The organism is Erwinia sp. (assembly GCF_049696395.1).
Taxonomy (GTDB): domain Bacteria; phylum Pseudomonadota; class Gammaproteobacteria; order Enterobacterales; family Enterobacteriaceae; genus Erwinia.
On sequence record NZ_JBAVTT010000053.1, the window covers coordinates 1 to 56,896 of the forward strand.

The window sequence follows — 56,896 nt, forward strand, 5'->3', positions numbered from 1 at the left end:
GATATCAGCTTCATTTTTAAAGGTCGGGCTGCCATCAGGCATAAACTCGGAAGAGTGCAGCATAAATTCGACGTAATCCGACCCCGTAGACAGTGTTTTTTCAGCAACGCCAATCATCTGTTGCACATTTCCACCCGTCGGGCGGAGCCAGTGAACCGAAGGGCTACGCTGCTTGCCCCGCAAACGGTCATAGCCTTGTTTCAGGCTGTTCATCATTCCCGAATGCTTGTAATGAATGCTCATTGGCACCTCAAGCAGCGGCGAGGAACCTTCACGAGAGATATCTTCCGCATCAAGGTAATAGGCTTTGCGAGGGAAATGAGTGTAGTTTGTGCCGCCGGTTCCCTGTGGCGCGCCAGGAGAAAACTGCCAGTTCACGCCGGGCGTAACAGAGCAATCCACTTTATAGCCATATTCGACCAGCAGTTGCGCATAATGGTGATTGAATGCCCAGCGCCCTGCCCGATGGCTGAGCATTTTGGTCTGGAAGGTCTCTTCCAGCAGTTCCGTCATGAACGCAATTTTTCGACGCATTTCGTCAACAGGATATTCAATCAAATAGGGCTGGAATTGCCAGTCATCCTCGGTCAGTTGATACTCAGGCGGACTGTTCCAGGCATGAAGATGCATCCCTACTTCACCCGTATCACGCGCAATCACATCCCTGGCGAACGCCTGGTATACCGGATCGATGGCCATCTCATAGTTGGTCAGCCAGGTGGGCTTAAAAGCATATTTTTCGCAAAGTTGCTGGAAACGTGCGAGATATCCTGCGTTTTTGGTGGTAACAATACCCGTGCGATTACGCCAGAGGTTGTCACCTTCCGTATCAATAGTGATTAAAAAAGCGGGTTTGGTCATGCCGTTTCCATACTCCTGATTAGCCTGAGGGTATGTTACGCAGCGGGCAATAGAGACGCAAAGAGATTTGCGAGGTAATGACGGTCTGTTGATTATGCTATGGCACTCTTTCCCTTAATTTTCTAAGATAACCAAAGCTAATGAAAAAGGAGAGTGGGAAGACCCTGATGGTCAGCTTGTTTTTCTAAGTATAATCTTCAAGGCTCTGGCAGAAGGATCCGCCTGAATCAATAAAGCTGAGCGGCATTTATGCGGCAAAAGAGGCCACAGCGCCTGCACCGCAGTATTTTTCTGGCTAAGGGTAAAAAATTGTCCAAGCGTATTTTAATGGTCATTGATGGCTTACCCGGAGGGGGGGCTGAGAAAGTCGTGCTGACTCTGGCGAAAGGGTTGATTGAACGTGGACATCGGGTTTCGTTGTTCTCCCTGCGTTCAGTTTGTGAATACGCCATCCCTACGGATCTGGACTACCGGGTCATCAAAGATAGCTGCAAAAAACCCTGGCGAAAACTGACCGAACTGAGCCGTCGTGCTGCACAGTTGGATAAAGAAATTCTCGCGGCTGAAAAAAATGACACCGCTTTCGATTTGGTGATTTCTCATCTGCATAAAACGGATCGCATAGTCCGCCGCTGCCCTCACCTGGATGCCAATAAAACCTGGTTCTGTCTTCACGGCGTGTTTTCTGCCTCTTACCTCGCCCGCCGTAAGGGCTTCTCACTCTGGCTGAAAAAAACCAAAATTCACCACATTTATCAGAACCGTAATATCGTTGGCGTTTCGCAATACGTTGTTGATGATCTGAAGCGCTCTTTTGATATTCAGCCAAAACGTGAGCAGGTGATCTTTAATCCTTTTGATTTTGAGGCAATTGAAGCCCTCTCCCTGGAGCCCTGCGCTCTGGAAGGCAAGGATTATCTGGTCCATATTGGTCGGTTTCATCAGACCAAACGTCACGATCGGTTGCTGCGGGCGTATGCCAAAAGCGGGCTGGAAGCCCCGCTGGTGCTGATTGGCCAGGGAAACCACGCGGCCACCAAGGCCATTAAAGATTTGGCTATTGACTTAGATATCAGCAAGCGTGTCATTTTTAAGGGGTTTATCAGCAATCCCTATCCGTACATCCGCCATGCGAAGCTGCTGATTGTCAGTTCAGACAGTGAAGGGTTTGGTAACGTGCTGGTTGAAGCATTGATTTGTCATACGCCGGTAGTCAGCACTCGCTGCCCAGGCGGTCCAGTCAGCATCCTGACAGGGGAATTATCACGTGGATTGGCAGACATGAGTGAGGATTCACTGGCGGAGACAATGCGCGACATTTATCTGCATCCCCCCGTGATGACTAAACCCGAAATCGAGGCTTACAGTATTGAGGCGATATGTAGTCAATATCTTGATTTAATTGACATTAATTAACAAAGATCACCTTCGTGGCCTTTCGTTTCAGTGTTAAAATCATCCCAGAGCAACAGGGCTGCCGACAACCTGATGCCATGTTTTGTTAACTCATCATTTAAGGTTTTGGCCCATGATAACGCTCATTAACAGGAACGGATATCTGAGCTCTGTGACAATTTTATCCTCATCAACACGGCTGAAGAGGGGATGTACATTCTCCCAGTCTCTCTTCCGTGGAATTTTCGGTCTGCTCAGGGAGATTAGAGCATGAACTACATCGTGTTATTTTTGCTGCTTTTACCATTTAAGCTATGGAAAAAGCTCGGTAAGAACAAAAGCACCCGAAATCTGGTCATCCAGACGGCCAAGATAGGGGACTTCATCAATATCACCCCTTTGCTGCACCATCTCCAGCATAGCGATGCTTTGCTCAGCACCGCCGTCGCGCCTCTTGCCCGACATGATGCCACTCTGGACGAGATTTTTTACGTTGAAGAGCATAAAGCCTCAACGTTGAGTAAATTAAAGCTGGCCATCAGGTTGATGAATCGTTATCGCAACGTCTATCTGCTGCACCCGAACAATGCCAATCTCTTCTATGCCGCCTGCTGTAATGCGGAGAATAAGCAGTTTTTGTCGATGTATCGACGTCGCTGGTATCAGGGGATTTTCTATCTGACCGCAAATGGCACGGTAGAGCATGATAAGGCCACATTGACGTTGGAAAACTACCTGAAGCTAGCCGATCGCTCGCTGACCAAAGAGAGCTACCCCAAGCACGCAACGTTACCCTTAGTGAAACCGGTGAATACGCCGGAAGAAGTGTTCCGGACTGACAAAATCAAAATTGGGATCAGCATCTCTGCCGGTAATCAGGCTAAAACCATTCCGCCAGTGATCTGGAAAGCGCTATTCGATCGGCTGAACGACCTCCCTTGCCTGTTCTATGTATTTGGTTCGCCGAATGAACTTACCCGGTTAAATGAGCTCAATAAGGTGGTGGGTGAGCGTGACGACCTGGTTAACCTGATAGGCAAAGTTTCCCTGGAAGGATTGCCTTATGCCATCAGCCAGATGGACTTCTATGTGGCATCGGACTCCGGCAATATTTATATTGCTGACTCACAGAATGTGCCGGTTGTGCTGATTTATGGCCCTTGCTGCGTAGAAGAGCAACGTCCGTTGGGCGATGTTCTGCTAATTGGGCCGAACCATATCGCGCCAACGTCGTTTGTTTTTCAGGCGCTGTACAAATTCAATCATCCTCCTGAACAACTGTTTGAACTGGATCAGCGTAAGCTGGATGATATCTATGATTTTATTTGTGCACGCAAGCCTCAATTAATCCAAGAAGAGAAGACTTTACCCTGAGTATGATGCCGCATTCCGATCCTTCCGCGCCTGAACTGAGCGTGATAATCCCGATGTATAACGCCGGGAAAAGCTTCGAGGCTTTTATGGCTTCGCTGCTGGCGCAAACCTTGCAATCCATTGAAGTCATTATTGTTAATGATGGTTCAACGGACGAGTCAGCCACACTGGCGCATCAGTATGCCGCGGACTATCCGCATGTTCAGGTTATTGACCAACAAAATGGCGGCGTTTCACGAGCCCGTAATGCCGGAATGGCCATAGCGAAAGGCCAGTACGTCACGTTCCCCGACGCTGACGACACGCTTAATTCTGAGATGTACAGCAAACTGATGGCGATGGCTAAAACCGATGATTTGGACATTGCTCAGTGCAACGCAGAACGCGTGTTTTGGGGTGGGGATAAGGCCAAGCCATTGATCCCCAAAGACCGCTTGCAAACCACCCCCGTCCTTAGTGGCGTTGAGTGGCTCGGGAAAGCCCTGGCGACCAATCGCTATCTGCATGTTGTCTGGCTGGGCATCTACCGCCGCGCATTGATTAACGAACTAAACTTACAGTTCGAACCTGGCCTGCATCATCAGGACATCCCCTGGACAACTGAACTGATGCTGAATGCCCGAAAAGTCCGCTATACCGACGAGATCCTGTACCGTTATTACGTTCACGATCAGTCCATCAGCAATCAGAAGCGCACTGGAATGCGTAATGTGGAATATCAGCGACACTATCTTAAGATCGCGCGAATGCTGGACGAGATTAATCAGCGCTATAAAAACAAGGTAACGCTGCCTGCCTCTTTGTACCGACAGGTCACCAAAGAAGCCCTGACCGTCTGCCATTCTATTCGCCGCGAGCCCGATGCCGAGGCGAAGCAAGCGATGATAGCAGACCTGATCGCCAGCAAAACACCTGGCCGAATGCTGCGGAACGCCAGGGGAGTGCAACAGTGGTATCAGTTACTGCTGTGGCTGGCCCGAATTTATCGCTGGCGTAAAGCCTGATGAGGCAACCCGTTGGCACCTATTCTGGCAGGGCTTCCCCTCCAGCAGGTCAACTCAACCTTGAGATTTCATGAGAATGGCTACTCCGCAAGTGAGCCCAATGTTTAAGCCTGAAACCATTCTGTTGATCAAACTCCGTCATCACGGCGATATGCTGCTGACCACGCCGGTCATCCACGCGCTCCGTCAGCAATATCCAAACGCCAGTATTGATGTGCTTCTGTACAAAGAGACACGCCCGATGTTGCAGGCCCATCCGGATATTCGACAGATCCACTTTATCGATCGTAACTGGAAAAAAGAGGGGACCTGGCAACACATTCGCCATGAGGTTGCGCTGGTATCAGCCGTTCGCCAGTGTCACTACGACCTGGTCATCAACCTCGCCGATCAGTGGCGCAGCGCCATTATTACGGCGTGCTCTGGTGCAAAAGTCAGGATTGGTTTTGATTACCAAAAGCGCCGCAGTGCCATCTGGCGCCTGGCGCATACGCATCGGGCTACCACTGAACTGCATGGCACTCTGCATACCGTTGAACAAAACCTGATGGCATTGTCTCCTTTGGCTATTCCTTGCCAGGGATTTCCTGCGTCTATGCACTACAGTGAGAGTGACTGGGAATCAACCCGCAGCCAACTTGCACAGCTCCAGACTGTCAGCAAACCCTATATCGTTATTCAGCCGACTTCACGCTGGCTGTTCAAGTGTTGGGAAGATGACAAAATGGCCGGGCTGATTGACCGTCTTGCCTCAGACGAGCTGGATATTGTTCTGACCGCTGCCCCGGATAAGAAAGAGCTGGCGATGATCGACAATATTCTTTCGTTATGCCAGAGCCGTCAGTGTCTCTCGCTGGCAGGTAAACTGACTTTGCCACAGCTAGCCGCGCTGATTGACCATGCAAAGCTCTTCATCGGAGTGGATTCAGCGCCAATGCATATGGCTGCTGCGTTGAATACGCCCTGCATTGCGCTGTTTGGCCCAACTAAACTGAAGCAATGGCGGCCGTGGGGCGAAAATAATCAGGTGATTTGGGCTGGGGACTACGCTCCGCTGCCCTCGCCGGACAGCATTGATACCAAAACGGAAACGCGTTATCTCTCCGCTATCCCACTTGAAGACGTGGTGAAAGCCGCAAGGAATTATCTGGATGAGTAAGGTCAGACTGGCCATCGTGCGCCAGAAATATCGCCCCGATGGCGGTGCCGAGCGTTTTATCTCACGGGCGCTGGAAGCGCTGGATGACGACAGTCTTCAGCTGAACATCATTACCCGTAGCTGGCAGGGTGAGCCTAAACCAGAGTGGCACCTGCATATCTGCAACCCTAAAAAGTGGGGCCGAATTTCCCGTGAACGCGGTTTTGCCGATGCTGCAAGGGCCTGCTGGGAGCAGGAGAAGTTTGATATTGTGCAGAGTCATGAACGCATCGCTGGCTGTGATATTTTCCGGGCAGGAGATGGGGTTCACCGGGTCTGGCTGGAGCAACGCGCGCGAGTGGTTTCGCCGGTTCAACGAGTGCTCACGCACGTCAGCCGTTATCACCATTATGTGATGGCCGCAGAAGAAGCGATGTTCCGCTCCGCTTCGCTGAAAAAGATCATCTGTAATTCTCTGATGGTAAAAAACGACATCATGCGCTGCTTCCAGGTGCCGGAAGAGAAATTTGCGGTTATTTATAATGCCATCGACTCGACGCGTTTTATGCCGGCAACCGTTGAGCAACGCCAGCAGTCCCGTGAGCAGTTAAACCTGCCAGCTAACGCGAAAGTCTTTATCTATGTGGGTTCCGGGTTCGAGCGAAAAGGGTTGAAGGCCAGTATTACGGCTCTGGCAAAGACAGATGCGCACTTGCTGGTTGTCGGGCAGGACAAGCAACAATCACGCTATGAAAATCTCGCCCGCAGCCTGGGGTGTGAAAATCGCATTCATTTCCTTGGCGTGCAGAACAATGTGATCCCCTTTTATCACGCCGCTGACAGTTTAATGTTACCAACGCTGTACGATCCCTTCCCTAATGTGATTCTGGAAGCAATGGCGTGCGGTTTACCCGTGATCACCAGTTTCACCTGTGGCGGTGCGGAATTCATAGTCGAGGGTAAACAAGGGTTTGTCTGTGACGCTCTGGACGTGCCAGCCCTGACAGCTGCCGCCGAAGCGATCCCACAGCGAACGCTGGACAGCAGGATGGGAGATCTTGCCCGCGAAAGGGTATTGCCCTGTTCTCCGCAGCAGCTTGCTACTCAGCTTCATGCGCTATATCAACAAGTGTTGCAGCAGCCCTGATAAGAAGTGTGAGCGGAGACGACTTATCTGCTAACATGCCCTATTATTCCTCTTTTCTGGCATACTCTGGCGCGAGTCTCTCCACTCTACATAAACACTGTGATGACAACACTTTATACCGTTCTGCTTTACCTCATTCAGCCCCTGATTTGGCTCCGGCTCTGGCTCCGCGGCCGGAAGGCTCCCGCCTACCGCAAACGCTGGGCAGAACGCTATGGCTATTGCGCCGGCAAAGTGAAGCCAGACGGTATTTTGCTGCACTCCGTTTCTGTAGGTGAAACGCTGGCTGCCGTGCCTCTGGTGCGCGCATTACGCCACCGCTATCCCTCAATGCCGATCACCGTCACGACCATGACACCTACCGGCTCTGAGCGTGCGGCCTCGGCGTTTGGCAAAGATGTGCACCATGTTTATCTGCCCTACGATTTACCCGGCTCAATGAACCGTTTCCTGGATAATGTGAACCCCCGTCTGGTGATCATTATGGAAACCGAGCTGTGGCCAAACATGATTGCGCTGCTGCATAAGCGAAAAATTCCGCTGGTGATTGCCAATGCCCGTCTGTCTGAACGTTCGGCGAAGGGTTACAAAAAACTCGGCAAATTTATGCAACGCCTGCTGCAGCGCATTACGCTGATTGCCGCGCAAAATCAGGAAGATGGCGAACGTTTTATCAGCCTTGGCCTGAAACGCTCTCATCTGACCGTTACCGGCAGCCTGAAGTTTGATATCTCTGTCACGCCTGAACTGGCCGCCAGAGCAATCACCCTGCGCCGCCAGTGGGCTCCTCGTCGTCCGGTGTGGATTGCCACCAGTACGCATGAGGGTGAAGAAAGTATTATTCTGGATGCGCACCGTAAGCTGCTGGCTCGTTTCCCGAATTTGTTATTAATTCTGGTCCCTCGCCATCCGGAGCGTTTCTCTACCGCCCGCGAACTGACACAGAAAGCAGGACTGAGTTATACCCTTCGCAGCAGCGGAGAGATCCCGTCAGGCAGCACTCAGGTAGTGATTGGCGACACGATGGGTGAACTGATGCTGCTGTACGGCATTGCCGATCTGGCTTTTGTTGGCGGCAGCCTGGTGGAACGAGGTGGACACAATCCACTGGAAGCGGCAGCCCACGCTATCCCGGTCCTGATGGGGCCGCATACCCTCAATTTCAAAGATATCTGTGCCAAGCTGCAGCAGGCCGACGGGCTGATCACCGTCACCGATGCCGATTCGCTGGATAAAGAGATTGGCACGCTGCTAACCGACGAAGATTATCGTCTTTACTATGGCCGCCATGCCGTAGAAGTGCTGCATCAGAACCAGGGTGCGCTGCAGCGTCTGCTACAGTTACTCGAACCCCATCTGCCACAGCGGAATCACTAAATGTCTTCACGCCAGGCTCTTTCGGTCGTGCTGATCGCCAAAAACGCGGCCGACCTGCTGCCAGAATGTCTGGAGTCCGTTAGCTGGGCTGATGAAATCATCCTGCTCGACTCCGGTAGCAGTGACGGGACGCCTCAGGTTGCAGCCCGACACGGAGCGAAAGTCTTTCACTCAACGGAGTGGCACGGCTATGGCCGACAACGCCAACTGGCGCAGAGTTATGCCAGTCATCCGATGATAATGATGATTGACAGCGATGAGCGCGTGACTCAACAGTTACGAGCCTCAATAGAAGCCGTGCTGGCGAAGCCTGCCTCTGCAGATGCGGTGTACAGTCTTGGTCGCCGCAATCTGTTCTTAGGCCGCTTCATGCGCCACAGCGGCTGGTATCCCGATCGGGTCACCCGTCTTTACCCTGCCAGCTATCAGTACAACGATCATCAGGTGCATGAGTCTCTGGACACCAAAGGCACATCTGTTACCCCGCTGAAAGGCGATCTTCTGCATCTGACCTGCCGCGACTTTTCTGCTTTCCAGTGGAAACAGTTCGCCTATGCGGAAGCCTGGGCGAAACAACGCTTTCATCAGGGCAAACGTTGCGGCATTTTTTCCATCTTTTTGCACACCTTCGGCGCTTTCTTCAAAACGCTGGTGCTGCGTGCAGGTTTTCTGGATGGCAAGCAGGGCTGGCTGCTGGCGGTAGTGAATGCCCAGTACACATTCAATAAATATGCAGCGCTTTGGGCGCTAAATAACTCCTCTCACGCTTCCGGCAAGGGCGGTCTATGAGCACCAAAGCGATCTATCCTGGCACTTTCGACCCGATGACCAATGGCCATCTCGATATCGTGACGCGAGCCGCGCTGATGTTCGATCATATCGTGTTGGCTATCGCTGCCAGCCCAAGTAAGAAGCCGATGTTTACACTTGAAGAACGCGTAGCGCTGGCGCAGCAGGTGGTTGCCCCTTTGCCGAACGTTGAAGTGGTGGGATTCAGTGATTTGATGGCGAACTTTGCCCGCGACCAGCAAGCCAATGTGCTGGTAAGAGGCCTGAGAGCGGTGTCGGACTTCGAATATGAGTTACAGCTGGCCCATATGAATCGCCACCTGTTGCCAGAGCTGGAGAGCGTCTTTCTGATGCCTTCAGAGCAGTACTCGTTTATCTCTTCTTCGCTGGTGAAAGAAGTGGCGCGTCACAAAGGTGATGTGAGCGCCTTTCTGCCGGAGCCGGTTTTTGCCGCGCTACAGGCAAAACTGTAAGCCTTACTTCTGGCAGGTCGGACAATAAAAGGTGCTGCGCTGCGCGTGTTTAGCACTCTTAATGGGCGTAGCACAGACACGGCAGGGCTCTCCTGCCCGTCCATAGACCTGCAGTTCCTGCGCGAAATACCCCGGTTTACCGTCCGTCTGCAGGAAGTCACGCAGCGTTGTGCCGCCCTGCTCAATCGAGCGAAGCAACACTGCCTTGATGGTGTTCACCAGCAAAGCCGCCTCATCCTGAGTTAACGCCATTGCCGGACGATCGGGATGGATCCCGGCGGCGAACAGTGATTCACTGGCATAGATATTCCCCACGCCCACCACCAATTTGTTATCCATCAGCCACGGTTTAACCGGCGTGCGCTTATTTCTCGCTTTATCAAACAAATACTCAGCCGAGAAGGCTTCATGAAGGGGCTCAGGGCCAAGATGGGCCAGCACATTGCTTGCGGCTAAATCCGTACACCACAGCCAGGCGCCAAAACGGCGAGGATCGGTATAACGCAGGACTTTGCCGTTGCTCATGACCAGATCGACATGGTCATGCTTCGCAGGGGGGATTTCTTCGGGCAGCACACGCAGGCTGCCGGACATGCCAAGGTGGATAATGATCCAACCCTGAGGCAGCTCAATCAGCAGATACTTCGCCCGGCGTTGCACGCTGAGAACCGGTTGATCGCTGAGGCTTTGAATTTCGAGGGAAACCGGCCAACGCAGGCGGTCATTGCGGACAATAGCATGAAGAATAGTGGCGCCCACCAGATGCGGTTCAATTCCACGACGGCTGGTTTCGACTTCAGGTAACTCCGGCATTTACTTGCCTCCCGTTAAGGACCGTTATCCTCTTCTGAAAACAAAAAACCCGGCCGGAGCCGGGTTTTTCATCCACTGAAATCAATTACTTGATTTTAGCTTCTTTATAGATCACGTGCTGGCGGACAACTGGATCGAATTTCTTCAGTTCCAATTTTTCCGGCTTAGTACGCTTGTTCTTCGTGGTGGTATAGAAGTGACCTGTCCCAGCAGAAGAAACCAGCTTGATCTTCTCACGAATACCTTTAGCCATGATTCAGTTCCTTTACCTTAGTACTTCTCACCGCGGGTACGCAGATCAGCCAAGACTGTCTCAATACCCTTTTTATCAATTACGCGCATGCCTTTGGCAGTGACGCGCAGTGTAACGAAGCGCTTTTCGCTCTCAACCCAAAAACGGTGAGAGTGCAGGTTCGGCAGGAAACGGCGTTTCGTCGCGTTCATTGCGTGGGAGCGGTTGTTACCCGATACCGGACGCTTGCCAGTTACTTGGCAGACTCGTGACATGTCTATTCTCCAAAAATCAAATCAGCTCGAGCTTTAAAAATAAGGTTTTGGCCGCCTCGTCAGGCTCTAAGACCCTCCAGGCGAGTTCAATGTGAACCCGCTGAGTAGGCCTATTTGCCAAACCCGAGATTCTCAAAGGTGGCGTAGTATACGCCCTGCGCCGCCGCTGCTCAAGTCCCGAACAGATAAAGATCCCTCTGGATCGTGCAAAATAGCTTCATTTGAACAGTTAACGGTTGTTAACTCGGGTTAAAAAATACGCTTTTAACCCCCTCCACGGTGCTAAATCCACCCTCGTTCGGCAAAGGAGACTGACTCACCCAGTCCAACCACAATATGGTCAAGCACCTGAATATTCATCAGCTGACAGGCGGCGATAATTTGCCGGGTGACTGCGTGGTCAGCCTTACTGGGACGGGCTATCCCGGAGGGATGGTTATGCGCCAGAATCAGCGCAGCGGCATTCCGTGCCAGCGCTTCTTTGACGATCTCTCTGGGATGAACTTCGACACTATTTAACGTCCCGGCGAACATTTCGCAAGAGTGAATCATCCGATGTTGGTTATCAAAAAACGCCACCATAAAAATTTCTCGCTCACGGTGAGCCAATTGGCTGACAAAAAAAGTGAGCATGTCTGCTGTTCCGCCCGCAATCTGCCTTTCCTGTGCCTGAGTGCAGGCAAAGAAACGCCGCGCCAGCTCCGTTATCGCATTGATCTGGGTGTATTTTGCATCGCCAACCCCTTTGACGTTGTTAAATGCCGACCTGTCTGCCGTCATCAAATGATATAACGACCCAAATGTCGCTATCAGCTGCTGTGCCAGCGTCATCACATGCACCCCACCTGAACCTGTCCGTAAAAACAAAGCCAGTAATTCCGTATCCGTTAAGACTTCGACGCCTTTTTCCAGTAATTTTTCTCTTGGCGGTGTTTCACTCCACTCTTTCATCTTCAGCATCCCTTCTTCCTCAGCCCGAAGAAGCATGGCATTATATACAGTACTTTTCTACGGTCGCTGGCTGACTCTGCGAATTGTCTCGCAAAGACGACAGAGTGCTAACAGGAACAGCCGGATGAGTATGGTAAAATAGTGGGATAATGGCGGCAGTGAGCCGCGCCAGTCTGACTCTACAGGGCGGATAGCAAGATGACGGGATTAACCGGTAAACACATAGTTCTGGGCGTGAGTGGCGGCATAGCGGCTTACAAAGCACCGGAACTGGTCAGGCGCCTGCGCGATCGCGGGGCGGAAGTCCGAGTGGTAATGACAGAAGCAGCAAAAGCGTTTATCACGCCGCTTAGCCTGCAGGCTGTTTCTGGCTATCCGGTTTCTGATGACCTGCTCGACCCGGCAGCGGAAGCCGCCATGGGGCACATCGAGCTGGGAAAATGGGCCGATCTGGTGATTCTGGCCCCTGCGACAGCCGACCTTATTGCGCGGGTTACTGCAGGGATGGCAAATGACCTGGTTACCACTATTTGCCTGGCCACACCGGCACCTGTTGCGGTAGTCCCTGCGATGAATCAGCAAATGTACCGGGCACCGGCCACGCAGCATAATCTGCAGGTGCTGGCACAACGTGGTGTGCTGATTTGGGGGCCTGACAGCGGCAGCCAGGCTTGCGGTGATATCGGCCCAGGCCGGATGTTGGATCCGTTGACGATTGTGGATGAAGCGGTGAAGTGGTCTGCGCCCGTCAACGATCTGCAACATCTCAACATTATGATTACCGCCGGTCCCACCCGCGAATCACTTGATCCCGTTCGTTTCATAACTAACCACAGCTCAGGTAAGATGGGCTTCGCGATTGCCGCCGCAGCGGCAAAACGGGGCGCAAACGTCACCTTAATCAGTGGCCCGGTGGCATTAAACACGCCGCAGTGGGTGAAGCGCACAGACGTTTTGACCGCATTAGAGATGCAAAATGCGGTGATGGCAAGCGCCGCAAAACAGCATATTTTTATTGGCACGGCAGCCGTTGCAGACTATCGTGCCGCTGAAGTCTCAGCCGAAAAAATCAAAAAACAGGGTGATGAAGTTACCCTCAAAATGGTAAAAAACCCCGATATCGTTGCCGGGGTAGCCCACATGCAGGACGGCCGTCCCTACGTCGTAGGATTTGCGGCAGAAACCCAGAATGTGGAAGAATACGCGCAACAAAAACGGGTCCGTAAAAACCTGGATTTAATCTGCGCCAACGATGTTTCGAAAGCCGGGCAGGGTTTCAATAGTGATTCCAATGCCTTGCACCTTTTCTGGCAGGAGGGAGAAAAAATCTTACCGCTCTGCGATAAGTCACTCCTTGGCCAACAGTTACTAGACGAGATAGTCAGCCGTTATGATGAAAAAAATCGACGTTAAGATTTTAGATGCGCGTGTGGGTAAAGACTTCCCATTACCTGCCTACGCCACCTCTGGATCGGCAGGTCTTGACCTGCGCGCCTGCCTGGATGAAGCCATTTTACTGGCGCCAGGTGCCACCACACTGGTGCCAACGGGTTTGGCTATTCACATTGGCGATCCGCAACTGGCCGCCGTCATCCTTCCCCGCTCAGGTCTTGGCCATAAACATGGTGTAGTGTTGGGCAACCTGGTCGGCCTGATTGACTCTGATTATCAAGGCCAGCTGATGGTTTCCGTCTGGAACCGTAGCCAGCAAGCCTTCAACATTGAACCCGGCGAGCGTATTGCTCAGATGGTTTTCGTGCCGGTGGTACAGGCTGAGTTCAATCTGGTCGAAGATTTCGATACCAGCGATCGCGGAGAAGGTGGCTTTGGTCACTCTGGCCGCCAGTAAGAATCTGCCCGGAGATCGTTAGCGAGAAACTTATCCTTATTTTCGCCGTGAGCCCCATTGCTCACGGACGTTGCGTGGGCTACAGCCCGTTTAAAGTGATATTTCAGGGGTTTTTCAGGTCATGGCAGAGAAAAAGAGTGCGAAAAGGAATCGTCGCGAAGAAATATTGCAGGCGCTGGCACAAATGCTGGAATCAAGCGATGGCAGTCAACGGATAACAACGGCAAAACTGGCCGCCAATGTGGGGGTTTCGGAAGCGGCGCTGTACCGTCATTTTCCCAGCAAAACCCGCATGTTTGACAGCCTGATCGAGTTTATTGAAGACAGCCTGATTACGCGCATCAATTTCATTTTGAAAGACGAAAAAGAGACGCTGCCGCGCCTTCGTCTGATTATTCAGTTAATTCTGGGTTTTGGTGAGCGTAATCCAGGTTTGACCCGCATTTTGACTGGTCATGCCCTGATGTTTGAACAGGACCGTCTTCAGGGACGGATCAATCAACTGTTTGAGCGAATTGAAGTGCAGCTGCGCCAGGTGCTACGCGAGCATAAATTGCGGGAAGGTGAGGGTTTTGCTACCGATGAAACGCTGCTTGCAAGCCAACTGCTGGCGTTCTGCGAAGGCTTACTTTCTCGCTTTGTTCGTTCAGGTTTCCGCTACCGTCCAACGGTAGACTTTGATACCCGCTGGCCCTTACTGGCCTCTCAGCTGGTGTAAAGAGAGTGCGGGTCAGCACACCCTGACCCGCGAAAACCTTAAATACCGTACTCTTTACGGTAAGCACGCACAGCCACCAGATGGTCTGCCATCTCAGGCTTCTCTTCCAGGTAAGCAATCAGCTCTTTCAGCGTAATAATCGAAATCACCTTGCAGCCGTAATCCCGCTCTACTTCCTGAATCGCTGACTCCTGCCCGCGTCCACGCTCCTGGCGATCCAATGAAATCAGCACGCCAGCCAGAGTGGCATGACTAGCCGAAATGATCTCCATAGACTCACGGATAGCGGTACCTGCAGTGATCACATCATCCACCAGCATAATGCGCCCTTGTAACGGGCTGCCAACCAGCGTTCCACCTTCACCGTGGGTTTTGGCTTCTTTACGGTTAAAGCAGTAAGGCACATCACGATCGTGGTGATCGGCCAGCGCGACGGCGGTGGTTGTCGCAATCGGGATCCCTTTGTACGCCGGACCAAAAACCAGGTCGAAATCAATACCGGAATCTACCAGCGCCTGAGCATAGAAACGCCCCAGTAACGCCAGATCGCGGCCCGTGTTAAACAGGCCAGCATTGAAGAAATAAGGGCTGGTGCGCCCTGATTTCAGCGTGAACTCACCAAACTTCAGCACCTGCTTGTTGATGGCGAATTCGATAAATTGGCGCTGCCAGGCTTTCATGTCTTGGTCCTCTGCTAGTCATAAAAAAGGCGACTCACTGGTCGCCTCGAAAAATCAGTCTTTCAGCGCTGCTTTCTGCGCCAGGATCAGGGAATCAATTCCCCCTCTTGCCAGAGCAAGCAGCTGGAGCAGTTCATCGTGGCTGAACGGTTCGCCTTCTGCGGTGCCCTGCACTTCAATCATCCGGCCATCTTCAGTCATGACCACATTCATGTCGGTTTCAGCGGCAGAGTCTTCTACATATTCCAGATCGCACAGCGCTTCGCCGTTAACGATACCGACGGAAATGGCAGCCACCATCCCTTTCATCGGGTTGGTTTTCAGCTTGCCGATAGACACCAGATGGTTCAGGGCGTCAGCCAGCGCTACGCAGGCACCGGTGATCGAGGCGGTACGGGTTCCGCCGTCTGCCTGCAGCACGTCGCAGTCCAGCGTGATGGTGAATTCACCCAGGGCTTTCAAATCCAGCGCTGCACGCAAAGAGCGGGCAATCAGGCGTTGAATTTCCAGCGTGCGGCCACCCTGCTTACCTTTAGCGGCTTCACGGGCATTACGGCTGTGGGTAGCGCGCGGCAACATGCCGTACTCTGCGGTTACCCAGCCTTGACCCTGACCTTTCAGAAAACGCGGTACGCCTTCTTCGATGGTGGCAGTACAAAGCACTTTGGTATCACCGAATTCAACCAGAACTGAACCTTCAGCATGTTTGGTGTAGTGACGGGTCAGTGTGACAGGGCGCACTTGTTGTGCGCTACGGCCTGCAGGACGCATGGTTTCTCTCCGGCTAGCAAATCAGTATTGGCTGCGCATTATACGGATTTCACCGCCGAATGCCTACGTTAGAGGGCGTTTCTTATGCCTTCGACGGCTTTCTTAAGTCTAAAGTTGTGTGGGGATGCAACGCAGAGTGAAAAGCGCGGCAAGTTGTGGCTAAATGCTGCCTACTCTCCCTGGTCTGCCGGACATCATTGATATGCCTGACGTACTTCATTTTCTTCTGGCCCTTGTGGTCATCTTTTGCCTGGCGTTGCTGTTCAGCAACGATCGTAAAAAAATCCGCCCACGGGTGATCCTTCAACTAGTGGTGATTGAAGCCGCTCTGGCCTGGTTCTTTCTGCACGCGTCCAGCGGTCTGACGCTGGTCACCGCCGTTTCCGGATTCTTTGAGACGCTGCTGAAATTTGCCGGGCAAGGCTCTGAATTTGTCTTCGGCGGGATGGCAAGTCAGGGACTGGCCTTTATCTTCCTCGGCGTGCTTTGTCCGATCATCTTTATCTCGGCACTGATCGGCATTTTGCAGCATCTGCGTATTTTGCCACTGCTCATCCGCCTGGTCGGGACGGTGCTGTCAAAAGTGAACGGGATGGGCAAACTGGAGTCTTTCAACGCGGTCAGTACCTTGATCCTCGGCCAGTCCGAGAACTTTATTGCCTACAAGGGCATTCTGGCGGATATCTCCCCTCGTCGCCTGTATTCAATGGCCGCTGCAGCAATGTCGACGGTTTCCCTGTCGATTGTTGGCGCGTACATGTCGATGATTGAACCGCGCTATGTGGTAGCCGCTTTGCTGCTCAACATGTTCAGTACCTTCATTATTCTGTCGATCATCAATCCGACGGTGCCAGGCGACGAGCCGGAAATCAAACTGGAAAAGCTTCACGAAGATCAGAGCTTCTTTGAAATGCTGGGCGAATACATTCTGGCCGGCTTTAAAGTGGCGATGATCATCATGGCGATGCTGATTGGGTTTATTGCCCTGATTGCCGCCGTCAACGCCATCTTCTCCAGCCTGTTTGGCATCAGCTTCCAGGAAATCCTCGGCTACATCTTCTGGCCATTTGCCTGGCTGATAGGCATTCCGGCACCAGATGCGTTGCGTGCAGCCAGCATCATGGCAACCAAACTGGTAGCGAATGAGTTTGTGGCGATGATTGAGCTGAAGAAAATCGCCGCTGAGCTTTCGCCTCGCGGGCTTGGCATCCTGTCGGTCTTCCTGGTCTCGTTCGCCAACTTTGCTTCCATTGGCATTGTGGCTGGCGCCATTAAAGGCCTGAACGAACAACAGGGTAACGTGGTTTCCCGCTTTGGTTTGAAGCTGGTCTACGGATCGACGCTGGTCAGCCTACTGTCTGCCGCGTTCGCCGGTTTAGTGCTGTAATCAGACAACAAGCCCGGCGTGCTGCCGGGCTTCAGCTTAGAAACCTACACAGACGGGGCTATCAACCCGCATAACGGACTCCTGCTGGAAACGCTGTTTGTAACCTGTGCGCAGGGCTTCAATATTCTGCTCAGCCTGGTTGCCCGGCGCATGGATTAACATTAAAGCCTTACTGCCCTCACGAGCCACTTTCCCGTCTTCTCCAAGCCATTGCCCTTTAGCATCAAAGACCGTCAGGCCCTCTTTAAAACGCGGCGTAACATCACTGTCGACAAACGACTGCCATTCATCGGCGGTAATATTCGCGCCATGAGGTCGGCTCAGACCAAAATAAAGCGTAGTTTGCTGCATGGCATCGCCTGTCTGGCAGCGGGTAGCAGTGGCGGCGTTTGGATGGCTGGGCGCCATACAGCCGCTCAGGGTAAAGGCTACAGCTACAGCAATAACGGAGGAGGTTTTCATGCGGTTCCTAATGCATTTCAGGGGTAACAGCATCATAAGCTGGCACGGGTAAAAAACCAGTGACGATCGCTGATTTCATTGAGATTAGCCGAATGCCTGTTAAGGCCTGGCTTGCACCGCTATAATCCGTTTATCTTTCTCAGAAAACGGGTACGCACATGATCCGCAGTATGACCGCCTACGCGCGGCGTGAAACCAAAGGCGATTGGGGCAGCGCAGCCTGGGAACTTCGTTCCGTAAACCAGCGCTATTTAGAAACCTACATCCGCCTGCCAGAGCAGTTCCGTGGCCTGGAGCCAGTGATCCGTGAGCGCATCCGTAAACGCCTTACGCGCGGTAAAATCGAATGCAACCTGCGTTTTGACGCCGACCCAAGCGCCCAAAGCTCGCTGGTGCTGAATGAAAAGCTGGCTGTTCAGCTGGTTCAGGCCGCTAACTGGGTGAAAATGCAGAGTGACGAAGGGGAAATTAACCCGGTAGATATTCTGCGCTGGCCTGGCGTAATGTCTGCTGAAGAACAGGATTTGGATGCCATCTCCGCCGAGCTGTTGAAGTCGCTGGACATCGCGCTGGATGACTTTATCACTTCCCGTGAAACAGAAGGCACAGCACTGAAAGCGTTGATTGAACAGCGTCTTGAAGGCGTGACGACTGAAATCGCCAAAGTCCGGACGCAGATGCCAGACGTGCTGAAATGGCAGCGTGAGCGTCTGGTCACCAAACTGGAAGATGCTCAGGTACAGTTGGACAGCAATCGCGTTGAGCAGGAACTGATCATGCTGGCACAGCGTGTTGACGTGGCAGAAGAGCTGGATCGTCTGGAAGCTCACGTGAAAGAGACCTACAACATCCTGAAGAAGAAGGAAGCCGTTGGCCGCCGTCTGGACTTTATGATGCAGGAGTTCAACCGTGAGTCGAACACCCTGGCGTCTAAATCGATCAATTCTGACATCACCACCTCAGCTATCGAGCTGAAAGTGCTGATTGAGCAGATGCGCGAGCAGATCCAGAATATCGAGTAACAGCGTTCACACTTGTAAAAGCCCACTCATGAGTGGGCTTTTTTTATCCTGAAGATGAATGCGCCTCTTCACCTCTTTGAGGGCATCGAATTAAACGTTACCCAGTTCTTGTTGCACCTGACTGCCGTCTCGCACCAGCACAGGTATCGAGTTTAGCGGGGCAGCCACGGCTATCCACTGCCCACCTTCGTGCTGCTCGCCGTTTAATTCCAGCCACAAAGCCCCGGCAGGTAACCAGACTCGGCGCTCACGCTGCCCCTCATGAAGGATCGGTGCCACCAGAATATCCGGACCAAACATATACTGATCCTCCACCAGCCAACTCTCATGCTGTTCAGGGAATTGGTAAAACATCGCACGCATCACCGGGTCGCCCTGCTCATGGGCCTCATCCATCAGGCGGTTGATGTAGGGACGCAGTTTCTCGCGAACGAACAACCAGTGACGCATCATCTGGTAGTTCTCTTCCCCATAGCTCCAGACTTCATTTGGCGATCCGCTGTTACATTGCGCAATGCCGTCACGCCAGGCTTCTGGCGGCTGGATCTGGGGTTCACGGTAGCCATGCAGGCGGAAGACCGGGCAGAACACGCCCCACTGGAACCAGCGGATCAGCAACTCCTGGAAGGCAGGATCGTTAACATTTCCCCCCTGGAATCCGCCAATGTCGGTTGTCCACCATGGAATACCCGCCATCCCCATATTCAGGCCAGCGGCAATCTGGTTGCGCAGGGAATGGAAAGAAGAGTGGATATCCCCGGACCAGGCCAGCACGCCATAACGTTGGCTACCCGCCCAGGCACAACGCACAAGATTCACAATTTCCGTTTCACCCTGCTCTTTTAGCCCGTCATAGAATCCGGCTGCAAATTTCTGAGGGTAGATGTTACCGACCTCAAGTACCGGTCCAAGGTGATAGCGATAATTATCAAAATCATAGGCTCGGTATTCAGGCTCCGCTTCATCAAGCCAGAACAACCGTATGCCCAGATCGTAATAGTTCTGCTTTACCTTCTCCCAGACAAACCGCCGTGCCTCAGGGTGTGTTGCATCGAAGAAAGTGGTGTTGCCGAGAAAATCCAGATTGACCGAAACACCGCGTTCGGTATTCACCAGATAGCCTTTGGACTTCATCTCTTTATAGTTATCGGTGCGACTATCAACCGTGGGCCAGACTGATACCATCGTTTCGATGCCCAACGACTTCAATTCAGCGACCATTGCCTTCGGGTCTGGCCAGTCCTTCGGATCGAAGCACCAGGTTCCCTGATTAGGCCAGTGGAAGAAGTCGATGACGATCACCGACAATGGCAGGTTACGACGGCGATATTCGCGCGCCACCTCAAGCACTTCCTCTTGCGTGCGATAGCGCAATTTGCACTGCCAAAAACCGGTGGCGAACTCCGGCATTTTTGGCGCAGTACCCGTTGCGGCACCGTATTGACGAACAATCTCCGCAGGCGTCTCCCCTGCGGTGATCCAGTAATCCATCTGCTCGGTGACTTTAGCCTGCCACTCCGTGCCATTTTTTGCGAATGCCGCCTCGCCAATAGCAGGATTGTTCCACAGTAACCCATACCCGAGGCTGGAGAGCATAAAGGGCACGCTGGCCTGAGAATTACGTTGTGCCAGCTCTAACGTGCAGCCTTTCAGGTCTAACCAGGGGTGTTGATACTGGCCCATGCCATAGATTTTCTCTTCTGCTCGCGCTTCAAAACGGACAGTCAGCTGATATTTTCCCCCTGGGATAGGCCTGAACTCACGGGCATCCAGCTTCAGTGCGCTGATGTACTTGTCCTGATTTTTTTCGCTGGCGCCAATACCCACCGTGGTGCGCTGCCGCCAGAACTCTTCAAGCAGTAATTCACCGTGCTGATTATAAAAGGCGAGCTGACCTTTGATATTCAGCACCGCCTTCATATTGCCATTGGTAAGGGTCAGGGTTTCTGGCCCTTCAGTAATGGCCACATCCGTTTCTTCAGGATCCGGCAGCAGCGCCCAGCATTCATCTTTAACAGGCGGTAAGCAGGTAGCACGAACGCGCAGGCTGTTCTTTCCCCAAGGCTCGACAACCAGGGTTTGTCGATCGAAATGCCACAGAATACGGCGGCGCTCAGCTATTAACTCGCTCATAGAAACTCCTGACTAGTGGTGATCGCTTTGCAGCGCTCTTTTCGAAGTATTGACCTCGGTCATCGTGGCATCGCTCAGCTTGTACCAACGCAGAGTCAACGCGCTGAGTATTGAAAGCACACCTGGAACCAGGGAGAACAACGCGACAATTGCCGACATCGCAACCGGGTTTTGCATCTCCGCATGCGGGATGTAGCCACTCAACCCAAGCGTCCAGCCGACTATCGCCCCGCTCACCGCCATGCCCATTTTCAAAATGGAGAGCAGCGTGGAGAAGATGGTGCCGTCCATGCGTTTTCCCTGAGTGTATTCGCCATAATCGACGACGTCCGACATCATCACCCACATCAGCGTGGTGGTGATTTGATAGAAGGTGGAAACCAGTACCATCATGACAACCAGCAGTGTGATGGAGCTGGGCAGGAAGAAGATGGCAATACTCAGCAGGCCAGCGGCCCATGCAGCCAGCCTGAAGACCTGCACCTTACTGCGCCCGGTTGTCAGCGGTTTACACAACGCACTGCCCGCACTTTTGCCGACAATATGCGCGCCGAGCAGCCACATAAAGAAGCTGGCATTGCCAAGGTGGTAAGTGACGTAATACATCATTGCCCCGAGCCGGATAACGCCAAAAGCAATGTTGAAAAACACCAGGCCGGCAACAACACGCCATTGGTCATTGCGGAGTAAGTCACGAAGATCGCTGATAAAGTTTTCATGGCTGGCGGGCGCCTGGATACGTTCTTTCGTATTTCTGAAACAGATCAGAAACATAAAGACAGTTGCGCCAGCCATGATGGCCATGGCTCCCCGATAACCTGCCAGCTTGTCCTCCCCGCCAATGTACTGGGCGAGGGGCATCATCAGGAAAGTGGACATTGCTCCCCCCAGGGTGGCGAGGAAGAAACGGTAGGATTGCAGCGAGATGCGCTCGTCATTATCGGAGGTGATAATGGCCCCCATGGAGCAATAAGGAATATTGATCGCCGTGTACATCAGCATCATCGCGGCGTAAGTCAGGCTGGCAAAAATCATTTTCCCGCCAAGGGAAAGGGATTCCGGTACGGAATAAATCAGCAGGCAACTGGCACCAAACGGCACCGCCAGCCAGAGGAGGTAGGGCCGGAATTTACCCCAGCGAGTTTTGGTACGGTCCGCAACGAGCCCCATCAAAGGATCGATGATGGCATCAGCCGCACGCGCAAGCAGGAACATCGTTCCGACGAAGACGGCGGGTAATCCCACCACATCGGTATAATAGAAGGTCAGGAAAATAATCACATTTTCAAGGCCAATGTGGCTGGCCATATCGCCAAGGCCATAACTGATTTTTTCTTTTACCGATAACTTCTCTTTCATAGATGGCACGCCTGTTGTTAAGGGTGGCAGATCGTGGCCTGGTAGCCTTAAGAGGAACTGATGCTTAGTTATAGAGTTGCGGTGGGGAAGGCTCAATTGCGGGATCTTGTTCCATTTTTATGATTTCTTATTTCTGTGATACCGGTAACTCCTTTACGTAATAACGCGCCGAAAAGTTGCGCAATAAGTTACTCAGGCTTTCATCCACGTTTTATTGTGGGCTAAAGCCGGTCGCCAGGCTAAAATGCCCCCTGACTTTCTATGGATTTACTGAGGCTTACTATGCAAACCCTTCCTCCTTGCCCGAAGTGTCACTCCGACTATACCTGGCAAGATGGCGCGCTCTTCAACTGCCCTGAGTGCGGTCACGTCTGGTCAGAAGGGGCTGAGACCGCTCCAGATGACGCGCTGATTGTGAAAGATGCTAACGGCAACCTGCTGGCCGATGGCGACAGCGTCACCGTGATCAAAGATTTAAAAGTGAAAGGCAGCTCAACGCCACTAAAAATCGGCACCCGAGTCAAAAGCATTCGTCTGGTAGAAGGCGACCACAACATTGACTGCAAAATCGATGGTTTTGGCCCAATGAAGTTGAAATCAGAGTTTGTGAAGAAGAACTAAAGGGAAAAGAGGGCTAAGGCAGCCTGAGTAGGCTGCCCTAATATTTAATCATAGGCGGCCGCCTCTTCTGCGGTGATCAGCGACATTTTCTCCAGCTGAAGTGCAATAGAGCGCGGTGACCGCTCATACAGCTCCCCCAGATAGAGAATGCCGATGTCGTTCTGAAAGTCCTCCTGCAACCGCAACTTTTCTTCCTCACCCCACGGCAGATAAGCATTCGCCGGTTTCCCTTCCGATCGGTTCTTCTCACGCCGCTGGTCAGGCGTGAGCTTTAGCTTCTCTTTGCGCTTAATCCCGGAGACATTGTCATCTGAAAATTCCTCTGCCAGTGAATAAAGTAATCTGATGGCCTCTGGCAAATGCACCGCCGACCCCACAGGTAACAGCTCACCTGTTTCCGGGTGGATGCCTCTGGCTAACAGTTTAAAAACTTCTCCTGCCCTCATTTTTGCTCTCCTTTTTCATCTCCTGATGACAATTCGGATTAGCTAAACTAATTTAGCTGAACAAGCCTTAAAAAAAATCAATCGTCAATCTGCTGTAGATCCTGCAGGCTTGCCGCCGATCACTCTGGAGCTGGCTATGTTACTTACTGTTCTCTACATCATCGGTATCACCGCTGAAGCCATGACCGGCGCTCTGGCAGCAGGGCGACGCAAAATGGATATGTTTGGCGTTATCATCATCGCCTCCGTTACCGCCATTGGCGGTGGGTCGGTGCGGGATATGCTGCTGGGGCATTACCCACTCGGTTGGGTGCAACACCCGGTCTATATCATCATCGTGGCCGCTGCCGCGGTGGTCACCACCCAGGTTGCCCACTTAATGCCGCACCTGCGCAAAGTGTTCCTGGTGCTGGATGCCCTTGGCCTGGTGGTGTTTTCCATCATCGGCACCAAAGTGGCGTTGGATATGGGCCACGCGCCGATCATTGCGGCAATCTGCGCGGTAATTACCGGTGTGTTTGGCGGCGTGCTGCGCGATATGTTCTGCAACCGCATCCCGCTGGTGTTCCAGAAAGAGCTCTATGCCGGCATCGCTTTCGCCTCTGGCTGGATCTATATCCTGATGTTGAAAACCCCGCTTTCCCACGAAGTGGTGATCACCATCACCCTGCTGTTCGGCTTTATCGCCCGCTTGCTGGCGCTGCGATTTAAGCTTGGTCTGCCCATTTTCAATTACCCTCATGCTGAACACTGATTGATGGCGCTGGGTCAGTGCGTAAAAAAGCGATTAGCGACTGCACATCAGGGTGCTGAAGGAATGCCACTATCTGACCTGCACGCCGCTCGCCAACATCGGGCAGACGCTGCCAGTCGGTTAACTTCTGCGAGAGCAAGCTCTGCCAGCTGTCATTATCCAGAGTGTGCAAAGCCTTATCAGGCACCGGCACGCCTAACGCTTTAACCCAGCGTTTGAACGGCTGCTGACGAGTCTGGTTGAACTGGTGATACAGCTGTCTGGCTTTTGCAGCAGGGATACCGGGGATCTGGCTTAATTGGTGTGAGGTTAAGGTCAGCCATGAGAAAAGATGAGAAAGCTGCCCGGACTGCATGATCAGCTGCCAGCTACTTTTGCTGACACCGGACATATTCAACGCGTTTTTACCACTCAACCAGACAAGCCGGGCGAGAAACTGCTCACGACAGATCGGCGTCCCGCTAAAACAGCTCAAAGAATGGAATAAGTTGGCGTCAGGCATCGCAGGAGATGTTCGATCCTTCACACGCCAGACCACCGCATCCAGCCTTGGAATGCCTTGCCCCGCCAGGCTGATGGCAACCTGATCGCCAGCCACAATATCGGCCTCCAACCAGCGGCGGAGCGACCCAACATTTACGCGACTGACCTGCTTATCATCCAGCTTCACCGGCGTAAGATTCAGTACCGTGCTTATTTTCCCGGTACGCCCAATCGGAAAGTCCACCGAACGCACTTCTGCCGTCACCGTCGCCGGAGGGTATTTCCAGGCCACCGACCAGGCGTTCTCCCCCGGCAGCCAGTAAACGCCTTTGCCGGGTTGGCTATGCACCACAACGCCGTCGGTGACAAAAGGCAGCGGTTGAGCAAACCAGCGTTCCCGCCAGCCAGCAACCTCTTGAGCATCCCGCACCGGTTTGCTCCACTCTGCCATCAACGGGAAACCCGCTTCGCGAAGCCTGGCTGTTTTCTGCTGTAACGTTGCCGGGCCATCCGGCCAGGCCCAGATAAAAATCCCCAGCCCGTTTAACGTTTCTGAAGGTTCACTGCGCCGCAGGGCTCCAGCCACCTTAGATCGGGCATTCGCCCCACCCTGTAAAACTTGCTGATGACCGGTCATCTTCAGATAGAGTTCCCCCTGCAGGGTGACAGACGCAGAGCCCAGCGAGACCTGCTGAGGAATGTCGGGAATAAAGCGGGCTTTTTCCGTCCAGTCTTCCCCCTGCAATCCATTTCCCCGGCTGATCAACTGGGTCAGTTTTCCTTGTTGGTAGTGCAGCGTGACGGCCACACCGTCTATTTTGGGCTGTACCCAAAGCACGCCCTTTCCCTCCATCCAGCGTGAAAGAGCATCCTGATCGCTCATCTTTTTCACCCCGACATGGGCAACCGGATGGAAAATTTTTCCGTTTCGGGCCAGTTCAGGCTGGCGTAGAGCGCTGGCCGGGGCAAAGCACTGTTGCCATGCCTGATACTTTTGCGCCAGCGCGTCATAGCGGTCGTCCGGGACGTTCTCTTTACCTGCCCGGTAATAAGCATCATCCCACTCGCTGAGCTGATTTTGCAGCGCCTTCATTTCCTGCTCTGCCCTCGCGGGTGTCCAGACCGGGCAGGAAGCCCGCGCGGCGACACAGAAAAAGACCAACACTACCCAGATATTTTTCATCCCTGCACTCCCTTCACTCTGCTGAGGAGATTAAAAGCAAAATGAGAACGGTTGGCGAGGGGCAAAAAACGGGGCTGGAATACGGCTCGAAAACTGATTCGCTTAGCATGAAAAGCTGCATCGATACCGCGACCGGCTTTCCATATTCTGAGAAAATGCGCCACCAGGGCGCTGAAACGCTGCATGAAGGGCATCAGCCGTGTATACTGTGCAGGAAGTAGACTCCGCTTTATTGGCATATCAAGATAATCATGGCTCAAGGCACACTTTTTATTGTTTCTGCTCCCAGCGGGGCGGGAAAATCCAGCTTGATTCACGCGTTGTTGAAAACGCAGCCGCTGTACGATACCCAGGTTTCCATTTCCCACACTACGAGGGGAGTGCGTCCCGGTGAGCATCACGGCGAACACTACTTTTTCGTCAACCATGACGAATTCCGCGACATGATTAAGGAAGAAGCTTTCCTTGAGCATGCGGAAGTGTTTGGCAACTATTACGGCACCTCGCGTAAAGCGATCGAGCAGGTATTAGCGACCGGCGTGGACGTGTTTCTGGATATCGACTGGCAGGGCGCGCAGCAAATCCGCCAGAAAATGCCACAGGCACGCAGCATTTTTGTCTTGCCGCCGTCGAAAGATGAACTGGATCGCCGCCTGCGTGGTCGCGGCCAGGACAGCGAAGAGGTTATCACCAAGCGCATGGCTCAGGCCGTGGCAGAGATGAGCCACTTCGCGGAGTATGATTACCTTATTGTGAATGATGATTTCGATCAGGCGGTGTCCGATCTGAAAACCATCATTCGCGCTGAGCGTCTGCGTATGGGCCGTCAAAAATCCCGTCATGACGCATTAATCAGCAAACTATTGGCAGACTGAGGACAACTCAGTATGATGCCCAGTCATTTCGTCACCCGTGGAGTATCACACTTATGGCACGCGTAACCGTTCAGGACGCAGTAGAGAAAATTGGTAACCGTTTTGACCTGGTTCTGGTCGCGGCTCGTCGCGCACGTCAGATGCAGGTTGGCGGTAAAGATCCGTTAGTTCCGGAAGAAAACGACAAATCTACCGTGATCGCGCTGCGCGAAATCGAAGAAGGTCTGATCACCAACCAGATTCTGGATGTCCGTGATCGCCAGGAACAGCATGAGCAGGAAGCCGCTGAATTGCAGGCAGTCACCGCTATCGCTGAAGGTCGTCGTTAATCACCAGCCTGCAGGTCGCCCTTGTATCTGTTCGAGAGTCTCAATCAACTGATTGAAAAATACTTGCCTGAGGATCAGATTAAACGCCTCAAGCAAGCTTACCTTGTCGCACGTGATGCTCACGAGGGACAGACGCGCTCCAGTGGTGAGCCTTATATCACCCACCCGGTAGCCGTGGCCTGCATTCTTGCTGAAATGAAGCTCGACCATGAAACGCTCATGGCCGCGCTTTTGCACGACGTTATCGAAGACACTCCCGCTACGTATCAGGACATGGAACAGCTGTTTGGTCAGACTGTTGCTGAACTGGTCGAAGGGGTTTCTAAACTCGATAAGCTGAAATTCCGCGATAAAAAAGAAGCGCAGGCGGAGAACTTCCGCAAAATGATCATGGCGATGGTGCAGGATATCCGCGTCATTCTGATCAAACTCGCTGACCGTACCCACAATATGCGTACCCTCGGAGCATTACGTCCGGACAAAAAAAGGCGCATCGCGTTAGAGACGCTGGAAATTTACAGCCCTCTGGCTCACCGCCTGGGTATTCATCACCTGAAAACTGAGCTCGAAGAGCTGGGTTTTGAAGCACTTTACCCCAACCGCTACCGCGTCATTAAAGAAGTGGTTAAAGCGGCCCGCGGCAACCGTAAAGAGATGATCCAGAAAATCCTCTCTGAAATTGACGGTCGTCTGCAGGAAGCGGGGATCCCCTGTCGCGTCAGTGGTCGGGAAAAACACCTCTATTCGATTTACTGCAAAATGCACCTGAAAGAACAGCGTTTCCATTCCATTATGGATATCTATGCTTTCCGGGTGATCGTCAGTGATTTCGATACCTGTTACCGGGTTCTGGGGCAGATGCACAGCCTCTACAAACCTCGTCCGGGTCGGGTGAAAGACTACATCGCTATTCCCAAGGCTAACGGCTATCAGTCGCTGCATACTTCCATGATTGGCCCGCACGGCGTGCCGGTTGAAGTGCAGATCCGTACCGAAGATATGGATCAGATGGCAGAAATGGGTGTCGCGGCGCACTGGGCTTATAAAGAGCAAGGTGAAAGCAGTACTACCGCACAGATCCGCGCCCAGCGCTGGCTGCAAAGCCTGCTGGAATTGCAACAGAGTGCCGGTAGCTCGTTTGAATTTATCGAAAGCGTGAAATCCGATCTGTTCCCGGATGAGATTTACGTTTTTACTCCGGAAGGCCGCATTGTCGAACTTCCTGCGGGCGCAACGCCGGTCGACTTTGCCTACGCCGTGCATACCGATATCGGACATGCCTGCGTTGGCGCACGAGTCGATCGTCAGCCGTATCCCCTTTCTCAACCGCTGACCAGCGGGCAAACCGTCGAGATCATCACCGCTCCGGGTGCGCGTCCTAACGCCGCCTGGCTGAACTTTGTGGTGAGCTCGAAAGCCCGGGCGAAAATCCGTCAGCTGCTGAAAAACCTCAAGCGTGAAGACTCCGTCAGCCTTGGCCGCCGTCTGCTGAATCATGCGCTGGGTGGAAGCCGTAAACTGGCCGAAATCCCGCCTGAAAATGTTCAGCATGAGCTGGAAAGAATGAAACTGGCGTCGATGGATGACCTGCTGGCTGAAATTGGCCTCGGCAATGCGATGAGCGTTGTGGTGGCGAAGAATCTGCAGCAGGGAGAACACGCCACGCCAGCTCAACCGCAGCCTTCTGGTGCTTCTTCGCGCAGTAAAATGCCGATTAAAGGCGCCGATGGCGTGTTGATCACCTTCGCGAAATGCTGCCGCCCTATTCCAGGCGATCCGATCGTGGCGCACGTCAGTCCGGGCAAAGGTCTGGTTGTGCACCATGAGTCGTGCCGTAACATTCGCGGCTGGCAGAAAGAGCCAGAGAAATACATGGCCGTCGAGTGGGATAAAGTCACCGAGCATGAGTTCGTGGCGGAGATCAAGGTGGATATGTTCAACCACCAGGGTGCGCTGGCGAACCTGACCGCGGCAATTAATACGGCTGAGTCCAATATCCAGAGCCTGAATACGGAAGAAAAAGATGGCCGGGTTTACAGCGCCTTTATCCGTCTGACGGCACGCGATCGCGTCCACCTGGCGAATATTATGCGTAAAATCCGCGTAATGCCGGACGTGATTAAAGTTCATCGCAACCGAAACTAACGCATGAATGCTCAACGCTATGCCCGCATCCTGGAGATGCTGGCCGCCCGTCAGCACGACCTGACCGTTTGTATGGAACAGGTTCATAAGCCCCATAACGTTTCCGCTGTGATCCGCACAGCGGACGCTGTTGGCGTACACGAAGTCCATGCGGTCTGGCCTGGCAGCCGGATGCGCACCATGGTCTCCTCAGCCGCCGGCAGCAACAGCTGGGTCCAGGTGAAAACGCACGGCACCATTTCTGCAGCCGTAAGCCACCTGAAAGGCCAGGGCATGCAAATTCTTGCAACCCATCTGTCTGATAAAGCAGTCGATTTCCGTGAGATTGATTACACCCGTCCAACCTGCATTCTGATGGGACAGGAAAAAACCGGGATCACTCAGGAAGCCCTCGACCTTGCCGATCAGGACATCATTATACCGATGATTGGCATGGTGCAGTCGCTGAATGTCTCTGTAGCCTCCGCGTTAATCTTGTATGAAGCACAGCGCCAGCGGCAGAACGCCGGGATGTATCAGCGGAAGGAAAGCACGCTGGAGTACAGTGAGCAGCAGCGTCTGTTGTTTGAAGGCGGCTATCCGGTGCTGGCGCGCGTAGCGAAGCACAAAGGCCTGCCTTATCCGGAAATTAATGATCTCGGTGAAGTGATAGCCGATCCGGAGTGGTGGGACACCATGCAAGCTTCGGTACGCAGAAAATGACCGGCCGCCTGCTGGATGCCGTCCCGCTGAATTCGTTGTCTGGCGTTGGCGCGAGTCAGGCAGGCAAACTGGCGAAGCTGGGGCTGGTGACCGTGCAGGATTTATTGCTGCACCTGCCGCTACGCTATGAAGACCGCACCCAGCTTTACGCGATTAACGATCTCCTCCCCAATGTTTATGCCACGGTAGAAGGTGAAGTGCTGCAAAGCGACATCTCCTTCGGCCGCAAGCGAATGCTGACCTGTCAGATCAGTGACGGCAGCGGCATCCTCACTCTGCGTTTTTTCAATTTCAACGCTGGCATGAAAAACAGTCTCTCTCCCGGCAAACGCGTCACCGCTTATGGCGAAGTGAAACGTGGCCAACGAGGAGCGGAGATTATCCATCCGGAATATCGCGTTCAGGGCGACAACAGCGTGGTTGAGTTGCAGGAAACGCTGACACCGGTCTACTCCACCACCGAGGGCATCCGCCAGGCTACTCTGCGCAATCTGACGGATCAGGCACTCGCTCTGCTGGATACCTGCGCCATTGCCGAACTGCTGCCGCCAGAATTAAGCCAGGGTATGATCAGCCTGAAAGACGCGCTGCGCACGCTGCATCGTCCGCCGCCGGATATGGCATTAGCGGAACTGGAGCACGGCAAGCATCCCGCCCAACGGCGGCTGATCATGGAAGAGCTGCTGGCGCACAATCTCAGTATGCTTGCGGTCCGCGCTGGTGCTCAGCGTTACCACGCGTTATCCATGCCTGCACGCCATGATCTGAGTAATAAATTACTGGCGGCGCTACCTTTCAGCCCGACAGGCGCACAGGCGCGTGTGGTGCGTGAAATTGAACAGGATCTTGAGCACGACTACCCGATGATGCGTCTGGTTCAGGGTGATGTAGGATCAGGTAAAACGCTGGTCGCCGCACTTACCGCGCTGCACGTCATCTCCTACGGCAAGCAAGTTGCGCTCATGGCGCCCACTGAACTGCTGGCTGAACAACACGCCAACAACTTCCGCCAGTGGTTTGAACCGCTGGGGATTGAAGTCGGCTGGCTGGCAGGAAAACAGAAAGGCAAAGCGAGACTGGCTCAGCAGGAAGCCATTGCCAGCGGTCAGGTTTCGATGATCGTCGGCACGCACGCCATTTTCCAGGAGCAGGTGCAGTTCAACGGCCTGGCACTGGTGATTATTGATGAACAGCACCGCTTTGGTGTGCATCAACGCCTGGCGCTATGGGAAAAAGGCGAAGAGCAGGGTTTCCATCCTCACCAGCTGATTATGACCGCCACGCCGATCCCACGGACGTTGGCGATGACAGCCTATGCTGACCTTGATACCTCGACCATCGATGAGCTGCCGCCGGGCAGAACGCCGGTGACCACGGTCGCCATTCCGGATACCAGAAGACCCGATATTATCGCCAGGGTGAAGAGCGCCTGCAGCGAAGAAGGCCGTCAGGCTTACTGGGTTTGCACTTTGATTGAAGAATCTGAACAGCTGGAGGCTCAGGCGGCAGAAGCCACCTGGGAAGAACTGAAGCTTGCCCTGCCTGAATTGACCATTGGCCTGGTGCATGGCCGCATGAAGCCAACGGAAAAGCAGGCGGTGATGCTGGCATTCAAACAGGGTGATATCCACCTGCTGATCGCCACAACGGTGATTGAAGTGGGCGTGGATGTCCCCAACGCCAGTCTGATGATCATTGAAAACCCGGAACGACTGGGTCTGGCTCAGCTCCACCAGCTGCGCGGCCGTGTAGGTCGTGGTTCAATCGCCTCGCATTGTGTGTTGCTGTATAAGGCGCCGCTGAGCAAAACGGCTCAGAAGCGCCTGCAGGTGCTTCGCGACAGCAATGACGGCTTTGTGATTGCACAGTGCGATCTCGAAATCCGTGGGCCGGGCGAAATGCTCGGCACCAGGCAAACCGGCAACGCTGAATTCAAAGTGGCGGACTTACTGCGTGATGCCGCAATGATCCCCGAAGTTCAGCGTGTGGCCCGCCATATCCACCAGCACTATCCGGCTCAGGCCCAGTCGCTGATTGAGCGCTGGCTGCCAGAAACTCAGCGCTACACCAACGCCTGACCGTTATTGACCGCTGTAACAAGCCAGCCCTGCCACCGCTTCATTGACGGCCTGCTCACCGGCCGTCAACTCAATGATGACTCTCTTTACCTCAGGCTGATCTATCAGGCTGTGCAAGACCGCAGCGACGTCGGCTCTTGGCACCGTGCCATAAGGAATAGCCAGACCCAGGCGCACTTTCCCCGTACCTGACTCATTAACCAGCGTGCCTGGGCGTAGAATAACCCAGTCCAGCGCGGTTGCCGCCAGCATCACATCAGCCTGCTTTTTTACCTGCATATAGTGTTCGAAAGTTGGCGAGATCTTCCTGGCCCGACCGGCTTCAGGGAAGGCAGAAACCAGCAGAAAGCGTTTTATACCTGCCAGCCTGGCCGCTTCAGCCGCAAATTTGCAGCCGCGTCCGTCAATGCCGTCAGTCTGTTCGATACCCGCGCCTGCTGCTCCGGCAGAGAACACCACAGCGTCGCAGCCTTTCATCGCCTCAGCCAGCTTTTCACCGCTGGTGTTCATCAGATCAACGTTAACCGGTTTAACCCCATCCGCGACCAGATCATCCACCTGACTTTCGCTGCGGTAAACACCGGTCACCTGATGCCCGGCCTTGACCAGACTCTTTCTTAAACGGCTGCCGACGCCACCCGTTGCACCAATAATAAATACCTGCATTTGTTCCTCTCTCAGTGGACGTGCTTCCCCTTAGTCTAGTGAACAGCGAGCCGTTTCGCTGCGATAAGCCTGAACAACCCCCGGCAAACGTTTGCTTTTGCTCTCCAGACGATTAAAATCGCCACTTTGTTCGCCAGAGAAGCCAGAGAATGTCCGCCAATATCCCCAATGCAGATGCCAGCCGCACGCCAGTTCCACCGGTAAACAGTGAGTTAATCTACCGCCTGGAAGATCGTCCTCCGCTGCCGCAAACCCTGTTTGCAGCCTGTCAGCATCTGCTGGCGATGTTTGTGGCGGTGATCACCCCAGCCTTATTAATTTGTCAGGCTTTGGGTCTGCCGGCGCAGGATACTCAGCACATTATCAGCATGTCGCTGTTCGCTTCGGGCGTGGCTTCCGTGCTGCAGATTAAAACCTGGGGCCCGATTGGCTCTGGTTTACTGTCCATTCAGGGAACCAGTTTTAACTTCGTTACTCCGTTAATTATGGGCGGAATGACGCTGAAAAATGGCGGCGCAGACGTACCAACCATGATGGCCGCCCTGTTCGGTACACTGATGCTGGCCTCCTGCACGGAAATGGTTCTTTCGCGCTTTCTGCACCTTGCCCGCCGCGTGATCACCCCGCTGGTTTCCGGCATTGTGGTGATGATTATTGGCCTGTCGCTGATCCAGGTTGGCCTGACCTCAATTGGCGGCGGCTTTGCGGCGATGAACGATCACACCTTCGGCGCGCCAAAGAATCTGATGCTGGCTGGTGCGGTACTGCTGGTGATTATTCTGCTTAACCGCCAACGTAACGCGTATCTGCGCGTTGCCTCATTGGTGATTGCGATGGCCGTTGGCTATCTGCTGGCCTGGGCGCTCGACATGCTGCCTGAAAACACCGCACCGGCGAATCAGGCGCTGATCACCCTCCCAACCCCGTTCTACTACGGTCTGGGCATCGACTGGAATTTGCTGATCCCACTGATGCTGGTCTTTATGGTGACGTCACTGGAAACCATCGGGGATATTACGGCCACTTCGGATGTCTCAGAGCAACCGGTGACTGGGCCACTTTATATGAAGCGCCTGAAAGGTGGCGTGCTGGCAAACGGGCTGAACTCATTCGTTTCTGCACTGTTTAACACCTTCCCTAACTCGTGCTTCGGGCAGAATAATGGGGTGATCCAACTGACCGGCGTGGCAAGCCGCTATGTCGGCTTTGTGGTGGCACTGATGCTGATTGTGCTGGGTCTGTTCCCGGCGGTTAGTGGCTTTGTGCAGCATATTCCAGAACCTGTACTGGGCGGAGCGACACTGGTGATGTTCGGTACGATTGCAGCTTCAGGGGTGCGAATTGTTTCCCGGGAGCCGCTAAACCGTCGTGCGATCATGATTATGGCCCTGTCGCTGGCCGTGGGTCTTGGCGTCTCTCAGCAGCCGCTGATCCTGCAATTCGCACCTGACTGGTTGAAAACGTTACTTTCTTCCGGCATTGCCGCTGGCGGGATCACTGCTATCATTCTGAATCTGCTGTTTCCACAGGAAAAGTAATCTCGTCTTGTGTCATCCTGTGGGGATGCGTAGAGGGTCTTCGGGCCCTCTGCCTCTGCTGAGAGTTGAGCTTCGATGATAAATCAGGCATAACAACCTTTTACCCGATGTTTACAGGGACAGATGCCATGAAAGTAATCGGAAAAATTCTGCTGACCATTCTGCTGATCCTCCTGCTGGCAGTAGTGGCTCTTTATGTTGTGGTGCAAACCCAGTGGGGAGCCAAATGGATCAGCCGTACCATCAGCTCGCACACCGACTATCAGCTGGCGATGAGCAAGCTGGAGCATAACTTTTCCGCCCCCGATCGTCTGATCCTCAATGATGTCTCCTTTGGCCACAAAACACAGCCCGCCATGGTGACCGCCAAACGTGTCGATCTTGGTCTGAGTCTGATTCAGTTTACCCAGCCCCTCCATTTCGCCAGCATCTTGCTGGAGAGCGGCACGCTGAATATTGCCAACCATGGCGCACCTCTCCCGCTGCAAGCCGATAAACTGCAACTGACTCAGATGGCCGTGAACAGCCCGGATAGCAGCCTGCCCGTTTCGGCAACCCGTGTAGATGGCGGCGTTTTGCCGTGGAAACCCCAGGCAGGTGATTTCATCGGCAGGGATGCCAGTTTCCAGATGAGTGCGGGTTCCCTTGAAATTGACGGTATCCCGGCCAGCAACGTGCTGATCCAGGGCCGCATCAGCAATAAGCAACTGGTGATGAGCAACATTGGCGCCGATGCCGCACTAGGCTCGATCACGGCAAGCGCGCAACGTGATGCTCAAGGTAACTGGGACGTCGCCAATTTGCGTCTCAACAGCATCCGCCTGCAATCCGATAAAACCCTCAGCGGCTTCCTTGACCCACTGTTAGCCCTGCCTTCCGTCCATTTTGATCGCATTGATATGACCGATGCCCGTCTGCAGGGAACGGACTGGGCGGTGACGGATTTGGATATGGCGCTGAAAAACATCACCCTGAAAAACGGTGACTGGGAGAGCAAGGACGGGTCGTTATCGATGAACGCCAGCACCTTTGTGAACGGCAGCCTGGAGCTCAACGATCCGATTGCGAACCTGACTTTTTCCCCTCAGGGCGTGGAGTTGACCCAGTTCAGCTCACGTTGGGTGAATGGCCTGATCCGCACTGAAGGGAGCTGGAACCGCAGTGACAAGAAGCTCACGCTGGATGAACTGGCTGTTGCTGGCCTGGAATACACTCTGCCGCAGAACTGGCGTGAGCGCTGGATGGCCCGTCTTCCGGACTGGCTGAGCAGTGTGGAAGTGACCAAATTCGCCGCCAACCGCAATCTGATCATTGATATCAATCCAGCCTTCCCATTCCAGATGACCTCGCTGGACGGCAACGGCCAAAATCTGTTGATGGCGAAGGATCATCAGTGGGGGATCTGGTCAGGCAGCCTGAGCCTCAACGCTGCTGAAGCCACCTTTAATCGTGTGGACCTGCGCCATCCGTCAATTGCCCTGACTGCTGACGACAGCAAAGTGAACGTGACTGAAATGAGCGCGTTCACCAAAAACGGCATGATTGAGAGCCTGGCGACCCTTTCCCAACAGCCACAACGCGCCCTCTCACTGACAATGAACGGTCGCCAGGTGCCGGTTAACCTGCTGCATGACTGGGGCTGGCCAACGGTTCCGCTGGAAGGCGATGGCGAACTGCAGTTGAAAGCGCAGGGAAATCTGGCGGCTGATGCCCCTTTAAAACCGACGGTGACCGGAACGCTTTCTGCGACCGCTGGCGATAAAACCGTACAGCAAACCCTGCACGCTGGTCAGGTCACTGGCGCGCAGTAACGCAGGTAAGGTATAGTCCGTTTTTTTACGGAGGAACCATGCTGACCAACTCATCCATTCGTCTTAACAAATACATCGGCGAGAGCGGTATCTGTTCTCGTCGTGATGCCGATCGCTATATCGAACAGGGAAATGTTTTTATCAACGGCAAGCGTGCCGCCGTGGGCGATCAGGTATTTGCCGGGGATGTGGTAAAGGTTAACGGTCAGCTGATTGAGCCTCGTAACGAAGACGACCTGGTGCTGATCGCGCTGAACAAGCCCGTTGGCATCATCAGTACCACTGAAGAAGGCGAGCGCGATAACATCGTTAACTACGTTAACCACAGCAAGCGCGTCTTCCCTATCGGTCGTCTGGATAAAGAGTCCCAGGGACTGATTTTCCTGACCAACCACGGCGATCTGGTGAACAAAATCCTGCGTGCAGGCAACGATCACGAGAAAGAGTACGTGGTGACGGTAAATAAACTGGTCACTGACGAGTTTATTACCGGACTGGGCGCCGGTGTGCCGATGCTGGGCACGGTGACCAAAAAATGCAAAGTGAAGAAAGAAGCGCCGTTCGTGTTCCGCATCACGCTGGTTCAGGGGCTGAACCGCCAGATCCGCCGGATGTGTAAGCACTTTGGCTATGAAGTGACCAAACTTGAACGTACGCGCATCATGAACGTCAGTCTGAAAGGCCTGCCTGTTGGCGAATGGCGTGATTTTACCGATGATGAGCTGATCGAGTTATTCAGACTGATCGAGAACTCTTCCTCCGAAGAAAACCCGGAGAAGAAAGCCAAACCGAAGGCCAAACCAGCGGCCGTGAAAAAGCCGACAATCGGTGGCCCGAAAACAGCTGAAAAGCCCACGGCAAACGCCGCTGCCCGTAAGCGTTTTGCCCAGCCTGGACGCAAAAAGAAAGGGCGCTAATTCAGCGCCCTTCCCGTTACCCGCCGGATCCGCCCAGTTCAAGGGGCCCTTCATTGTCGGCGGGTAGCACGATGTAAACACCTTCAAACACCGCTCCGCACACTTCATTGCCAAACAGTTCCACTTCCAGCTGCACACGCGCTTTACGCCCCCGCGCCAGTCTGTCCAGATCGCCACTCAGAGAGCCCAAATCCGCTACTGCGCCCGGTTTCCCGGTAATGGGATGGCTGTAACGAATATGCGCATCCGCCAGAATGATGGTGCCGCCAAGGCGGCGTTCCCGCAGCAGCAGCCAGATTAACCCCCAGCCGGTGAGCGTAGCCAGCGAGAACAGGCTGCCAGCGAACAAAGTATGATGCGGGTTCTGGTTACCGGTTTCCGGCATGGTGGTAATAAACTTCTGCCCGGTAAACTGCAAAATGCGCACGCCCATCTTTTCGCTCAACGGGATGTGATCATACCAGGCCTGCTGCAGCTGCCCGCACCAGTCGGCGCGGTGCAGAATATCGTCCAGCGACATCACCGGCTTAATCATCAGGAAATGGCGCACCGGCGTGGTTTGCGGCACCGTAATTTCACCCTGATTGATGTAACCGAGCTTGGCAAAGAATTCGACAGCATCTTCACGGGCGCTACAGACCACCCGCTTTGCCCCTTCCTGACGCGCCACAGACTCCAGCGTCATCGCGACCAGGGTACCCAGCCCTTTGCCCTGTACGGAAGGATGAACCGCCAGGAAGCGGATAGCAGCCTCATTTTCCGCATTAATATACAGGCGGCCAACCGCTACCGGTTCACCGCGCTCATCCACCACCATCTGATGATGCGCTAACGCATCCCAGGCATCCCGCTCTGAGCCCATCGGCTGATGGAGCGGCTTACGAAGCATTTCCCAGCGGAACTGATAGTAGGTATCCAGCTCTTCTGCTGTTTCAGGAACCCGAAGGTGATACATAAAGTGGTTCTCTCTCTCTGAGCCCGCAACGCCTCCCTGCCGTTCAGCCAGCTGCCTCAAACCTGCAGCCAGAACGTCACCGGTCCGTCATTGACCAGCGAAACTTGCATATTGGCAGCGAAACGCCCCGTTTCCGTGACGATCCCCTTTTCCCGGCAGCAGCCAATAAAGGCTTCATACAACCGCTCAGCGTCAGCTGGATCGGCACCGCCGGAGAAGCTGGGACGCATACCTTTCTGCGTGTCGGCAGCGAGGGTGAATTGGGAGACTACCAGAAGGCTGCCGCCAGCCTGCTGGACATTCAGGTTCATTTTGTCGTTTTCGTCGCCGAAAATTCGATAACCCAGAACCCGATCGCATAAACGCTGGGCTTTTTGCTGGTCATCGCCTTTTTCCACGCCTAAAAGGATCAGCAATCCCGGGCCGATTTCGCCGGTGGTTTCTCCTGCCACCTTCACACTGGCGCTCAGCGCGCGTTGAATTAAGGCAATCATACTTCCTCATTTTCTTTTTTTTGTTCTTCTAGTTTCATCAGGCGGTAGTCGCTAAGGGTGGCACTGATTTCGGCCCCCAATAATACGATACACCAGGTCCAGTAAACCCACAGGAACAGGATGGGGATAACCGCCAGCACACCGTAAATTAACTGGTACGAAGGGAACATCGTAACATACAGCGCGAAGCCCTTTTTCCCCAGCTCGAACAGCAGCCCGGCTACCAGCGCGCCAATCAACGCATCCTTTCCCGGCACCTGGCGAGTCGGCACGATGCTATAGAGCAGCCAGAATGACAGCCAGGAGAGCAGTAACGGGAAAATCCTCAGCCCATAGTCAATCAGCCAGCTGACGCCCGTCACGGACGCCCAGCGCAGCGAGAGCAGATAGGAGCTGATGGCCAGACTGGCCCCCGCCAACAAGGGCCCCAGCGTCAGGATCATCCAGTACACCGCAAACGAGTAAACAATCGGGCGTTTACGTTTGCTCCGCCAGATGGTGTTCAGTGCGGTATCAATGGAGTACATCAACAGCAGCGCCGTGACCACCAGCCCGCAAGCGCCCACCGCCGTCATTTTGTTCACGTTGGCAACAAACTGCTCAAGATAGCTCTGGATCACCGTACCCGAAGAAGGAACAAAGTTATTAAAAATAAATGCCTTCAGCTGAACACTGACATTGGCAAAAGACGGAAAGGCGGCAAACAGCGCAAAAACTACCGCCACCAGCGGTACCAGTGACAGCAACGACACATAGGCAAGGTTACCAGCCAGCGTGGTCATCGCATCTTCATTGATGCGTTCCCACAGTAATTTGAGCCAGCCCCAAAAAGCACGCAGTCGGTGTCGGTAATGGTTAATTTGACTCATTCAGATACGGTCGCTGAAGAACATCGGCACTACATTGGCATCGGTAACATGCACGCTGTGAATACCTAAAGCCCGCGCCGCTTCAATGTTGGCAAGATTATCATCGAAGAAAATCGCCTCCTGAGCGGATTCATCTTCGGCATTCAGCAACTGCTGGTAGATTTCGGGCTCAGGCTTTCTCAGTCCCATCTCCTGGGAGAGATAAAGCTTATCCGCCGCCTTCTGCACTTCCGGGTACTGAGTCGGCCAGAAAGTACAATGCAACTTGTTGGTATTGGAGAGGATAACAACGCGATCGCCCTGCTCACGTAGCTTGTGCATGATGGCAATCACTTCTGGTCGCACGCCAACAAAAACGGCCTGCCAGCCAGCGGCAAACTGTTCGAAGCTTAAAGCGATATCCAGCTGTTCGCACATTTTTTCCGCGAACTCTTCATCACTGATTTCACCGCGTTCGTGCTGTTCGAAAGACTCGTCCATCTGGAAACGGCTTTGCAGTGTAGACAGCGGTACGCGTCCCAGATCGCTCCAGACACCAAGAACCCGGTTGAAATCAATATCAACAATGACGTTACCTAAATCAAAGATATACAGCATGCTCATCTCCTTTTGTGCCGTGGAGAAATAACTGTAGCGGGAAAGGTAAGCTTTGGCTATGCGCCAGACTCAGCTTAGAAAAAGAGAGGTAAAAAGCTGGCACATAGTGAACCGGGGTGTAAGAAGGAGAGTCAGCCAGCCTGAGATTCGTCGCTGGAAATGACGTCGACCAGCTCAACCTGGCTCGATTTAAGGATATTTAGCACTCCCGCACCGGGACGTTCATCGGTAAACAGCGCGGTCACCTGCGCAACGTTGCCAATCTCAACGGCGGCTGACGCATGGAATTTCGTATGATCGGCAGCAAGTAAAATATGCCGCGAATGGGCGATCATCGTTTTGACGACGCTGGCTTCGTTGACGTCAAACTCCATCATCGCGCCGTCATTTTCAACAGCACCCACGCTGGTGACCAGATAATCCGCCCGAAAACCCGACACAAACGCCGTCGCGGCAGGTCCAATAATCCCGCCGTTATGCGGGCGCAACGTGCCCCCCGGCACCATCACTTCGAAACGCGTGTTTTTGTAGAGAATATGCGCCACACGCAGGCTGTTGGTAATAATACGCAGATGATGATGATTGAGCAGCGCCCGTGCAATGTGCTCCACCGTGGTGCCAATGGTGATGAAAATCGTCGATCCGTCCGGAATATAGTCGGCAATGGCTTCTGCTATCGCCCGCTTCTCTTCAGTCAGTGAAACCTCACGCTGTTCAAACGCCGTATTCACCACGCTTGAAGCGCGCCCCGCGCCACCGTGATGGCGGGTAATCAATCCTTGTTCGCTGAGCTTGCGGATGTCACGGCGTACGGTTTGTGTAGAGACGTCAAGCAGCTGCGCCAGTTCATCAATGTTCATGTAACCCCGTTCGGCGATCAACGTCAGCAGTTGGTCGTGCCGCGGATTACCGGTCATTTCGGTAAGGCTCATGGGCTGTCCTCTAAAAACCATCATTCCCCGCATTTTATACAAAAAGTGACAAAAAAGAGCGTGTTTGATCACAATCAGGTATTCCGGCCCGTCCGCCGGGCCGTGTGCATTTCAGCGCAGCCACCGCGCTGGCAAAGCGTACCGCGTCTGACACAGGCTCTTTTTGCGCCAACGCTACCGCCAGTGCGCCGTGGAAGACATCCCCCGCGCCGGTGGTATCCACGACGTCAATGCTAAAACCGGGCTGATGAGAAAGATGAGCATTATCAAGCCAATAGCAGCCCTCCTTCCCGTAGGTGACATAGACATGTCCATTTGTGAGCATTTGTGCTTTTTTCAGCGCATTTTCGGGCTCGGTGAGGCTCGTCAGGCGCTGCAAACCAGGGGCAGAAAACGCGGCGTGATCGCTTAACGTGACCAGTTCGGCAATATCTTGCGGAGTGATATCCGCATCCAGCACCGTGATAACGCCGTGCTGGCGCGCCATGTTGAAGGCCTGCTTCGCGCCCTCGTGCCAACGCACGTCCGCCAGCACCACGTCCCACTGGGAAAAGTCGAGACCCTGAAACCAGTCCGCGCTAGCAGGTAAATCCGGGCTGGGATAGTTGGTAATCATTCTTTCGCCGCTGGCATCCACCAGCACCGCAGATTGTGAGGAGCGAGCGCTTTTAAAGACGCGCGTATAACGGGTATTTACCCCCAGAGACTCAAGTTCCGCGAGCAGCCTGTTGCCGGTATCGTCGTCGCCCACTCGACCAATAAAGTCCACTTCTGCGCCCAGTTTCGCCGCTGCCACCGCCGCAGTTGCCGCCGGACCGCCACCCACTTCCTTGTAGTCAGTTGCCACATATTTGCCCCCTTCTTTCGGTAAGTCACTGAGATACCAAATACGATCCAGCACGGTAATGCCCACACAGGCGATTCGAGTCATGGTGATTCCTTTTCCGTTTTCTAATGCTGACATTTTAATTTCATCAAATGTTTAAAAAGTGACCCCTGTCAATTTTTTGACTATAAATTACAAATACGATCAGAAAAAGACAATACAAACGCTCAGTAACAGACAAACAGTGACAACAACCTACCGGCGGGAGAGAAGCATGTCAGCAATCGCATTTATAGGTTTAGGGCAAATGGGCGCGCCGATGGCGAGCAATCTGCTTAAACAGGGCCATCAGCTTACCGTTTTTGATATGAATCCGAAGGCGGTGCAGGCGCTGGTCGAGAAAGGCGCGAAGGGCTCAGCCACGCCTGCCGACGCAGCAGCAGGCGCCGAATTCGTTATCACCATGCTGCCGAACGGCGATGTGGTTCGTACCGTGCTGTTCGGTGAAAGCGGCATTTGTGAAGGGTTATCCCGCGAGGCGCTGGTGATGGATATGTCCACCATTCACCCGCTGCAAACCGACAAACTCATTGTCGACATGCACGCTAAAGGGTTCAGCATGATGGACGTTCCGGTTGGGCGCACCTCCGATCACGCGATTGCAGGCACGCTGCTCTTACTGGCGGGCGGCACGGCGCAGCAGGTAGAGCGCGCTTCACCGGTGCTGATGGCGATGGGTAATGAGCTTATCGAAGCCGGTGGTCCCGGAATGGGGATCCGCGTCAAGCTCATCAACAACTACATGAGTATTGCCCTTAACGCCCTTTCCGCCGAAGCCGCCGTGCTGTGCGAGGCGTTAGGGCTCTCCTTCGACGTGGCGCTTAAAGTGATGAGCGGCACGCCTGCCGGTAAAGGCCATTTCACCACCTCATGGCCGAACAAGGTGCTGAAAGGCGATCTGTCTCCAGCATTTATGATTGACCTGGCGCACAAGGATCTGGGGATCGCGCTGGACGTGGCGAACCAGTTGCACGTTCCGATGCCGCTCGGCGCGGCGTCTCGTGAAGTTTATAACCAGGCTCGCGCCGCCGGACGCGGACGCGAAGACTGGACGGCCATCCTCGAACAGGTTCGCGCATCCGCCGGGCTGAAACCTCATCATTGATAAGTAAAAAGGACTCTTGAATGACCACCTACACCCTGAAAGATATCACCCGACCTTCCGGCGGTTTTGCCATGCTTGCCGTCGATCAGCGCGAAGCGATGCGCATGATGTTTGCCGCTGCAGGCGCGCCTGCTCCTGTGACAGATGGACACTTAACCGACTTCAAAGTGAATGCGGCAAAAATTCTGTCGCCGTATGCCTCCGCCATTCTGGTCGATCAGCAGTTCTGTTATCGCCAGGTCGTCGAGCAACACGCGGTGGCCAAAAGCTGCGCCACGATCGTCGCGGCTGACGAGTTTATTCCGGGCAACGGTATTCCGGTGGACAGCGTGGTGATTGATAAAAGCATCGATGCGCAGGCAGTCAAACGCGATGGCGGGAAAGCACTGAAGCTGCTGGTGCTGTGGCGTAGCGATGAAGACGCGCAGCAGCGTCTGGAGATGGTGAGCGAGTTTACTCAGCTGTGTCACAACAACGGGCTGCTGAGCATTATCGAGCCGGTAGTGCGCCCACCGCGCCGTAGCGCAGCCTTCAACCGTGAGCAGGCCATTATCGACGCAGCAAAAGAGCTGGGTGATAGCGGGGCCGATCTCTACAAAGTCGAAATGCCGCTGTTCGGCAAAGGGACCCAGCAAGCACTGCTGGCCGCCTCGCAAACTCTCAATGAGCAGATCGCCATGCCGTGGGTGATCCTCTCTTCCGGCGTCGATGACAAACTCTTCCCGCGCGCCGTTCGTGTTGCGATGCAGGCAGGCGCCTCCGGGTTCCTGGCCGGTCGCGCCGTGTGGTCTTCGGTGGTGGGCCTGCCGGACACTGAACTGATGCTGCGCGATGTCTCTGTGCCGAAATTGCAGCGTTTGGGTGAGATTGTTGACGAAATGATGGCAAGTCGCTGAAAGAGGGGTTGAACAATGAAATGGTTTAACACGCTGAGCCACAACCGCTGGCTCGAACAAGAGACCGACCGCATTTTTGATTTTGGCAAGAACGCCGCCGTCCCGACCGGTTTTGGCTGGCTGGGCAATACCGGGCAGGTGAAAACGGATATGGGGACCCATCTGTGGGTCACTGCCCGCATGCTACACGTCTATGCCGTTGCTGCCGCGATGGGCCGCCCTGGCGCTTACGCGCTGGTTGAGCACGGCATCAACGCCCTGAACGGTGCGCTACGCGATAAGCAGTACGGCGGCTGGTACGCCTGCGTGAATGACGAAGGCGTGGTCGATGCCTCCAAGCAGGGCTATCAGCATTTCTTCGTGTTGCTTGGCGCGGCCAGCGCCGTGACGACGGGCCATCCGCAAGCCCGCCAGCTTTTGGACGACGCTATCGAGGTAATCGAAAAATACTTCTGGAGCGAACAGGAGCAGATGTGCCTGGAATCCTGGGATGAAGCCTTCAGCAAAACGGAGGATTACCGCGGCGGCAACGCCAATATGCATGCTGTAGAAGCCTTCCTGATTGTGTACGACGTGACCCACGACCGGAAGTGGCTCGACCGTGCCCTGCGCATTGCTTCGGTGATTATTCACGATGTCGCCCGCAAAGGTGAGTATCGCGTCAACGAGCATTTCGACACGAACTGGAACCCCATCCGCGATTACAACAAAGACAATCCGGCGCACCGTTTCCGCGCTTACGGCGGCACTCCGGGCCACTGGATTGAGTGGGGCCGCCTGATGCTACACCTGCGCGCCGCGCTGGAGGCTCGCTTTGAAACATCGCCGGAGTGGCTGCTGGAAGATGCCAAAGGATTGTTTCACGCCACGATCCGCGACGCCTGGGCGCCGGACGGGGCCGATGGTTTTGTCTATTCCGTTGGCTGGGACGGTAAGCCTATTGTTCGCGAGCGCGTGCGCTGGCCGATTGTCGAGGCAATGGGCACCGCCTATGCGCTGTATACCGTTACCGGCGAGGCCCAATACGAAACCTGGTATCAGACTTGGTGGGAGTACTGCATCAAGTACCTGATGGATTACGAAAACGGTTCCTGGTGGCAGGAGCTGGATATCAACAACGAAGTGACCACCAAAGTCTGGGACGGCAAACAGGATATTTATCATCTGCTGCACTGCCTGGTCATTCCTCGCCTGCCGCTCGCCCCAGGGCTTGCCCCTGCCGTCGCAGCCGGATTGCTGGACTGCAACGCGAAGTAATTTCAGGAGAACGGGCATGCATAAAAGTGGCACAACCCTCGTCCTGAAGGCGGGCGATTACCGGGCTGAAATTGTCACGGTGGGCGCAGGGCTGGCTTCCCTGAGGCATCGGGGGCGCCATGTGGTGATCCCCCATGCACCTGAAGAGCTGCCGTTAGCCCATCTGGGGAAAGTGTTAATTCCCTGGCCTAACCGCATCACTGGCGGCTGCTATCAGTTTGAAGGGCAAACGCTGACGCCCGCCATTAACGATCGCGCATCGAGTACGGCGATCCATGGGCTGCTGGCGTGGCAGAACTGGCAGATTGCCGAGCAGACGCCTTCAAACGTCACGTTGACGGCATTTTTGCCGCCGACCTATGGCTACCCTTTTATGCTTGCCGCTGAGGTCACTTACCAGCTGGATGAGTCTGAGGGCCTGAGCACCCGTATTCTCAGTAAAAATATCGGCGATCGTACTGCGCCCTATGGCGCGGGCGTTCACCCCTATCTGACCTGCAATCAGCAGCACATTAACCGCTGCGAACTGCAGCTGCCCGCCTGTCAGATTTTTGACGTTCCGTCATCTACGTTCTGCGTGGTCAATACGCTGGATTTTGAGGCAGCGCGCCAGATTGGCTCGACGTACATCGACCACACTTTTCACCCGCTGGACACCGGGTCTCGCTGGGAAGTCAGGTTAACGGACCCGCAAAGTGCGATGGCCGTCTGGCTGCGCTCCAGCCAGCCGTGGATACAGATTTACTCTGGTGAAAAACTGGAAAGAAAAGGCCTTGCCGTAGAACCAATGAGCTGTCCTCCGGATGCTTTTAACTCCGGCATTGACCTGATACGACTCCGGCCTGGCGACACTCATCAGATGGGCTTTGAGATTGGCTGCGAATAACTAAAAAAAGAACCCTTACCCTACAATGGAGGTCATTATGGCTTCGCAATACCCTGAATTAAAAGTGATTACCCGTGACAATGGCTTTAGCCTGTCGTTTCAGGACCGCCTGATCCTGTGTCACACGCCGCAATCGCCTTGCCTGTGGATTGGCGCAGGCGAAGCGGACATTGAGATGTTTCGTGGCAATTTCAGCATCAAAGACAAGCTCAACGAAAAAATCGCCCTGACGGACGCAACGGTCACGACACAAAGCACGGGCTGGGCGATCCGATTTACGCGTGGCGATACGGTGAGCGCCACGCTGCTGGTCGGCACTGATAAGCAGGGCCGCCTTGAGCTGAAACTTAAAAATGATGCCACCAGCCATAACCGCATCTGGCTGCGGCTGGCAGCCGAGCCTGCGGATCATATCTACGGCTGTGGCGAGCAGTTCTCTTATTTCGACCTGCGCGGCAAACCGTTCCCGCTGTGGACCAGCGAACAGGGCGTGGGCCGTAACAAACAAACTTACGTTACCTGGCAAGCCGACTGCAAAGAGAACGCGGGCGGTGACTATTACTGGACCTTCTTCCCACAGCCGACGTTCGTCAGCACGCAGAAGTATTACTGCCACGTCGATAACAGCTGCTATATGAATTTCGACTTCAGCGCTCCGGATTTTCACGAGCTGGCTTTCTGGGAAGATAACGCCACGCTTCGCTTCGAATGTGCCGAAACTTACGTTGATCTGCTGGAAAAACTGACCGGACTACTGGGCCGTCAGCCTGCGCTGCCGGACTGGGTTTACGACGGCGTGACGCTTGGCATTCAGGGCGGGACGGAGGTTTGCCAGCACAAGCTGGACACCCTGCGAAACGGTGGCGTGAAGGTCAACGGCATCTGGGCGCAGGACTGGTCCGGTATTCGTATGACCTCTTTCGGCAAGCGCGTGATGTGGAACTGGAAGTGGAACAGCGAGCTGTATCCGCAGCTTGATCAACGCATCCCGCAGTGGAACGACGAAGGCGTGAAGTTCTTCTCCTACATCAATCCGTATCTCGCCAGCGATAAAGACCTGTGCGAAGAGGCCTCTAAACGTGGTTATTTGACCAAAGATGCTCAGGGCGAGGATTACCATGTTGAGTTCGGCGAGTTCTACGCAGGCATTATCGATCTGACCAATCCAGAAGCCTACGACTGGTACAAAGAGGTGATCAAAAAGAACCTTATCGAGCTGGGCTGCGGCGGTTGGATGGCCGATTTTGGCGAATATCTGCCGACAGATACCTTCCTGCACAACGGCGTGAGTGCGGAGATCATGCATAACGCCTGGCCTGCGCTGTGGGCGAAATGTAACTACGACGCGCTGGAGGAGACCGGCAAGCTCGGGGAAATCCTGTTCTTTATGCGCGCGGGCTACACCGGCAGCCAGAAGCACTCGTTGATGATGTGGGCAGGCGATCAGAACGTCGACTGGAGCCTGGACGATGGGCTGGCCTCGGTCGTTCCTGCGGCGCTGTCGCTGGCAATGACCGGACAGGGCCTGCATCACAGCGATATCGGCGGCTATACCACCTTGTTCGAGATGAAACGCAGCAAAGAGTTGCTGCTGCGCTGGTGCGACTTCAGCGCCTTTACGCCAATGATGCGCACCCACGAAGGTAACCGCCCAGGAGATAACTGGCAGTTTGATGGCGATGCCGAAACCATCGCCCACTTCGCGCGGATGACCACCGTCTTCACCACTCTGAAGCCCTACATCAAAGACGCTGTGGCGCAGAACGCCAAAAGCGGCCTGCCGGTGATGCGCCCGCTGTTCCTGCATTACGAGGAGGATCCACGCACCTACACACTGAAATACCAGTACCTGTTTGGCCGCGATCTGCTGGTTGCTCCCGTCTATGAAGAGGGCCGCCGCGACTGGACGCTCTATCTGCCGCAGGACAACTGGGTGAATGTGTGGACCGGTGAAGTGCATCAGGGCGGTGAAGTCACCGTTGATGCCCCGCTCGGCAAACCGCCAGTCTTCTGTCGCCAGCAAAGCGAATGGACTGCGCTGTTCAACACCTTACGTCACATTTGATCAGGCTCGCCCGCGGGGAAACCTGCGGGCATAAGGAGAAGAATAATGAGTCAAACATCATCCGATCCGGCAACCCTACGCTTGCCGTTTAAAGAAAAACTCGCCTATGGGATGGGCGATCTGGGCTCCAATATCCTGTTGGATATCGGCACGTTGTATCTGCTGAAATTCTACACCGACGTGCTGGAATTACCGGGCACCTACGGCGGCATTATCTTCCTGATCGCCAAGTTCTTTACCGCGTTTACCGATATGGGTACCGGGATTATGCTCGACTCGCGGCGCAAGATTGGGCCGAAGGGCAAGTTCCGTCCGTTCGTACTCTATGCCGCCTTCCCGGTCACGCTGCTGGCGATCGCCAACTTTGTCGGTACGCCGTTTGAGATCACCGGTAAAACGGTGATGGCGACCCTGCTGTTCATGCTGTATGGCCTGTTCTTTAGCATGATGAACTGTTCCTACGGCGCGATGGTGCCGGCCATGACGAAAAATCCTGACGAGCGCGCCTCGCTGGCGGCATGGCGTCAGGGCGGTGCTACGCTCGGCCTGCTGCTGTGTACCGTGGGGTTTGTGCCGGTGATGAACCTGATCGAAAGCAGCTCTCAAGCCGGGTATATCTTTGCCGCCACGCTGTTTTCACTCTTCGGTCTGTTCTTTATGTGGTGGTGCTATCGCGGCGTGAAGGAACGCTATGTCGAGCCTCAGCCTGCCCATCCGACGCAGAAACCGGGGTTGTTGCAGTCCTTCCGCGCCATTGCGGGCAACCGACCGCTGTTTATCCTCTGCATCGCGAACCTGTGCACGTTGGGCGCATTTAACGTCAAGCTGGCGATTCAGGTTTACTACACGCAATACGTGCTCAACGACCCCATTCTGTTGTCGTATATGGGCTTCTTCAGCATGGGATGCATCTTTATCGGCGTCTTTATGATGCCCGGCGCGGTGCGTCGTTTCGGCAAGAAGAAAGTCTACATCAGCGGGCTGCTTATCTGGGTAGCGGGCGATCTCCTGAACTATTTCTTCGGCGGCGGATCGGTCAGCTTTGTCGCGTTCTCATGCCTGGCATTCTTTGGCTCCGCATTTGTGAACAGCCTCAACTGGGCGCTGGTTTCCGATACGGTCGAATACGGAGAGTGGCGCACCGGCGTGCGTTCAGAGGGTACGGTCTATACCGGATTTACTTTCTTTCGCAAGGTGTCGCAGGCGCTGGCGGGTTTCTTCCCTGGCATCATGCTGACCCAAATCGGCTATGTGCCTAACGTGGTGCAGTCGGCGGGAACAGTCGAAGGCTTGCGGCAACTGATCTTCATCTATCCCAGCCTTCTCGCGGTGATCACCATTATTGCTATGGGATGCTTCTATAACCTCAACGAGAAGATGTACATGCGGATCGTTGAAGAGATAGAGCTGCGTAAACGTCCGGCCTGAATGACTTTGCAATCGCGCTCCTCTGGGCGCGATGAGGACCGACTATGAACCGCAACACTGATCCATTAACCCTGAAGCTGAGCCTGCGCGAGAAGTGCGCCTACGGTATGGGCGATTTTGGCTCGAACCTGATGCTGTGTATCGGGACGCTATACCTGCTGAAGTTTTACACCGATGAGCTGGGTATGCCCGCATTTTACGGCGGCATTATTTTCCTGGTGGCAAAGTTCTTCACCGCGTTCACCGATATGCTGACCGGTGTGCTGCTGGATTCACGGCGTAATATTGGTGAACGGGGAAAATTCAGACCGTTTATTTTGTACGCCTCTGTCCCGGTGGCACTGGTCGCGACGTCACAGTTTATAGCGAACGACTTTAGCCTGACGGTGAAAACGGCCATCGCCACCGTGCTGTTCATGATGTTTGGTCTGTTCTATAGCCTGATGAACTGCTCGTACGGGGCGATGGTGCCCGCCATCACCAAAAACCCGAACGAGCGTGCGCACCTGGCCGCATGGCGTCAGGGAGGCGCAACGGTAGGATTGTTGTTGTGTACCGTAGGGTTTATGCCGATTCAGGCGCTCTTCGTCAGCCAAAAGTCGCTGGGCTATCTGGTGGCGGCGCTGCTGTTCGTGACGCTTGGGCTGTTCTGCATGTGGTGGTGCTATAGCGGTGTAAAGGAGCGCTACGTGGCGGTGACGCCCGATCACCATAAGCCCGGCATCATGAAATCGTTCTGCGCGATTTTTCGCAACCCGCCGTTGCTGGTGCTGTGCATCGCCAACCTGTGTACGCTGGCAGCCTTCAATATCAAGCTGGCGATTCAGGTCTATTACACCGAGTACGTCCTCAACGATATTCATCTGCTCTCGTGGATGGGGTTTTTCAGCATGGGCTGCATTCTGGTGGGCGTTTTGCTGGTGCCTGGCGCAGTGAAACGCTTTGGCAAAAAACAGGTCTATCTGGGCGGACTGACGCTGTGGGCCGTGGGCGATATACTGAACTTTGTCTGGGGAAACAGCTCGCTGTCGTTTGTGCTGTTTTCGTGCATGGCATTTTTCGGCACGGCGTTTGTAAACAGCCTGAACTGGGCGCTGGTGCCCGATACCGTCGATTATGGTGAGTGGAAAACGGGCATACGCGCTGAAGGCTCGGTGTATACCGGCTACACGTTTTCGCGCAAAATCTCCGCTGCGCTCGCCGGATTCCTGCCGGGCATTATGCTGACGCAGATTGGTTATATTCCCCACGCGGTACAAAGCGCAGGCACCCTGCTCGGCTTGCGCCAGCTAATATTTCTTTGGCCATGCGGCCTGGCGATTGTTGCCGCGATCACTATGGGAATGTTTTATAAACTCAATGAAACGCGTTTCGCTTTTATTATCGAGGAGATTGGGAAACGGAAAAAACACCCAACGCCCATGTCTGAAATGACCCACGAGAATAAAGCGTCAGCCATCACGTTATAACGATAAATCCAGCCGGCATTCCCTTCCTGTTTACAGGAAGGGCGGCCCTTCCGTACCTGAAACAGGGAGGATTTATGAAAAAAATCCACTACTTAACTGATTTCATTGGTTTCATGCTCGGCATTTGCCGGGCCATACGTCGAGACGCGTGAAGCCTGTAACACTGCCTTGGAAGCGTGCCGTATAGTGAGCATCAATGGCTGGACCGCTGGAATGACTACAACCGCGAACAGTATCGTATTCGCTTAAGGTTACGCTATTCGTTTTAATCGCTTTTTGCACAAATAAAAAAGCCGCTGAAATTCAGCGGCTTTTCGTTTTCCGGGTGGCGATGACGCTAACCCGGAGCTCGCAGCTTAAAGAGCATTAAGACTCTTTAGGACCACGGCTTGCGCGTTTACGATCGTTTTCCGTCAGGTGACGTTTACGAATACGCACAGATGTTGGCGTCACTTCTACCAGTTCGTCATCATCGATGAATTCCAGAGCCTGCTCCAGAGACATCTTGATAGCCGGAACCAGCGTAGTCGCTTCGTCAGTACCGGAAGCACGCATGTTGGTCAGCTTCTTACCGGTCAGGCAGTTCACGGTCAGGTCGTTTGAACGTGAGTGAATACCGATAACCTGGCCTTCATACACTTCAGCACCGTGGCCGAGGAACAGCTTACCGCGGTCCTGCAGGCTGAACAGGGCGAAGGCTACTGCTTTACCCTGGCCGTTAGAGATCAACACGCCGTTCTGGCGCTGGCCGATCTCACCCTGACGAACATCATCGTAGTGGCTGAAAGTGGAGTACAGCAGACCAGTACCAGAAGTCATGGTCATGAATTCGGTACGGAAACCGATCAGTCCACGAGCTGGGATCAGGTAATCCAGACGAATACGGCCTTTGCCATCAGGGATCATGTCTTTAACATCACCCTTACGCTCGCCCATTGCCTGCATCACAGAACCCTGGTGCTGTTCTTCGATGTCCAGTGTCACGTTCTCGAACGGCTCTTGCATGCGGCCATCGATTTTACGGTTGATAACTTTAGGACGTGAAACGGCGATTTCGAAGCCTTCACGACGCATGTTTTCAATCAGAACGGACAGGTGAAGCTCACCACGACCTGAAACGCGGAAGGCGTCAGAATCTTCGGTTTCTTCAACACGCAGCGCAACGTTGTGCACCAGTTCTTTGTTCAGACGGTCAAGGATCTGACGTGAAGTCACATACTTACCTTCTTTACCACAGAACGGAGAGGTGTTTACGTTGAAGTACATGGTCACGGTTGGTTCATCAACGCTCAGTGCTGGCAGCGCTTCAACAGCCTGTGGATCACAGATAGTGTCGGAGATGTTCAGCTCGCCCAGACCGGTGATAGCGATGATATCGCCAGCTTCGGCTTCGGTGGCTTCGATACGCTCCAGACCCATGTGAGTCAGGACTTTACCGACTTTACCGTTACGGGTTTTGCCTTCGCTGTCGATGATGGTGACTTGCTGGTTTGGCTTCACTTTACCGCGTTTGATACGGCCGATGCCGATAACACCCACGTAGTTGTTGTAGTCCAGCTGGGAAATCTGCATCTGGAATGGCGCGTCTGCCTCAACCTGCGGAGGAGCAACGTGATCCACGATAGCCTGATACAGCGGAGTCATATCCTCAGCCATATCGTTGTGGTCCAGACCGGCGATGCCGTTCAGGGCCGATGCATAGATAACCGGGAAATCGAGCTGCTCATCAGTCGCGTCCAGGTTAACGAACAGGTCAAAGACCTGGTCAACAACCCAATCCGGACGAGCGCCAGGACGGTCAACTTTGTTGATAACAACGATCGGCTTCAGACCATTAGCAAACGCTTTTTTGGTCACGAAGCGGGTTTGCGGCATTGGGCCATCCATTGCATCCACAACCAGCAGCACCGAGTCAACCATTGACATCACACGCTCAACCTCACCGCCGAAGTCGGCGTGTCCTGGGGTATCCACGATGTTGATGCGGTAGTCATTCCAATTAATGGCGGTGTTTTTTGCGAGGATGGTAATCCCACGCTCTTTCTCCAAATCGTTGGAGTCCATTACGCGCTCGGTAGCTTCAGTACGGGCATCAAACGTCCCGGATTGCTGCAGCAGTTTATCAACCAGGGTAGTTTTACCATGGTCAACGTGGGCAATAATGGCGATGTTACGCAAATTTTCGATCACAGCTTTGCCTCAGGCATTAGAAATAGCGCGCTATTGTACACGGATTAATCGAAGGACTGAACAGGATCACAAATTTCAATTAAAGATAACTGTCAGGATTGCTTTTCACACCTTAAACAGTGCAAGAATTGCACTCCGTCGAAAAAATGCACCAGAATAGTGCTCAGTCAGCACTCGATAGCACCAAAATGGTGCGCGACTTCCATCATGGTGCAGGTCCCGTATCACGAGAGGGCGCATCATAGCGCTTTTTCAGGTAAATAATAAAGTTGGCATAGATTTCGCTTTATACCTACAAGCGAAGAATGCAGTTTTTCACAACGGTTGATAGCGTGTGAGAGATCTTTATTATCGGATGACAATGCGAGATAAGCAAAGTCCACCTTGAAGATCTCTGACCACGACGACAATGACAAAATCCAGGAGAGTTAAGTATGTCCGCTGAACACGTTCTGTCGATGATGAACGAGCACGAAGTCAAATTTGTTGATCTGCGTTTTACCGATACCAAAGGTAAAGAACAGCACGTCACCATTCCTGCTCATCAGGTTAACGCTGACTTCTTCGAAGAAGGCAAAATGTTTGACGGCTCCTCTATTGGTGGCTGGAAAGGCATTAACGAATCAGACATGGTTCTGATGCCAGACGTTACCACCGCTGTGCTGGATCCATTCTTCGAAGATCCAACCCTGATCATCCGTTGTGACATTCTCGAGCCAGGCACCATGCAGGGCTACGATCGTGACCCACGCTCCATCGCCAAGCGCGCTGAAGATTTCCTGCGCTCTTCTGGCATTGCAGACACCGTTCTGTTTGGACCAGAGCCAGAATTCTTCCTGTTCGATGACATCCGTTTCGGCAGCAGCACGTCCGGTTCCCATGTCGCAATCGACGATGTTGAAGCTTACTGGAACAGCGGTAAAGCCTACGAAGGCGGCAACAAAGGCCACCGTCCAGGTCTGAAAGGCGGTTACTTCCCGGTGCCACCAGTCGACTCCTCACAGGACATCCGTTCTGCTATGTGTCTGACCATGGAGCAGATGGGTCTGGTTGTTGAAGCTCATCACCACGAAGTGGCTACAGCTGGTCAGAACGAAGTGGCAACCCGCTTCAACACCATGACCAAAAAAGCGGACGAAATTCAGATCTACAAATACGTTGTTCACAACGTGGCTCACGCGTACGGCAAAACCGCGACCTTCATGCCGAAGCCAATGTTTGGTGATAACGGTTCTGGTATGCACTGCCACATGTCACTGTCTAAAGACGGTAACAACCTGTTCGCTGGTGACAAATACGGCGGCCTGTCTGAAATGGCGCTGTATTACATCGGGGGTGTTATCAAGCACGCTAAAGCGATCAACGCCATGGCGAACCCAACGACTAACTCCTACAAGCGTCTGGTCCCAGGCTACGAAGCGCCAGTTATGCTGGCTTACTCAGCCCGTAACCGTTCTGCTTCTATCCGTATCCCAGTGGTTGCCAGCCCGAAAGCTCGTCGTATCGAAGCTCGCTTCCCTGATCCAGCGGCTAACCCGTACCTGTGCTTCGCTGCACTGCTGATGGCTGGCCTGGATGGCATCATCAACAAGATCCACCCTGGCGATGCGATGGACAAAAACCTGTACGACCTGCCGCCGGAAGAAGAAGCTGAGATCCCTAAAGTGGCTGGTTCACTGGACGAAGCTCTGGCAGCACTGAACGAAGACCGCGAGTTCCTGACCCGTGGCGGCGTATTCACTGACGACGCTATCCAGGCTTACATCGATCTGCGTAAAGACGAGATTGACCGCGTTCGCATGACTCCACACCCTGTTGAGTTCGAGCTGTACTACAGCGTTTAACAGGTAAGACAGTCTTTGTTGCCGTGGAAAATTCAAGCCCATCTCCGGATGGGCTTTTTTCACCACGAATTCATCGTCCAGCAAGAAGAATGTCGGGTTTCAGGACTATAATGCACTAAAACGGTGCAGGAGAAGGCTGTATGGCAACAGGCACGCTGCCCGATGCTGGGCAGATTCTCAATTCCCTAATTAACAGTATTTTGCTTGTCGACAGCGAACTGGTGGTGCATTACGCCAACCCAGCTGCCCAGCAACTGTTAGCGCAAAGCTCCCGCAAGCTATTTGGTTTACCGCTGCCGGAACTGATGGGATATTTTTCATTAAATATCGACGTCATGCTTGAGAGTCTGGATGCAGGTCAGGGTTTTACCGACAGTGAAGTGACTTTAGTGGTCGACAGCCGTGCGCATATAATGTCGTTAACCGCACAGCGTCTGCCTGAAGGCTTAATTCTGCTTGAAATGGCCCCGATGGATAATCAGCGCCGTCTCAGTCAGGAACAAATTCAACATGCTCAGCAGGTCGCCGCCAGGGATTTAGTCCGTGGTCTGGCACATGAAATTAAAAACCCGCTGGGAGGATTGCGTGGCGCAGCACAGCTGCTGGCGAAAGCCCTGCCCGATCCGTCATTAACAGAATATACCAAGGTGATCATTGAACAGGCAGACCGCCTGCGCAATCTGGTTGATCGCCTGCTGGGTCCGCAGCAGCCGGGAATGCACGTCACGCAGAGTATCCATCAGGTCGCTGAACGCATAGTGAACCTGGTGTCGATGGAGCTGCCCGATAACGTCACGCTGGTACGGGATTACGATCCCAGCCTGCCTGAGCTGCCGCACGACCCGGATCAGATTGAACAAGTTCTGCTGAACGTAGTACGCAACGCGCTTCAGGCGTTGGGTGAAGAAGGCGGCACTATTACACTTCGTACCCGCACGGCGTTTCAGTTAACGCTCCACGGCGTACGCTATCGCCTGGTGGCCCGCATCGATGTGGAAGATGATGGCCCAGGCATTCCGGCACAACTGCAGGATACGCTGTTTTATCCGATGGTGAGTGGGCGAGAAGGCGGCACTGGTTTAGGCCTGTCGATTGCCAGAAGCCTGATCGATCAGCATTCGGGAAAAATAGAATTTAGCAGTTGGCCTGGTCACACTGAATTTTCGGTATTTCTGCCTATTCGCCAGTGAGGTTTCTATGCAACGAGGGATAGTTTGGATCGTCGATGACGATAGCTCCATCCGCTGGGTGCTTGAACGCGCGCTCACTGGAGCCGGTTTGAACTGCGCCACATTTGACAGCGCTAATGAGGTGCTGGATGCCCTTGCCAGTAAAACCCCAGACGTTTTACTTTCAGATATTCGTATGCCTGGCATGGATGGACTGGCACTGCTGAAACAAATTAAGCAGCGTCATCCGATGCTTCCGGTCATCATAATGACGGCCCATTCCGATCTGGATGCGGCGGTCAGCGCTTATCAACAAGGCGCGTTCGATTATCTGCCAAAGCCGTTTGATATCGATGAAGCAGTTGCGCTGGTAGAAAGGGCCATCAGCCATTACCAGGAACAACAGCAGCCTCGTAATCAACCGGTTAGCGGTCCGACTACCGACATCATTGGCGAAGCGCCAGCGATGCAGGATGTTTTCCGCATTATTGGTCGTCTTTCCCGTTCGTCGATCAGCGTACTGATCAACGGCGAATCCGGTACGGGTAAAGAGCTGGTAGCCCACGCTCTGCACCGCCACAGCCCTCGGGCAAAAGCGCCGTTTATCGCGCTGAATATGGCGGCTATCCCGAAAGACCTGATTGAGTCAGAGCTGTTCGGCCATGAGAAAGGGGCCTTTACCGGCGCTAATCAAATTCGCCAGGGCCGTTTTGAGCAGGCTGACGGCGGCACGCTGTTCCTGGATGAAATCGGTGATATGCCGATGGATGTGCAAACTCGCTTGCTGCGCGTACTGGCTGACGGCCAGTTCTATCGCGTGGGCGGCTATGCGCCGGTGAAAGTGGATGTGCGAATTATTGCTGCAACCCACCAGAACCTGGAGCTACGGGTACAGGAAGGCAAATTCCGCGAGGATTTATTCCACCGCCTGAACGTGATCCGTGTGCATCTGCCGCCACTGCGTGAACGCCGTGAAGATATTCCGCGGCTGGCACGTTACTTCCTGCAGGTTGCTGCAAGGGAGCTGGGCGTTGAAGCGAAGATCCTGCATCCGGAAACGGAAACAGCCCTTACCCGGCTTCACTGGTCAGGGAAC

At 53.9% G+C, this 56,896-nt stretch carries 54 protein-coding genes and 1 pseudogene (1 of these 55 cut by a window edge); 34 read left to right on the forward strand and 21 right to left on the reverse strand.

Annotated features, from left to right (window positions below):
• The coding region (locus WCC56_RS07270) for a deacetylase (RefSeq protein ID WP_424691739.1) at positions 1–861 on the reverse strand (861 nt) is incomplete at its 3' end.
• Positions 862–1,188: 327 nt separating this feature from the next.
• Here WCC56_RS07270 and WCC56_RS07275 point away from each other — a divergent pair.
• The 8 genes from WCC56_RS07275 to coaD all read left to right on the forward strand — a co-directional run bounded on the left by WCC56_RS07275 (position 1,189) and on the right by coaD (position 9,558).
• Positions 1,189–2,277 (forward strand): glycosyltransferase, encoded by a 1,089-nt coding sequence (locus WCC56_RS07275; RefSeq protein ID WP_424691784.1) that lies wholly within the window; start codon positions 1,189–1,191, stop codon positions 2,275–2,277.
• Between the two features lie 249 nt (positions 2,278–2,526).
• Entirely contained in the window at positions 2,527–3,630 is a 1,104-nt protein-coding gene (locus tag WCC56_RS07280; protein ID WP_424691740.1) for a glycosyltransferase family 9 protein, read from the forward strand.
• 5 nt (positions 3,631–3,635) lie between these two features.
• Entirely contained in the window at positions 3,636–4,634 is a 999-nt protein-coding gene (locus WCC56_RS07285) for a glycosyltransferase (protein ID WP_424691785.1), read from the forward strand.
• A 76-nt stretch (positions 4,635–4,710) separates the two neighbouring features.
• The gene (rfaQ, locus tag WCC56_RS07290) at positions 4,711–5,793 is read left to right on the forward strand and encodes a putative lipopolysaccharide heptosyltransferase III (protein ID WP_424691786.1); all 1,083 of its coding nucleotides are present in this window, start codon (positions 4,711–4,713) and stop codon (positions 5,791–5,793) included.
• Positions 5,786–6,919, forward strand: a complete 1,134-nt coding sequence (locus WCC56_RS07295) for a glycosyltransferase family 4 protein (RefSeq protein ID WP_424691741.1) — start codon at positions 5,786–5,788, stop codon at positions 6,917–6,919. The genes rfaQ and WCC56_RS07295 overlap by 8 nt, the downstream gene beginning before the upstream one ends.
• Positions 6,920–7,021: 102 nt before the next feature.
• On the forward strand, positions 7,022–8,296 hold the full coding sequence (gene waaA, locus WCC56_RS07300; RefSeq protein WP_424691742.1) for a lipid IV(A) 3-deoxy-D-manno-octulosonic acid transferase: 1,275 nt from the start codon (positions 7,022–7,024) through the stop codon (positions 8,294–8,296).
• Positions 8,297–9,085, forward strand: coding sequence for a glycosyltransferase family 2 protein (locus tag WCC56_RS07305; protein ID WP_424691743.1), 789 nt, complete (start codon positions 8,297–8,299; stop codon positions 9,083–9,085).
• Positions 9,082–9,558, forward strand: coding sequence for a pantetheine-phosphate adenylyltransferase (gene coaD, locus WCC56_RS07310; RefSeq protein WP_424691744.1), 477 nt, complete (start codon positions 9,082–9,084; stop codon positions 9,556–9,558). The genes WCC56_RS07305 and coaD overlap by 4 nt, the downstream gene beginning before the upstream one ends.
• Before the next feature lie 3 nt (positions 9,559–9,561).
• Here the strand turns inward: coaD and mutM are convergent, their stop codons facing one another.
• The 4 genes from mutM to radC all read right to left on the reverse strand — a co-directional run bounded on the left by mutM (position 9,562) and on the right by radC (position 11,829).
• A complete protein-coding gene (mutM, locus tag WCC56_RS07315) occupies positions 9,562–10,371 on the reverse strand; it encodes a bifunctional DNA-formamidopyrimidine glycosylase/DNA-(apurinic or apyrimidinic site) lyase (RefSeq protein ID WP_424691745.1) in 810 nt (269 codons plus the stop codon).
• Between the two features lie 85 nt (positions 10,372–10,456).
• Positions 10,457–10,624: a 50S ribosomal protein L33 gene (rpmG, locus tag WCC56_RS07320; RefSeq protein ID WP_001051798.1), complete on the reverse strand. Its 168-nt coding sequence runs from the start codon at positions 10,622–10,624 to the stop codon at positions 10,457–10,459.
• Positions 10,625–10,641: 17 nt separating this feature from the next.
• Positions 10,642–10,878: a 50S ribosomal protein L28 gene (rpmB, locus tag WCC56_RS07325; RefSeq protein WP_013200101.1), complete on the reverse strand. Its 237-nt coding sequence runs from the start codon at positions 10,876–10,878 to the stop codon at positions 10,642–10,644.
• 282 nt (positions 10,879–11,160) lie between these two features.
• The gene (radC, locus tag WCC56_RS07330) at positions 11,161–11,829 is read right to left on the reverse strand and encodes a RadC family protein (protein ID WP_424691787.1); all 669 of its coding nucleotides are present in this window, start codon (positions 11,827–11,829) and stop codon (positions 11,161–11,163) included.
• A gap of 198 nt (positions 11,830–12,027) precedes the next feature.
• On the opposite strand from radC, the gene coaBC reads away from it, so the two are divergent.
• The 3 genes from coaBC (at position 12,028) to slmA (ending at position 14,396) form a co-directional block, all read left to right on the forward strand.
• Complete coding sequence (gene coaBC / locus WCC56_RS07335) at positions 12,028–13,242, forward strand: bifunctional phosphopantothenoylcysteine decarboxylase/phosphopantothenate--cysteine ligase CoaBC (RefSeq protein ID WP_424691746.1); 1,215 nt, start codon at positions 12,028–12,030, stop codon at positions 13,240–13,242.
• A complete protein-coding gene (gene dut / locus WCC56_RS07340; RefSeq protein ID WP_424691747.1) occupies positions 13,220–13,678 on the forward strand; it encodes a dUTP diphosphatase in 459 nt (152 codons plus the stop codon). Before coaBC ends, dut begins: the two co-directional genes overlap by 23 nt.
• A gap of 121 nt (positions 13,679–13,799) precedes the next feature.
• Positions 13,800–14,396 carry a nucleoid occlusion factor SlmA gene (gene slmA / locus WCC56_RS07345; RefSeq protein ID WP_424691748.1) on the forward strand — a complete coding sequence of 199 codons (597 nt, stop codon included), beginning with the start codon at positions 13,800–13,802 and terminating at the stop codon, positions 14,394–14,396.
• A 38-nt stretch (positions 14,397–14,434) separates the two neighbouring features.
• Here slmA and pyrE read toward each other — a convergent pair whose 3' ends face one another.
• Both pyrE and rph read right to left on the reverse strand, forming a co-directional pair.
• On the reverse strand, positions 14,435–15,076 hold the full coding sequence (gene pyrE, locus WCC56_RS07350) for an orotate phosphoribosyltransferase (RefSeq protein WP_424691749.1): 642 nt from the start codon (positions 15,074–15,076) through the stop codon (positions 14,435–14,437).
• A 54-nt stretch (positions 15,077–15,130) separates the two neighbouring features.
• The gene (gene rph / locus WCC56_RS07355) at positions 15,131–15,847 is read right to left on the reverse strand and encodes a ribonuclease PH (RefSeq protein WP_013200095.1); all 717 of its coding nucleotides are present in this window, start codon (positions 15,845–15,847) and stop codon (positions 15,131–15,133) included.
• 202 nt (positions 15,848–16,049) lie between these two features.
• Here rph and WCC56_RS07360 point away from each other — a divergent pair, with 202 nt between their 5' ends.
• Positions 16,050–17,234 (forward strand): NupC/NupG family nucleoside CNT transporter, encoded by a 1,185-nt coding sequence (locus WCC56_RS07360; RefSeq protein WP_013200094.1) that lies wholly within the window; start codon positions 16,050–16,052, stop codon positions 17,232–17,234.
• Positions 17,235–17,270: 36 nt separating this feature from the next.
• Here WCC56_RS07360 and WCC56_RS07365 read toward each other — a convergent pair whose 3' ends face one another.
• Complete coding sequence (locus WCC56_RS07365; protein ID WP_424691750.1) at positions 17,271–17,696, reverse strand: DUF3574 domain-containing protein; 426 nt, start codon at positions 17,694–17,696, stop codon at positions 17,271–17,273.
• 158 nt (positions 17,697–17,854) lie between these two features.
• Here WCC56_RS07365 and WCC56_RS07370 point away from each other — a divergent pair, with 158 nt between their 5' ends.
• Complete coding sequence (locus WCC56_RS07370; RefSeq protein ID WP_424691751.1) at positions 17,855–18,718, forward strand: YicC/YloC family endoribonuclease; 864 nt, start codon at positions 17,855–17,857, stop codon at positions 18,716–18,718.
• Between the two features lie 90 nt (positions 18,719–18,808).
• Here the strand turns inward: WCC56_RS07370 and WCC56_RS07375 are convergent, their stop codons facing one another.
• Positions 18,809–20,851 carry a TIM-barrel domain-containing protein gene (locus WCC56_RS07375; RefSeq protein WP_424691752.1) on the reverse strand — a complete coding sequence of 681 codons (2,043 nt, stop codon included), beginning with the start codon at positions 20,849–20,851 and terminating at the stop codon, positions 18,809–18,811.
• Between the two features lie 12 nt (positions 20,852–20,863).
• Positions 20,864–22,210: a glycoside-pentoside-hexuronide (GPH):cation symporter gene (locus tag WCC56_RS07380; RefSeq protein ID WP_424691753.1), complete on the reverse strand. Its 1,347-nt coding sequence runs from the start codon at positions 22,208–22,210 to the stop codon at positions 20,864–20,866.
• A 282-nt stretch (positions 22,211–22,492) separates the two neighbouring features.
• On the opposite strand from WCC56_RS07380, the gene WCC56_RS07385 reads away from it, so the two are divergent.
• Positions 22,493–22,831 (forward strand): zinc ribbon domain-containing protein YjdM, encoded by a 339-nt coding sequence (locus tag WCC56_RS07385; RefSeq protein ID WP_424691754.1) that lies wholly within the window; start codon positions 22,493–22,495, stop codon positions 22,829–22,831.
• A gap of 44 nt (positions 22,832–22,875) precedes the next feature.
• On the opposite strand, the gene WCC56_RS07390 is transcribed toward WCC56_RS07385, so the two are convergent.
• On the reverse strand, positions 22,876–23,277 hold the full coding sequence (locus WCC56_RS07390; protein WP_424691755.1) for a hypothetical protein: 402 nt from the start codon (positions 23,275–23,277) through the stop codon (positions 22,876–22,878).
• A 136-nt stretch (positions 23,278–23,413) separates the two neighbouring features.
• Between WCC56_RS07390 and WCC56_RS07395 the strand changes: the two genes are divergently transcribed.
• Positions 23,414–24,031 carry a trimeric intracellular cation channel family protein gene (locus WCC56_RS07395; RefSeq protein WP_424691756.1) on the forward strand — a complete coding sequence of 206 codons (618 nt, stop codon included), beginning with the start codon at positions 23,414–23,416 and terminating at the stop codon, positions 24,029–24,031.
• Here WCC56_RS07395 and ligB read toward each other — a convergent pair.
• Together ligB and WCC56_RS07405 are read right to left on the reverse strand one after the other, a co-directional pair.
• Positions 24,006–25,697, reverse strand: coding sequence for an NAD-dependent DNA ligase LigB (gene ligB / locus WCC56_RS07400; protein WP_424691757.1), 1,692 nt, complete (start codon positions 25,695–25,697; stop codon positions 24,006–24,008). The genes WCC56_RS07395 and ligB overlap by 26 nt on opposite strands.
• A complete protein-coding gene (locus WCC56_RS07405; protein WP_424691793.1) occupies positions 25,694–26,125 on the reverse strand; it encodes a hypothetical protein in 432 nt (143 codons plus the stop codon). The genes ligB and WCC56_RS07405 overlap by 4 nt, the downstream gene beginning before the upstream one ends.
• Between WCC56_RS07405 and gmk the strand changes: the two genes are divergently transcribed.
• The 5 genes from gmk to recG are packed head-to-tail and all read left to right on the forward strand — an operon-like array spanning position 26,006 to position 31,826.
• Positions 26,006–26,572, forward strand: a complete 567-nt coding sequence (gmk, locus tag WCC56_RS07410; RefSeq protein ID WP_424691788.1) for a guanylate kinase — start codon at positions 26,006–26,008, stop codon at positions 26,570–26,572. The two genes, WCC56_RS07405 and gmk, sit on opposite strands and share 120 nt — an antisense overlap.
• Positions 26,573–26,625: 53 nt before the next feature.
• Positions 26,626–26,901 carry a DNA-directed RNA polymerase subunit omega gene (rpoZ, locus tag WCC56_RS07415; protein ID WP_004154766.1) on the forward strand — a complete coding sequence of 92 codons (276 nt, stop codon included), beginning with the start codon at positions 26,626–26,628 and terminating at the stop codon, positions 26,899–26,901.
• Between the two features lie 21 nt (positions 26,902–26,922).
• Positions 26,923–29,046: a bifunctional GTP diphosphokinase/guanosine-3',5'-bis pyrophosphate 3'-pyrophosphohydrolase gene (gene spoT, locus WCC56_RS07420; RefSeq protein WP_424691758.1), complete on the forward strand. Its 2,124-nt coding sequence runs from the start codon at positions 26,923–26,925 to the stop codon at positions 29,044–29,046.
• Between the two features lie 3 nt (positions 29,047–29,049).
• Complete coding sequence (gene trmH, locus WCC56_RS07425) at positions 29,050–29,748, forward strand: tRNA (guanosine(18)-2'-O)-methyltransferase TrmH (protein WP_424691759.1); 699 nt, start codon at positions 29,050–29,052, stop codon at positions 29,746–29,748.
• Positions 29,745–31,826, forward strand: coding sequence for an ATP-dependent DNA helicase RecG (recG, locus tag WCC56_RS07430; RefSeq protein ID WP_424691789.1), 2,082 nt, complete (start codon positions 29,745–29,747; stop codon positions 31,824–31,826). The genes trmH and recG overlap by 4 nt, the downstream gene beginning before the upstream one ends.
• A gap of 3 nt (positions 31,827–31,829) precedes the next feature.
• On the opposite strand, the gene WCC56_RS07435 is transcribed toward recG, so the two are convergent.
• Positions 31,830–32,492, reverse strand: a complete 663-nt coding sequence (locus tag WCC56_RS07435; protein WP_424691760.1) for an SDR family oxidoreductase — start codon at positions 32,490–32,492, stop codon at positions 31,830–31,832.
• A gap of 149 nt (positions 32,493–32,641) precedes the next feature.
• Here WCC56_RS07435 and WCC56_RS07440 point away from each other — a divergent pair, with 149 nt between their 5' ends.
• The 3 genes from WCC56_RS07440 (at position 32,642) to rluF (ending at position 36,758) form a co-directional block, all read left to right on the forward strand.
• Positions 32,642–34,030 carry a nucleobase:cation symporter-2 family protein gene (locus WCC56_RS07440; protein ID WP_424691761.1) on the forward strand — a complete coding sequence of 463 codons (1,389 nt, stop codon included), beginning with the start codon at positions 32,642–32,644 and terminating at the stop codon, positions 34,028–34,030.
• A gap of 128 nt (positions 34,031–34,158) precedes the next feature.
• The gene (locus WCC56_RS07445; RefSeq protein WP_424691762.1) at positions 34,159–35,841 is read left to right on the forward strand and encodes an AsmA family protein; all 1,683 of its coding nucleotides are present in this window, start codon (positions 34,159–34,161) and stop codon (positions 35,839–35,841) included.
• A 38-nt stretch (positions 35,842–35,879) separates the two neighbouring features.
• A complete protein-coding gene (rluF, locus tag WCC56_RS07450) occupies positions 35,880–36,758 on the forward strand; it encodes a 23S rRNA pseudouridine(2604) synthase RluF (RefSeq protein ID WP_424691763.1) in 879 nt (292 codons plus the stop codon).
• A 16-nt stretch (positions 36,759–36,774) separates the two neighbouring features.
• On the opposite strand, the gene fabY is transcribed toward rluF, so the two are convergent.
• From fabY to WCC56_RS07480, 6 genes are all read right to left on the reverse strand, one after another.
• Entirely contained in the window at positions 36,775–37,713 is a 939-nt protein-coding gene (gene fabY / locus WCC56_RS07455) for a fatty acid biosynthesis protein FabY (RefSeq protein WP_424691764.1), read from the reverse strand.
• A gap of 56 nt (positions 37,714–37,769) precedes the next feature.
• Positions 37,770–38,207 carry a D-aminoacyl-tRNA deacylase gene (gene dtd, locus WCC56_RS07460; protein ID WP_424691765.1) on the reverse strand — a complete coding sequence of 146 codons (438 nt, stop codon included), beginning with the start codon at positions 38,205–38,207 and terminating at the stop codon, positions 37,770–37,772.
• Complete coding sequence (locus WCC56_RS07465; protein WP_424691766.1) at positions 38,204–39,076, reverse strand: virulence factor BrkB family protein; 873 nt, start codon at positions 39,074–39,076, stop codon at positions 38,204–38,206. Before WCC56_RS07465 ends, dtd begins: the two co-directional genes overlap by 4 nt.
• Positions 39,077–39,673 carry a glucose-1-phosphatase gene (gene yihX / locus WCC56_RS07470; RefSeq protein ID WP_424691767.1) on the reverse strand — a complete coding sequence of 199 codons (597 nt, stop codon included), beginning with the start codon at positions 39,671–39,673 and terminating at the stop codon, positions 39,077–39,079.
• A 131-nt stretch (positions 39,674–39,804) separates the two neighbouring features.
• Positions 39,805–40,605 (reverse strand): DeoR/GlpR family DNA-binding transcription regulator, encoded by an 801-nt coding sequence (locus WCC56_RS07475; protein WP_424691768.1) that lies wholly within the window; start codon positions 40,603–40,605, stop codon positions 39,805–39,807.
• Between the two features lie 34 nt (positions 40,606–40,639).
• On the reverse strand, positions 40,640–41,536 hold the full coding sequence (locus WCC56_RS07480) for a sugar kinase (RefSeq protein WP_424691790.1): 897 nt from the start codon (positions 41,534–41,536) through the stop codon (positions 40,640–40,642).
• A 169-nt stretch (positions 41,537–41,705) separates the two neighbouring features.
• On the opposite strand from WCC56_RS07480, the gene yihU reads away from it, so the two are divergent.
• From yihU to ompL, 8 genes and pseudogenes are all read left to right on the forward strand, one after another.
• Positions 41,706–42,596 carry a sulfolactaldehyde 3-reductase gene (yihU, locus tag WCC56_RS07485; RefSeq protein ID WP_424691769.1) on the forward strand — a complete coding sequence of 297 codons (891 nt, stop codon included), beginning with the start codon at positions 41,706–41,708 and terminating at the stop codon, positions 42,594–42,596.
• A gap of 20 nt (positions 42,597–42,616) precedes the next feature.
• On the forward strand, positions 42,617–43,492 hold the full coding sequence (yihT, locus tag WCC56_RS07490; RefSeq protein ID WP_424691770.1) for a sulfofructosephosphate aldolase: 876 nt from the start codon (positions 42,617–42,619) through the stop codon (positions 43,490–43,492).
• A gap of 15 nt (positions 43,493–43,507) precedes the next feature.
• On the forward strand, positions 43,508–44,749 hold the full coding sequence (gene yihS, locus WCC56_RS07495; protein ID WP_424691771.1) for a sulfoquinovose isomerase: 1,242 nt from the start codon (positions 43,508–43,510) through the stop codon (positions 44,747–44,749).
• Between the two features lie 16 nt (positions 44,750–44,765).
• Entirely contained in the window at positions 44,766–45,635 is an 870-nt protein-coding gene (locus WCC56_RS07500; protein ID WP_424691772.1) for an aldose-1-epimerase, read from the forward strand.
• Positions 45,636–45,672: 37 nt separating this feature from the next.
• A complete protein-coding gene (locus WCC56_RS07505; protein WP_424691773.1) occupies positions 45,673–47,700 on the forward strand; it encodes an alpha-glucosidase in 2,028 nt (675 codons plus the stop codon).
• A 45-nt stretch (positions 47,701–47,745) separates the two neighbouring features.
• Entirely contained in the window at positions 47,746–49,128 is a 1,383-nt protein-coding gene (locus WCC56_RS07510) for an MFS transporter (RefSeq protein WP_424691774.1), read from the forward strand.
• A 44-nt stretch (positions 49,129–49,172) separates the two neighbouring features.
• Entirely contained in the window at positions 49,173–50,597 is a 1,425-nt protein-coding gene (locus WCC56_RS07515; RefSeq protein ID WP_424691775.1) for an MFS transporter, read from the forward strand.
• A gap of 176 nt (positions 50,598–50,773) precedes the next feature.
• Positions 50,774–50,866: pseudogene (ompL, locus tag WCC56_RS07520) on the forward strand (porin OmpL); the annotation flags it as partial.
• A gap of 97 nt (positions 50,867–50,963) precedes the next feature.
• On the opposite strand, the gene typA reads toward ompL, so the two are convergent.
• Positions 50,964–52,787, reverse strand: a complete 1,824-nt coding sequence (gene typA, locus WCC56_RS07525) for a ribosome-dependent GTPase TypA (RefSeq protein WP_424691776.1) — start codon at positions 52,785–52,787, stop codon at positions 50,964–50,966.
• Between the two features lie 434 nt (positions 52,788–53,221).
• Between typA and glnA the strand changes: the two genes are divergently transcribed.
• The 3 genes from glnA to glnG all read left to right on the forward strand — a co-directional run.
• Entirely contained in the window at positions 53,222–54,631 is a 1,410-nt protein-coding gene (gene glnA / locus WCC56_RS07530; protein WP_424691777.1) for a glutamate--ammonia ligase, read from the forward strand.
• 140 nt (positions 54,632–54,771) lie between these two features.
• Positions 54,772–55,821, forward strand: coding sequence for a nitrogen regulation protein NR(II) (gene glnL, locus WCC56_RS07535; protein ID WP_053145234.1), 1,050 nt, complete (start codon positions 54,772–54,774; stop codon positions 55,819–55,821).
• Positions 55,822–55,828: 7 nt separating this feature from the next.
• On the forward strand, positions 55,829–56,896 hold the 5' portion of the coding sequence (gene glnG / locus WCC56_RS07540; RefSeq protein WP_013200070.1) for a nitrogen regulation protein NR(I). 342 nt of this gene lie beyond the right edge of the window; 1,068 of the gene's 1,410 nt are visible here — the first part of the coding sequence; the start codon lies at positions 55,829–55,831; its stop codon lies beyond the right edge, outside the window.

What these genes read in the sequence shown, in the direction of transcription:
- WCC56_RS07275 (WP_424691784.1), top strand. Translation starts at nt 1,189, where the DNA reads ATGGTCATTGATGGCTTACCCGGAGGGGGGGCTGAGAAAGTCGTGCTG.
- WCC56_RS07280 (WP_424691740.1), top strand. Translation starts at nt 2,527, where the DNA reads ATGAACTACATCGTGTTATTTTTGCTGCTTTTACCATTTAAGCTATGG.
- WCC56_RS07285 (WP_424691785.1), top strand. Translation starts at nt 3,636, where the DNA reads ATGCCGCATTCCGATCCTTCCGCGCCTGAACTGAGCGTGATAATCCCG.
- rfaQ (WP_424691786.1), top strand. Translation starts at nt 4,711, where the DNA reads ATGGCTACTCCGCAAGTGAGCCCAATGTTTAAGCCTGAAACCATTCTG.
- WCC56_RS07295 (WP_424691741.1), top strand. Translation starts at nt 5,786, where the DNA reads ATGAGTAAGGTCAGACTGGCCATCGTGCGCCAGAAATATCGCCCCGAT.
- waaA (WP_424691742.1), top strand. Translation starts at nt 7,022, where the DNA reads ATGACAACACTTTATACCGTTCTGCTTTACCTCATTCAGCCCCTGATT.
- WCC56_RS07305 (WP_424691743.1), top strand. Translation starts at nt 8,297, where the DNA reads ATGTCTTCACGCCAGGCTCTTTCGGTCGTGCTGATCGCCAAAAACGCG.
- coaD (WP_424691744.1), top strand. Translation starts at nt 9,082, where the DNA reads ATGAGCACCAAAGCGATCTATCCTGGCACTTTCGACCCGATGACCAAT.
- mutM (WP_424691745.1), bottom strand. Translation starts at nt 10,371, where the DNA reads ATGCCGGAGTTACCTGAAGTCGAAACCAGCCGTCGTGGAATTGAACCG.
- rpmG (WP_001051798.1), bottom strand. Translation starts at nt 10,624, where the DNA reads ATGGCTAAAGGTATTCGTGAGAAGATCAAGCTGGTTTCTTCTGCTGGG.
- rpmB (WP_013200101.1), bottom strand. Translation starts at nt 10,878, where the DNA reads ATGTCACGAGTCTGCCAAGTAACTGGCAAGCGTCCGGTATCGGGTAAC.
- radC (WP_424691787.1), bottom strand. Translation starts at nt 11,829, where the DNA reads ATGAAAGAGTGGAGTGAAACACCGCCAAGAGAAAAATTACTGGAAAAA.
- coaBC (WP_424691746.1), top strand. Translation starts at nt 12,028, where the DNA reads ATGACGGGATTAACCGGTAAACACATAGTTCTGGGCGTGAGTGGCGGC.
- dut (WP_424691747.1), top strand. Translation starts at nt 13,220, where the DNA reads ATGATGAAAAAAATCGACGTTAAGATTTTAGATGCGCGTGTGGGTAAA.
- slmA (WP_424691748.1), top strand. Translation starts at nt 13,800, where the DNA reads ATGGCAGAGAAAAAGAGTGCGAAAAGGAATCGTCGCGAAGAAATATTG.
- pyrE (WP_424691749.1), bottom strand. Translation starts at nt 15,076, where the DNA reads ATGAAAGCCTGGCAGCGCCAATTTATCGAATTCGCCATCAACAAGCAG.
- rph (WP_013200095.1), bottom strand. Translation starts at nt 15,847, where the DNA reads ATGCGTCCTGCAGGCCGTAGCGCACAACAAGTGCGCCCTGTCACACTG.
- WCC56_RS07360 (WP_013200094.1), top strand. Translation starts at nt 16,050, where the DNA reads ATGCCTGACGTACTTCATTTTCTTCTGGCCCTTGTGGTCATCTTTTGC.
- WCC56_RS07365 (WP_424691750.1), bottom strand. Translation starts at nt 17,696, where the DNA reads ATGAAAACCTCCTCCGTTATTGCTGTAGCTGTAGCCTTTACCCTGAGC.
- WCC56_RS07370 (WP_424691751.1), top strand. Translation starts at nt 17,855, where the DNA reads ATGATCCGCAGTATGACCGCCTACGCGCGGCGTGAAACCAAAGGCGAT.
- WCC56_RS07375 (WP_424691752.1), bottom strand. Translation starts at nt 20,851, where the DNA reads ATGAGCGAGTTAATAGCTGAGCGCCGCCGTATTCTGTGGCATTTCGAT.
- WCC56_RS07380 (WP_424691753.1), bottom strand. Translation starts at nt 22,210, where the DNA reads ATGAAAGAGAAGTTATCGGTAAAAGAAAAAATCAGTTATGGCCTTGGC.
- WCC56_RS07385 (WP_424691754.1), top strand. Translation starts at nt 22,493, where the DNA reads ATGCAAACCCTTCCTCCTTGCCCGAAGTGTCACTCCGACTATACCTGG.
- WCC56_RS07390 (WP_424691755.1), bottom strand. Translation starts at nt 23,277, where the DNA reads ATGAGGGCAGGAGAAGTTTTTAAACTGTTAGCCAGAGGCATCCACCCG.
- WCC56_RS07395 (WP_424691756.1), top strand. Translation starts at nt 23,414, where the DNA reads ATGTTACTTACTGTTCTCTACATCATCGGTATCACCGCTGAAGCCATG.
- ligB (WP_424691757.1), bottom strand. Translation starts at nt 25,697, where the DNA reads ATGAAAAATATCTGGGTAGTGTTGGTCTTTTTCTGTGTCGCCGCGCGG.
- WCC56_RS07405 (WP_424691793.1), bottom strand. Translation starts at nt 26,125, where the DNA reads ATGGTTGACGAAAAAGTAGTGTTCGCCGTGATGCTCACCGGGACGCAC.
- rpoZ (WP_004154766.1), top strand. Translation starts at nt 26,626, where the DNA reads ATGGCACGCGTAACCGTTCAGGACGCAGTAGAGAAAATTGGTAACCGT.
- trmH (WP_424691759.1), top strand. Translation starts at nt 29,050, where the DNA reads ATGAATGCTCAACGCTATGCCCGCATCCTGGAGATGCTGGCCGCCCGT.
- recG (WP_424691789.1), top strand. Translation starts at nt 29,745, where the DNA reads ATGACCGGCCGCCTGCTGGATGCCGTCCCGCTGAATTCGTTGTCTGGC.
- WCC56_RS07435 (WP_424691760.1), bottom strand. Translation starts at nt 32,492, where the DNA reads ATGCAGGTATTTATTATTGGTGCAACGGGTGGCGTCGGCAGCCGTTTA.
- WCC56_RS07440 (WP_424691761.1), top strand. Translation starts at nt 32,642, where the DNA reads ATGTCCGCCAATATCCCCAATGCAGATGCCAGCCGCACGCCAGTTCCA.
- WCC56_RS07445 (WP_424691762.1), top strand. Translation starts at nt 34,159, where the DNA reads ATGAAAGTAATCGGAAAAATTCTGCTGACCATTCTGCTGATCCTCCTG.
- rluF (WP_424691763.1), top strand. Translation starts at nt 35,880, where the DNA reads ATGCTGACCAACTCATCCATTCGTCTTAACAAATACATCGGCGAGAGC.
- fabY (WP_424691764.1), bottom strand. Translation starts at nt 37,713, where the DNA reads ATGTATCACCTTCGGGTTCCTGAAACAGCAGAAGAGCTGGATACCTAC.
- dtd (WP_424691765.1), bottom strand. Translation starts at nt 38,207, where the DNA reads ATGATTGCCTTAATTCAACGCGCGCTGAGCGCCAGTGTGAAGGTGGCA.
- WCC56_RS07465 (WP_424691766.1), bottom strand. Translation starts at nt 39,076, where the DNA reads ATGAGTCAAATTAACCATTACCGACACCGACTGCGTGCTTTTTGGGGC.
- yihX (WP_424691767.1), bottom strand. Translation starts at nt 39,673, where the DNA reads ATGCTGTATATCTTTGATTTAGGTAACGTCATTGTTGATATTGATTTC.
- WCC56_RS07475 (WP_424691768.1), bottom strand. Translation starts at nt 40,605, where the DNA reads ATGAGCCTTACCGAAATGACCGGTAATCCGCGGCACGACCAACTGCTG.
- WCC56_RS07480 (WP_424691790.1), bottom strand. Translation starts at nt 41,536, where the DNA reads ATGACTCGAATCGCCTGTGTGGGCATTACCGTGCTGGATCGTATTTGG.
- yihU (WP_424691769.1), top strand. Translation starts at nt 41,706, where the DNA reads ATGTCAGCAATCGCATTTATAGGTTTAGGGCAAATGGGCGCGCCGATG.
- yihT (WP_424691770.1), top strand. Translation starts at nt 42,617, where the DNA reads ATGACCACCTACACCCTGAAAGATATCACCCGACCTTCCGGCGGTTTT.
- yihS (WP_424691771.1), top strand. Translation starts at nt 43,508, where the DNA reads ATGAAATGGTTTAACACGCTGAGCCACAACCGCTGGCTCGAACAAGAG.
- WCC56_RS07500 (WP_424691772.1), top strand. Translation starts at nt 44,766, where the DNA reads ATGCATAAAAGTGGCACAACCCTCGTCCTGAAGGCGGGCGATTACCGG.
- WCC56_RS07505 (WP_424691773.1), top strand. Translation starts at nt 45,673, where the DNA reads ATGGCTTCGCAATACCCTGAATTAAAAGTGATTACCCGTGACAATGGC.
- WCC56_RS07510 (WP_424691774.1), top strand. Translation starts at nt 47,746, where the DNA reads ATGAGTCAAACATCATCCGATCCGGCAACCCTACGCTTGCCGTTTAAA.
- WCC56_RS07515 (WP_424691775.1), top strand. Translation starts at nt 49,173, where the DNA reads ATGAACCGCAACACTGATCCATTAACCCTGAAGCTGAGCCTGCGCGAG.
- glnA (WP_424691777.1), top strand. Translation starts at nt 53,222, where the DNA reads ATGTCCGCTGAACACGTTCTGTCGATGATGAACGAGCACGAAGTCAAA.
- glnL (WP_053145234.1), top strand. Translation starts at nt 54,772, where the DNA reads ATGGCAACAGGCACGCTGCCCGATGCTGGGCAGATTCTCAATTCCCTA.